Source organism: Caballeronia sp. GACF4, assembly GCF_023631025.1.
Taxonomy (GTDB): domain Bacteria; phylum Pseudomonadota; class Gammaproteobacteria; order Burkholderiales; family Burkholderiaceae; genus Caballeronia.
The window spans coordinates 1-57053 of record NZ_JALQDW010000037.1 but is presented as its reverse complement, the minus strand read 5'-3'; the positions used below and the strand labels follow the sequence as shown (position 1 = coordinate 57053).

Genomic DNA, 57053 nt, shown 5'->3' with positions numbered 1-57053 from the left:
GAGATGCCTCGCAAGCACTGACAATGACGCGATCATCGTTCGGCTGGGCAACCGGGCGCACACCCGATTTGAACTCGCGCGTGAAGAAGTGATTCCATGACGCGAAGCCCCGGAAGGGCTTGTTCGGGTCGCAGATGAACTGCGACAGTCCAATCTTTTGGTCAGCGGCAGGACTGAACCAGCCGTTGGACGGGTCTTCGTTAAGGTGCGTGCGAGAGTACGGTCCAGACAAAAATCCGGACCACACGTTTAACACCCGTTTCAGATGCGCGTTGAATGCCGGATCTCGAAAGAGCGCATAGCCGGAGGGCATAACCATTGGCCAGTCGAACAAGGCGTTCACGGGACAATGGATTAGACTCGACTCACTGAATGGCGGCGCGTAGTGCAGCATCGCATCAAGTAGGACGATCAATTCTTCGATCGACGAGTAGCCAAGTTGATAACCGATCTCCAAGGCCTGCTCGATCGCACGCGTCAGATCCATTCGCACGACGGCATCATTACGGATGAATGACGCGAGGTCAGCCACAGATCCGTTCAACGGAGCCACGCTCTCGCGCGCCTGTGCGGCTGCGGCGAACTCCAACCGGAAACGCACAACGCTGTCCTCGTCGCGCGGTAGCCAGTTACCCAACCGTCGGCGTTCGTTACTCTGTGTGTTTTGTGAATTCTTCAAATTTCGCTCCATTCGTTTAGACAGCCCTCGCAAGCACACGCAGATGGCGCTTATCTGTGTCTGTTCAGTCCCTTTTGGTACAATTTTTGCTTGCCCTGTCCGAACCTGTTCGGCTATTTTAGCGATGCTATGCGCAACGGAAAACGCCCCAAGCTAGTTCTCTACCCGTTCAAACCTGTCGCACCCACGCCCGGCTTAACCGAAAACGACTTCGCTGTTTATGCGTCCTATCGCGGCACTCGCGCAAGCGGCTTTCACGGTACGTTAAAGGTGGTGCGCAAGACGGATTCAAAGCTGCTATATCCATTTGACGGCGCTTCGCCGATTGGCCCTTACGCGGGGCCGGACGAGGCACTCGCAGCTGCCCAGCAACTTGGTCAAAAGATCGTCGATGGCGATATTGCAAACCCCGAGCTATAACGGTCCCGACGCCTCTATGAAAGCGGCTCCGAGCGAATCTCAGTTTCAGCTGACCCGACATGGAGTCGAGTTCGCGATACTCAAAGATGGTCGGCGCGTTGAGTGCGTGATCTTGTTAGAAGCGTTGCAGCAGTGCTTCTGGCTTGACTTACCAGCTCACGATGAACGCATACGCCAGTGCTTTGTAGACGGATATGCGCGCATCCGCGCGGTGGCGGAACGAAAGTCTCTGGTTGTCAGCTCCGACATGATTCGCCTGACGCCGACGGACTTTCTTAGAAGATGAGGTGATCGTCGCGGCGGCCACTTAGGCGCAGCCGAAGATGTTTTCGCCCTTCTTGCGTTCGCAAGCAATCTACATCGCATCCGGAGTTCCCGGGCACAGAGTGACGCAACCTCCGCGGAAAGTATTGGCGCCGTTCGTTGTGTTACCTTTTGTATGTTAATAAGCAAATCCTTACACAGATGTCGTCTTCTAGCCCTTGTGTGCGTCGCTGGACAAGTCGTCTCGTGGTACGCTGCGAAAGCCGCTTGCGAGTGCTGGTAGTGGACGATAATGCGAACGCCGCCGACGCATTTACCGCGTACTTCGGCCTGTTTAGCACGAACTCCAAGGCTGCCTATGGTGGCGCGAGTGCTATCAGCACAGCGTTGGAATGGGTGCCGAACGTGGTTTTCCTTGACATATCCATGCCCGAAGTAGACGGGTTTGCAGTGGCGAGACGATTTAGAACCGAACCTTTGCTCAAAGACGTCATAATTGTCGCTTTAACTGCGCACGACGAGGCCTTCGTTCAGCAGCAGGCTCCGGCAGGCGACTTTGACGGCTATTGTCAGAAAGGGAACCCCGCGGCTGCGTTAGTCACATTGCTTGAACAGCTCACCGATGAAGCTTGAAAAGCGTACGCCTGCGAGGGGCGAGGTGTCGCGCCCGTTGCCGTCCTGGACTAACGGATCACTCCCGTCGTCGGTGTGAAGCAAGGTCACCAAGCAACGAAAACAGCCTGCTAACGTCTAGCGGCTTGACAAAGTGGTAGTCGAAGCCTGCTGCCAGCGCGTATTCTTTATCTTGCTGAAGGCCGTATCCAGTCACCGCGACGAGAATTGCACCAGATGTTGACTGCCGCTTCTTGAGTAGCGATGCCAGCTGATATCCGTCCATATCAGGCAAACCAATGTCTAAAAGACAAATGTCCGGGCTCCATTGTTCAGTCTCCGTTAGAGCTGCATGGCCGTTCGCCGCGACCCGCACCTCATTGCCGAGTGAATCCATCAGCATCGCGAGCGTCTCCGAGGCGTCCAAATTGTCGTCGACGACCAGCACGCGTAGTCGGGTAAGTGACGGTGTAGTTGACGGCTCTCGCGTTTGCTGGTTTCCTAAAGCGCCGGACGTCTCGACGTGCTCAAGGCACATGACAAATCGGCTGCCCTTGCCGGGCCCCGAGCTGTAAGCTCGGACGCTTCCCCCGTGAAGTTGCATCAAGCTTCTAACTAGTGCGAGACCGATCCCAAGGCCGCCTTGCGAGCGATCGGAACTGCGTTCGCCTTGGGCGAATAGGTCGAATGCCCGAGCCGCCACCTCGGGCGTCATTCCGATCCCGTTGTCAGCGACAGTGATCTTAACGAACTCGCGTTCCGCTGCGACAGTAAAGTCGATAGTGCCGTTGTTCGGCGTGAACTTGGCAGCATTGTTGAGCAGGTTAACGAATACCTGTGTCAGTCGCTTTTCATCGGCCCGCACTAATACCGCGGTCGAGGAAGTACGCAGCGACAGACGATGCTTCTTTCGCTCGACAAGCGGCCTGACTTGCTCAATCGCATCGGCGGCTACCCGATTGGCATCGAGCACCTCCATGTTGAGTTTGATCAGCCCTTGCGTCACTCGCGAAACGTCAAGAAGGTCATCAATAAGTCCGGTCATGTGCTTTACCTGTCGAGAGATGATTTCACATGACTTGCTGACCCGTTGTGCGTCGTTGGGTGCCACTCGCATCAGCTCGGCTGCACTTGCGATTGGAGAAAGAGGGTTGCGCAGCTCGTGAGACAACATTGCCAGAAACTCGTCCTTGCGCTTGTCCGCCAACCGCAGTTCCTCTTCAGCGTTGATTCGATCGGTGATGTCTAGCTGGGCGACAACTGCACCTACGATTCCACCGTGATCGTCTGTGATCGGCGCGCCTGTGCTCAGAAGCGTATGACGATCTGGTGGTTCATCGAAGCTTTCAATAGAAACGATGTCCCGTGAAGCGTCCTCGCCACGCAGAATGCGTGCTGTCGTCCACTCGTTAGCGGCAAGGGGTTGGCCGTGCCGGTCGGAGTGATCTGCCCAATACCCGTTCCACTTCTTGAAATCACCGATTTGCACCGGGCGGGGATGGTTTTCTCCCCACAAGCGAACGAAGGAACGGTTGACCCGTTCAATAGCGCCGACTTTGTCGCTAACGACGATGCCGACTGGAACGGCCTCTAAAACTGCATCGAGGCGACGCGTAGCGTCGAGGGCCTTACGCGCGGCGGCGTGCGCGTTTCGCTCGCTCGCAAGTAGCCGCTCCTCGCTCGTGCGCTGCTCAGTGATATCGGAAAAAAGGACACCGACTTGGCGCGGTGTTGAGACGTCAGGACGGAAGGCGTAAATATCGAACCAACGCCCGAGCTTCGTTGCCTCTCTGCGTGCATGCACGGGGTGGCCATTGATTGCCACCGCACCATAGATGTCGAAGAAATGGCGATCGTGACCTGGAATGAGCTGCGAGACACGCCTTCCAACGACGTCTCCGAGGCCGGTGTGCGCCTCGAATGCGGCATTTGCCATCACAAAACTGTAGTCGGTTGCTTTTCCGTTCTCGTCGAACGACAGTTCGATCACGCAGAAAGCTTGGTTGATCGCGTCAAACAAGCTGCGAAATCGCTGTTCACTTGCTGCGAGGGACTGCCGGGTCAGGTGCGCCGTTGTAACATCGGTTGTGGTGTGAGAAACACACAATAAGCGCCCCGTAGCATCGAAGATCGGTGTATTGACGGCGCTCCAAAACCGTTCCTCGTAACGGGTGGTTCCGTCATCACTAGCTATCCAGAGGGGAAAGCGCTGGAGCGGCATCGCCTGTGCTTCGCCGGTCTCGATCGCTCGCGCAATGGACGTTCGCAGCGCTTCGACGCCAGTATCGTTCGGATCAGATGTATTGTTCGAGAAGACATCGAAAAGGCTTTTTCCGACCATGTCTTCGCGACGAAGCGTAGAGACCTTTAGGAAGGCGTCATTGACCGCCATAATGATTGCGTCTGGCGAAGGAGAAAGCAGGTAACCGCCCGTTGGGGCGGTATTGAAGATTTCTTCGAAGATTAAACCAGAGGCCATGTGCGCGGTTGCGCCTGGATACGGCGCTTCGTTGTCTAATGAAAGAACGTGATGGCGCAACATCCGTGCCGGTTTATGCGCTTCGCTCAGCCGACAAGTTAGCAATAGTCACCGTGCCCGCGTCGAGACGGTGGGGATATGGCACCCGGACTGTGAGGAGGGGCTTTCATACAGAAGGAGTAGGCATGCTTACCGCGGAGATTCTCGGGATTTTGGCCGTAGTCCTTTCCGTTGCTGCGCTGGCGGACGAGCGTGAGAAACCCCGAACCGTGGCGACGGTCGTTGGCAAGCCGACGAGCAACGAGCCTTTGCCTTCACAAGATAACGGTACCGATGTGTCGACGTATTTGCACTCGGGTGGTCGATATCCATCTAACTCTGCGACTGGACCAAGCATAAAGAACGACGTCTCCGGATCGGGGCAAGAACGACACTCGCCACCAAATCAGCCTGCTTCGCCAGGCAGCGGAATGAAGAAACCATATTAAAAAAGTTGGGGGCGGGATAGGAATTCTTTTGCGATCGGATCGCAATGATGACCAGTTATAACGTTTCCCTTCGCATCACCATTGATGTCGACTTGACGGTAACTCCGCAACCCATGCCTATTCGAAGCCGGTCGAGCCGCTCGACATGACCGCTGCGTTTCTCCGAATACAAAACTGAAGAAAGGCCCTTTTAATGGCGCTCTCGGCCCTACATAGGCATCATAACGGGGCCAATGTCCACCCTGAACAGCCAGCCCCGGTCGAGTGAGTGCATGCCGGCAACCCTGCCATGGACAGTCAGTAGACGGATGACCTCCTGCAAGCTATTGTTTGGGCGAGGCATGCGGCCACCTTGTTGCAGACCGTGACGGTGGTGACACCGGCGGTGGATGGCCCACGATGCATAGCCGTATCGGTTGGTGATCCGATGAATGTCGTTCTGCGTGAACTGATGGACATCAAAGCTTTTTCAGTGGAGGACAACGGACTCAAAACCCAAGTTTCGGTTTCACGGTCGAAGACGGCTTTGATACGACTATATTTGAAACAATCTTGTTGTGTATGGCACCGGTATTGGTCCGCGAACTCCCAGACGGCACAGCCTCGGTCGCTATGCTTCGCGCGATCGTCGCCGCGTCGTCGGGGGAGTTCGACTCGCTTGTCGGCCGCGTATTTATTGAGTGAGCCGGCCCTTCGTCGAACGGCGCTGAAGCGGCCAACGGCGAAGAGGACAGGTTAAGGCGCGGCAAGGCCGACGTTTAACTATATGGCGGTTCAAGACAACTTTTCGTTCACGGATCGTGCTCTCGTCTCAGCAAGCCGACGCGCAATGTCCGCAGCCGCGCCAAAGTCGTCGCTAAGATGCCTCCGAGCACTTTCTTCGTCGGCGGCAAGTTTTAGGTAAGCGGCGGCGAGTTTTCGCAGCTCGTCCTCTGACGCGTCCTCGATTCCGATCAGCTGGTTATTCGCTGACCGGTGTGACGCTAGTAGCTCGTTAAGTTTCAGATGGACGGCCACGCTATCTTTATTGGCGCTTTGCTGAATCAGGAACACCATCAGGAACGTTACGATGGTTGTACCCGTATTGATCACCAACTGCCAATTTTCTGAGAAGTGGAACACAGGTCCTGAGACAAGCCACGCGATCACCGAGATGACCGCGAGTCCAAAAGCGAGGGGCGATCCGGCCCAACGCGTAACAGCACTTGCAAAATTATCGAAAGCGCGAGCGATAGGGTGCCGATTAGCGTATGCCGGCGTGGACGTCGTTGGTACGGTATCCATCGGTTCGGCTTCGACGAATTGGTCGTCTGTTTTCATGGCGGTTATGGGTGGTGATCTCCGCGATAATTTAAACTGTCCAGCTTTCGACCATCCTACAAACGAGTGGGTTAGACGTTCCCCGGTGGCAGGAGTCGAAAAGTTTCTCGACGAGCGCCTATGGAATAATCGGGCATTGACTCTTGGATAGCTGCTATGAATCTCAGGACGCGCAACAATGTCCATGTTGGTGGAGCGGGACCTGTCACGCTCGTTTTCGCACATGGCTTCGGCTGCGACCAAAACATGTGGCGCACCTTCGCGCGGACGTTCGGGGAGAATTATCAAACGATCATGTTTGACTTGGTCGGCAGCGGGAGGTCAGACTTGTCTGCTTATGACCGCAACAAGTATGGTTCGCTTCGCGGATATGCCGACGACGTGCTTGAGATCGTCGATCAGTTTGCGAGCGGCCCAACGGTGTTTGTTGGGCACTCTGTTAGCGCGACGATTGGCATGCTCGCGGCCATTCAATCACCGGAGAAATTTGCGGCGAACATCATGATTGGCCCGTCTCCCTGTTTCATCAATGACGGCGAGTACGTTGGCGGGTTTGAGCGGGACGATATCGAAGAGATGCTCGAAACCTTGGAGAACAATTATCTTGGTTGGGCAGGGTCAATGGCACCGGCCATCATGGGCGCTCCCGAGCGACCTGAGCTCGGAGAAGAACTGGTGAACAGTTTCTGCCGAACGGATCCGGACATCGCTGCCCACTTTGCGCGGGTCACATTTCTTGCAGACCATCGGCGTGAGCTGAGCAGTGTCACTACTCCGACGCTGATCATTCAATCCAACGACGATTTGCTTGCCCCGGTTGCGGTCGGTGAATACATGCACAAAACCATTGTCGGCAGCACGCTTGCCGTCGTCGACAATGTGGGACACTGTCCGCATTTGAGCGCGCCCGAGCCGAGCGGGGCGGCAACCCAAGCGTTTTTGCGCGGGTTAGGCCTCTGAAGATGGGACCCACTCCTCGGCCGCCTGGCTCACTGAGCGACGCTTTCGAGCACGCGTCGTGCGGTCTCATCACCGCAGCGACTGACGGGACCATCGTGCGTGTGAATGCCACATTCTGTCGTTGGTTGGGTCTTGAAGCCTCGGATTTGGTCAATCGTCGGCGCGTGCAGGATCTTCTGACGATGGGCGGCAAAGTTTTTCACCAGACTCACTGGGCGCCGCTACTGCAGATGCAAGGGTCCGTCGCAGAAGTCAAACTTGAATTTCGTCATCGCGATGGACACAAAGTGCCGATGCTGATCAACGCATCGCGCAGGACACTTGAGAATCAGCATATCGACGATCTGGCCTGCATGGTCGTGCATGACCGTCATAAATATGAACGCGAGCTTCTGCGCGCTCGCAGGCAGGCCGAGGACGCTCTTGAAGCAAAAAGTAGGGCAGAACATGCCCTGCTCCTGGCTAATCGCCACAAGGACGAGTTCTTGGCTACGCTTGCTCATGAACTGCGTAATTCATTGGCACCGGTTCATGCGGCTGTAAGGCTGCTCGCCACTAATACGGTCTCTGCGCAACAAGCCGAATGGTGCCGCGGCGTTCTGGACCGCCAGGTCACGCAGCTCGCTAGGCTTGTCGATGACCTTCTGGATATTTCTCGTGTTGCGGAGGGCAAGCTTGACTTGCGCCTGGAGCGCGTCGATATTGCTGCGGCAGTTCATGGTGCGGTCGAAGCCGCAAGTGAGCTCATTCGAGCGAAGTCCCACCAACTCACGACGAAACTTCCGAGCTCATCGGTATATGTCGAAGCAGACCCGACCCGACTCACTCAGATCATCCTGAACCTCCTTAACAACGCTGCGAAATACACGCCGGCTGGAGGAAGGATCGAAGTCGAAGCGTGGCGTGATGATGGCGAAATAGCGGTCACCGTACGAGATTCGGGCATCGGCATCGCGTCCGAGAGCCTCTCGACGGTGTTTAGCATGTTTTCACAGCTGCCATCAGCCCGCTCACATGCACAAGGCGGCCTTGGTATCGGGTTGTCTCTTGTGCGAGCGTTGACTGAACAACAAGGTGGAAGGGTGACGGCGGCAAGCGCGGGCGTGGGGCTAGGCAGCGAATTCACGATCTTCTTGCCGCTCGCTCCGGTTCAATCCAACGAGCAGGACGGCGAAGAGTGGCAACCGCCCACCGACCGAAAACAGCGCCGCGTTTTGATCGTCGATGACAGTGAAGACGCAGCGGTTAGCCTTTCAATGCTGCTTGAAACCGATGGACACGTGACCGCAACTGTAAGTAGCGGCCAGGCCGCTTTGCGGTCAGTGTCCGACTTTCGAGCCGATGTTCTGCTCATCGATATTGGCCTGCCGGACATATCCGGCTATGAAGTCGCCCGAAAACTACGGCTCGAGTTTCCGAGCGAAACCCTCTTGCTTATCGCGCTTACCGGCTGGAGCCAGGAAGCGGACCGTCAGGCGGCATTCGATGCAGGCTTTGACCATCATTTGGCGAAACCAGTCGATTACGATCGTCTACTCGCGCTGCTGGCGTAAATCGGGACTGTCTGTTGCTTAGAAGAAGTGAGCCGCGCACTCCACCGTAATAGCAGGAAGTATCACATGCCGAAAATCTTGCTCGTCGACGATGAACTGGCGATAGTTGAAGTGCTCTCGATGATACTCGATGACGCCAAATATGAAACGAGAGTCGCGCTTAATGGAATTGCCGCCCTTAAAATCGTCGACGGCTGGCTGCCAGACGTCATCATTTCTGACTGGCAAATGCCGAAGATGAACGGCGAGGAGTTGCTCAATCATCTTAAATCCGACGACCGACTTCGCCATATTCCCGTGATCGCAATAAGCGCGACACCTCCTGTCTTGGAATTGCGATTGGTTGCCTTGCTACAAAAACCGTTTGCCGTGGAAAAGTTACTGCGCTTGATTTCAAAGACAGTCGGTTAAAGAAGTTGCGGTTCGTCTGCGCCTGCAATGTTTCAGGAACGGCAATTACGAATCGGAGTTCGCAGGAAACCCGCTTGGACGCAGTGAAGAACACCCCAAGTGCCTTGAAGGGCGGTTGTTGGCCAACAACATCACAGGGGAATGCCCGTTTGTCATAGCCTCTTGGAAACCCCCCTCGACGAAGGCATTTCCGCGCTGCTCGATTGAACTGCTACTGCGATGGAACGCGGCCCCGGGACGGGTTATAGCGTCTTATTCGCGTTGCTCCTTTTGTTGCTCAATTGCTTCGAGAACGGCATACGGATTGGTCGCCGCCAGCAGGGTTTTCCGCATGTTGGTCCTGCCGGTCACGTACGTGAGGAAGATCGCGTCGAAGCTCCTTGAGCAACATGATGATCTTGGTGGTTTTCTGCTCAGCCAGCAGATTGATCTGGAGTTCGAGATGCGCGCGATCTTCCTCGACACGCGCAAACCGATTTTGCCGAATAAGCACCGCCGTCGTGATCAGGACACCGATGAAAGTGCCAATGCCCTGTAACAAAGAAAACGGCGGTTCGTCGAAGTAGCGATAGCCGAGGTGATGCAAAAAGACGTCACCGACAATCCATGCCACGCTCGCACATAGGAAAGTCAGTAAGAACCGTGGTTCGCCAAAGAACACGCTGACTCGCTCAATCACTCTTTGGAGCAAGTGTGCTTCGCATCCTCGCGCTGCGCAAACTGCGACACCTTCTCCAGATTCTCGTAAATCACTTCAGGCATGCTCGTGGCGGTGCTGTTGTCGGCCCGTGGATCTGGGTCATGTCAGCGCTGGAGTGTCGGTGGAAGTAGCCAAGTCAGAAGGGGGTTCCTTCACCTCCAACATAACGCAATGGACGGGACAACGTGTTGCCCCAGCATCGACATCAAATAACCCCCGCGAGGCTGAAGGCGGCGTTCATCCGCTATGTGAGATCGAGATTGCTCTCGAATTCATGTCGAGGGTTCCGTTGTTCACGGCAATCTCCATTCTTTATCTAACGCATTCTGAATGCCTTCGGTTGGACGCACGGCACGGCGTTTGCGGCCTTCGTAGGCCTGCACAAAATTTAATAAACATTAGGAGGCAATCATGAAACTGCTTACAACCAGCGATGGGCTACCACGCTTGTCTTGGGGGGCCGTCATTGCGGGCGTCATCCTTTCAATGATCGTTTATTTGATCATGAGCGTCTTAGGCGCGGCGGTCGGCGCCTCGCTCCTTTCGCCGATGTCTAAGCCCGATGCCTTGCACGGCTTTGGATTTGGCTCTGGGGTGTGGGTAATTGTCACCACCGTCATTGCGGTTTTCGTCGGTTCTTATTATGCGGGGCGCTGCGCACCGGTGCTTGGCTGGCTGCATGGCCTGCTCTCGTGGGCAGTCATGACACTCCTGGTCGTCTACGGCATGACTTCGCTCATCTCTGGAGCCGTCAGTACGGCGGGCAGTGTCGCCGCGACGAGCGCACAGGTCGGTGCGACAGCTGCAAATCAATCCAGCAATGGTAATCAAACGGTCGACTCAGCCAAACAACAAGCCCAGGCGGCAATGGCGTCGGCTGCATCGGCGGCCTCCGGCCCGGACGCCGAGCAGAACGCGCGTGCGATAGCGGATGCCGCCGCGCAAGGCGTTGCCCGAGCGAGCTGGTTCTCATTTGCCGCGCTGATCGTGGGCGCGATCATCGCCATCGTTTCGGGCGCGACCGGCTTCCGCCACCAGCCTCGGTTTGAAGAAGGCGGCGGATCGGCAGCCGATCGCGATGTAGCCCCCGCACGTGCTCGCACGGTTCAAGCGGGTCGTCGTACTTGATAAAACTTTCAATGAACTCAAAACTGCCTCCAAACGCTCCGCCGCCGCCCGCTGACGTGTCTGACGAGGTTCGCCTCGCTGCCGTGCAGGAGGAACTTGCGGTGGACGTCAGAAAAACAGAAACCGGCGCAGTGCGCGTGCGTAAGGTCGTGCATGAGGAAATGCAACCGGTCGCCATGCGGCTGAGGAGCGAACAGGTCGAAGTCAGCCGCGTCGCGGTCAACCGTGCAGTAGACGAGCGCAGCGAACCACGGCAGGAAGGTAACACCCTGATCATCCCTGTCTACGAATACGTGCCTGTGGTCAGGATGCAACTGACCTTGAAGGAAGAGGTACACATTAAGACCACCGAGTCGCAAAGGGACATGGTGCATCAAGTGCTCGTCAACACCGAGGAGCTGATTGTGGAACGGCGCGAAGGTGCGGATGGCGAATGGAGACGTGACCCGAATGTGAATTGATAGACGCAGGAACAGCGGTTGCGAAAACACGGCACGCGCGGTATTCCTGGCTTAGCGTAGGCGTTTCTTTGGAGATGCTGCTATGACTCAAACGATCATCGGGGCATTTAATAGTTTTCAAGACGCCGAGGTTGCACAGGCCCGGCTCGAAGCAGAAGGCGTCGCCCGTTCCAATACGAGCGTTCACACGAACGATGCCGGTTCTTCTTTTGGTACCGACACCGCCACGCGCGATGTGGCGACGGGCGGTACCGGCGAGCAACATGAAGGCGCGATGGGACGTATCGAACACTTCTTCAAGAACCTTTTTGGCGACGACGGCCGTCCCGAGGAAGTCGGCCACTATCAAGAAGCGGTTCGTCGCGGCGGCGCGCTCTTGTCGGTGGACGTGCAAGATGAATCCGCAAGCGAGCGCGTACGCGACGCACTGTATGCGGCAGGCGCTGTTGATATCGATTCGCGCGTCGCCCAGTGGCGCGGTGCCGGCTACACCGGATACGATCGGAGCGCTCCAGCCTACACCGCCGACCAGGTCGCGGCCGAACGACAGGCGTTCCCAGTCGTTCAGGAGTCGCTGGAGGTTGGCAAGCGCGTCGTCCAGACGGGCGGCGTGCGAGTGTACTCACGGCTGACGGAGACGCCAGCCAGTGAGTCCGTATCGCTTCGCGAAGAGCACGCTAGCATTGAACGGCGGGCGGTCGATCGGCCTGCGACTGCAGCAGACTTGAAGGAAGGGTTTGTTGAGATTAAGGAAACAGCCGAACAGCCGGTGGTTGCAAAGACTTCGCGCGTCGTCGAGGAAGTGGTCGTCGGTAAAGAGGCATCAGATCGAACTGAGACCGTCAACGACACGGTGCGTGGGACTGAGGTAGAGGTCGAACGAACCGCAGGCCTCGAAGGCGCGTCGACGAGCACCCCAGCTACCAAGAAAACACCGCTTTAACCTTGGATGAGCCGGCTGCTGCGTTCTATTTAGGCAGCCGACTGACAACTCAATTTCGCGGGCGCATGCCTGGCGACGCATGGTCCGTCTTAACGACGGAACATGCTCCTTAACAAGTATGTCGTCCACGGAATGAGGATTCGGCCGAGCACCGATTTCACCACATGCTTTGGACCTAGGACAACGGTTGCGACCAGAACCGCAGAAATCAGCTGCGCATAAGGCGACTGAAGAATCAGCGGTCCCTGTTGAGTTGGACGGGGGTGCACGCCGCGCGGTGCTCCGGCAATCAGCGAGCTGACATGATTGGCCGCGATCGACTCAGCCCGTGTCGCGGCCATCAGGCCGAGGACCTTCTGTTGGGAGGTATTAACAGCGTTTGCGCTGCACTCCAAGCGCTGAAATCAGGGGAAGCCTAGGTCGGCGAAAGGGCACGAGTTCGGTTCGGCGGCGACTAGCCTGCAGGACTTTGGACAAGCGATACGCAGATAAGCAACCACCGCTTAACGTGCAGTCGAATTACCTATCCAACGATCGAGCAGTGTTTTTTGACCCGTTTCGCGACATCATATTGACGTTCCCTCGCTAATAGTTGCCACATCGCGCCATGCCGTTGCCTCGGAATATCTTCCCTCGGAAATCTGGCTCCCGCACTCCTCGATCGACGTAGTATCATAAGCGGAAGCTCGCTTAAATGTTCACGCCTGCTATTCATAATGAAACGTCTCATCGTTGACGCGCCTTTGTCGGTGATACGACGGCTCTGATCCTGTTCTTTACCATGAGAGGCGTTATCAACGAGCGCTTTAATGCTGGGATGAGTTGGTATCAAGTTCTTCACGCGCGAATACTATGCGCGGCTCTGATGGTCCTGTTGCACGTCCTTATGGCATCCGGCGGAACTATGTAATGCACCACGCGCAGCATGAATCGACTTCACAGCTATTTTGGGATAGCGTTGCGCTGGTGAGCTTTCAAGCTCCGGTCTATGTTGCGATCATTGTGCAAAGTGGCGCTTCGGGGGGTTTATCGCGCGGAGTCTTGGGAGCAACTATTATGATGCTCGTCCTGGGGCGTCCATATGGTGCCTTTTTGAACGGTGTGAAGAGGCTCTTTGGCCTGCCTTCTGGAGGGGCGCGGCCGATGAGTCTTCGCACCTAGTTTCGCGGTAGCGTTGAGATAACGTTGGATAGGTCGAACCTTCGTCATCAATTGATCTGGCGCCCGCACAAGCAAGGGCACGTCGCTGCCATGCAGGCACGAGACAAAGAACGCGACCAGCGCAATTGGCACGTCACGGCAGTTCGCCTTCAGGCTCACGACAAGCGCTCGGAACCAAGACGTAAGTTGGTGACTGCATAATTACCTGCCAGTCCGTCTCTAGGCTCGGTTGTCTTCCTCCGCGTACGCGAGCGAGCCTTTCACCCGACCGAACGATGAAAGCGAAAATCACGTCGCACTCTGCTGTCGATGACATCGGGCCCGAGATCCATCGGTTTGATTTTACTGTCGAAGACGGATTTCATACTCCTATGGTGGAAACAATCTCGCTGCGCACGGCTCGGGTACTGGCGAGCGAACTTCCAGATGGAACAGCCTTCGTTGCCATGCTCCGCGCCATTGTTGCCGCGTCGCCGGAGGAGTTCGACTTGCTTGTCGGTCGGGTGTTTATCGAGTGAACCGTCCCGTAGTTGGACAAGGCCACGGCAAGTGTGGATTACAAATTGATGCCCAGCAATGCGTTTTTGTGTTTATCTGCACTTGAAATTCGTCTTAGGAAGCAGACTGTCACTCCCGCAAAGCGAGGAGGAAGTGCTGAAACGCGCTGACGATATATTTTTGCGACTACTCGACGGAGGGTGGGATGAGGACAGAGGACGGCCTGGTTATGTTGCACGCGCTGCGCAGAGTCACCATTGCGAACGAATTCAAAAACGACGCGGCCGTGGCGATGCGAATACTTGAGCTGATCAATAATATCGGCCAACTCGAGCCGCAAAATTCGGAACTAGCCAGCGCACTCGTTATTGCGCGCGCCGATGTCCTCCTCAAACGTCCGTTACTCGCGTTAGATCGCATAGAAGCTAATGTTTCAGCGCGCGAGGGTGAGCGGTGATGTGGGCCGAAAGACCGGAGCCGGGCCCTCAAATCACCGCATTTTAGCGGCCGATCAACTTTTCTGCTTGCGAACGTTTGTGAACAGCCGTACGTTAGGTCGCGGCACGACTCGCTCCCGAGGCGCTGAAAGCCCTTAGGGCAGGGAGGCGTACAAGGTGAATACTACTTATTTAACTCTTTTCGGGAATAACGCATAGTAGATTCCACTGCGGCCCGCATAATGAGCTTAGCGGCTGTTCTATCTGAAGAAAATACTTTGTAAGCGGTCATTCAACCACGCCCCTCTGATTTTCAGCGCCCTTTCGGAAGGGCAAGTGCCCTGAGAAGCGCGCAATGCTCGGCGGTCCGACTGCTGCAATCCGCCACCTGTCGCAGCGCACGCCGCATACGTTGAAGGTCGCGGATCTTGCCCTCGATGTCGTCGAGGTGAAGGCGAGTCATACGGTCGGCATCCGCGCAAGGACGCTCAGGGTGATGCGCCAGTTCGATCAATTCGCGAATCTCGTCGATGGTAAATCCCAGTTCTCTGCCGCGGCGAATAAAAGCCAGACGCTCCAGTGAGGTGTCGTCGTATCGCCGGTAGCCGTTGCTTGCCCGGCTGATGGCAGGTAACAGGTCGACTTTCTCGTAGTAGCGAATCGTTTCGACATTGACGCCCGAGAGCTGGCCCAGGTCGCCGATAGAGCATGTGTCGGTCATCGCTTGACCCTGTAGTGGCTACAGGGTTCACGATACTCTTCTCGTGACTCGTCGGGGAACCTCCGTGCCAGGACGTTGCTGTAACCATTGTGATGCTCAATCCACGCCGCCCCGCGCCGGGTATCGCAGATTGCTTTGGATCGCGCTCGCTATCAACTTCGTCATGTTCGCCGTCCAAGTGTCGACCGGACTGCGCGACGGATCGGCGTCGCTACTAGCGGATTCGCTCGACTTTCGGGGCGACGCGGCCAACTACGGCATCAGCCTCTTTGTATTGGGATTGGGCCTATCCGCGCGTGCAAACGCGTCTCGACTCAAGGCCCTATCCATGCTGGCGTTTGGCATTTGGGTGCTAGGCCTTGCAGCGTGGCATCTCTTCAGCGGCCGCGTGCCGAGCGCGCCGACTATGGGGGTTGTTGGAACATGTGCCATTTTTGCAAACGGCACGGTAGCGGCACTGCTGTTTCGATTTAAGGACGGAGACAGCAACATGCGCAGCGTGTGGCTCTGCACCCGTAACGACGTACTGGGGAACGTTGCTGTCCTGCTGGCCGCACTCGGCGTGTTCGGGACCGGCTCTGCGTGGCCAGATCTGGTCGTTGCGGCGATCATGTCGCTGCTCGCCTTGACGTCTGCAACGCACATCCTTCGTCAGTCCAATGCAGAACTGCGCGATCACGCCGTCGGTCGAGGCGTTCCTGCAGAACTGTAATTTGCATCAGCATTGCGCTGCTCGACATGTACCTGGCGAGTTCCAGGGAAGGAGTGCCGCGTATTCGTCGACGGACATCGCATGCGGCAGCCGCTGAAACAGCCAGAGAAGGTAGCGGTAAGGATCAGTACTGTTTGCCTTGGCGGACTTAACGAGCGAGTAGAGATTGGCGCTAGCCTGCGCACCGGCAACCGTGTCGGCAAAGAGCCAGCTCTTGCGTCCGACGACGAACGGCCTGATTGCGTTCTCACACAGGTTATTTGATATAGGCCAGTTTCCGTTTCTAATGTAGCGGACCAGCTTGGGCCACTGCCCGCTCATGTAAGGCAGGGCTTTTCCCAGCAGACTTGATGGCACAACAGCAGGCAACTGCGCGGTCATCAATCGTTCGATGATGGCGAGCACGCGAGTACTGTATCGCGCACGCAGCCGCTGCCGACGTTCAGGTTGCCACTGCGCGCTGCGCGCCTCAGTGGCGAATAGTCTGCCAATCAGCGCGATGAATCGCGTAGCCAGCAGATCCGGTGAGCGTGCCGCTTTCGGCACGTTCTCTTCGGCCTTGATGAAACCCCTGCGCACGTGTGCCCAACACCCAAGATGCACAAGCTGATGGTCGTGGGCAATGCCGTTGTAAAGCTCGTACCCATCGGTCATGAGAATGGTGCCGGGCTTTACGCCAGCATAAAGCCTGTGGGCATGTTGTGCGCCTCGTCCCGGAGAATACGAGAACATTCGCACAGGCGGTCCGGAGCCGTTGACCTGTGCCCAGAGATAACTCTTCGCTTGGGTCGTCGACCCGGCTCCTTCAGTACCTGGAAGGTCGTCTCGTCGCCGTAGATGAGTTCCGATTAGAGCAGCGCATCGCGCATTAGATTGATGACCGGCTGCACCGCTTGCCCAACACGCACGACACTGGCAGCTAGCGCATTCGACGAGATGTCGCCACCAAAGCGGCGTAACAGCGTCGCCTGCCGGTACAGTGGCATACCGTACTGATACTTGCCGGTGATGATCCACGCAAGCGCGGATTCGGTGAGTAGCCCGCGCGGGATGATTCGTGCCGACGCCGGTATGACCTTGATGCCCAGGTCGCAGCAGGGACATGCGTATTTAACGCGCTGATGCTGGATGACACGTACCTGTTCGGGAATCACGTCGAGCTGCTCGCTGGTCTCGACGCCGATCTCAACCAGTGCATGGCCGTCGTGTGTGCAGAAGCGGTCCGATTCGGGTAAGTCATGCCGCACGATCTCGCGCGGCAGATTCGGATCAAGCGGTTTGCGACCACGCTTGCAACGCGTGTGACCCGCAACTTTTGAGGCGGGTTCGCCCTCACGCGCCGGCGTGACGTTAGCACCGAGTGCTTCAGCCTCGTTGAACAAGCCGAGCTGCTCGGTCGCACGAGCTTCGCTCGATGCGCTGAACAACTCGTGCCTGTACGCACGCAGCCGCTCTTCCGCAAGATCACGCTCAGCCTTCGCCAAACGAAGTTGATCACGCAATGCTTCGCGCTCTGCGAGCAACGCCTGATACTCTTCTGCACTCAGTGTGACGATGTCGTTCGGCATGGTCGGTTAGACCGTACTGCCGCGGCGCACGTTCAACTGATTCGTTCGTAATAGCGTCGGGGATGCTTCTGGATAACAGCAAGGTCAATGCCGTCGAGCAACCAGTGCAGTTGTTCAACGCTGAGTGTGACCGTGTCGCTTCCATTTGGCCAGATGAAGTGCTCGGCTTCGAGGCGCTTGAGGAACAGCCAGAATCCATTGCCGCCCCAGCCGAGAATCTTGATACGGTCGCGGCGCCGGTTGCCGAACACGAATAGAGCCGTCGCCAACGGGTTCAGACGCATCGTCTGCTCAATCAGGATCGACATGCCGTTGATGCCCACGCGGAAGTCCACCGGATCACGATACAGATAGACCTTCAATCCTTCGTCGAACCGGAACATGGCAGCCTCCCGAGCATCTGAACGATTGCCGTTGAAGCGCACCGGGTTTTCCGGAGACCTTTACTCCTGAGAGAATAGAGTCATGGAAAACCTCGACAAAGCAAAACGGAAGACGGCGCCGAAATATTCGGCGGAAGTGCGTGAGCGCGCGGTTCGTATGGTGTTCGAGCATCGTGCAGAGTACGCGACGCAATGGGAAGCAATCCAGTCGATTGCCGCCAAGATGGGTTGCTCACGCGAAACGTTAAGAAACTGGGTTCGTCAGGCTGAGAGCGATCGTGGTCTGCGCGCGGGCCCCAAGACGCAGGAGCAGGACCGCATCCGCGAGCTTGAACGCGAAGTCCGGGAACTGCGTCAGGCCAATGAAATCCTGCGCAAGGCCTCGGCATATTTCGCACAGGCGGAGCTCGACCGCCGACCGAAGTGATGATTGCCTTCATTGACGATCACCGGTCGGCGTATGGGGTCGAGCCGATCTGCAGGGTGCTGCCGATCGCCCCGTCGACGTATTACCTTCATTCGTCTCGACGCGCTGATCCGCGTCGGCTGCCGCCGCGCGCGCAGCGCGATGCACTGCTGTGTCAGCACATCCGGCGTGTATGGGAGGAGAACTTTCGGGTGTATGGTGCGCGCAAGGTTTGGCGGCAGCTCTCGCGCGAAGGATTCAAGCTCGCACGGTGTACTGTCGAGCGACTGATGAAGCGGCTCGGGCTGCAAGGTGTGCGGCGCGGCAGATCGATTCGAACCACCGTTAGCGAGCGAAACACACCGTGCCCGCTTGATCACGTCCAGCGGCAGTTCAAAGCGTCACGGCCGAACGCGCTGTGGGTGTCAGATTTCGCCTTCGTGGCTACCTGGCAAGGCTTCGCTTATGTTGCCTTCATCGTTGATGTGTTCGCGCGACGCATTGTAGGCTGGAGAGTGTCAAGCTCAGCGCGTACCGACTTCGTGTTGGACGCGCTGGAGCAGGCGGTACATGAGCGCCGACCAGCCGAAAGTAACCGTTTGGTACTTCATTCGGACCGCGGATCGCAATACGTTTCAATTCGGTACACGGAGCGTCTAGCCGAAGCAGGAATCGAACCGTCAGTCGGCAGCGTCGGAGATTCATACGATAACGCACTCGCCGAAACGATCAACGGCCTTTACAAGGCAGAAGTTATTCATCGTCGCGGACCATGGCGTAACGTGCAGGCGGTTGAACTCGCCACGCTTGAATGGGTGGACTGGTTTAATCATCGACGCCTACTTGAGCCGATCGGCAACATCCCGCCGGCCGAAGCGGAAGCCCGCTACTATGAGCAAATCGCTGGAATGCCGATGGCAGCGTAACTCCAGCAAAACCGTCTCCGAAGTTCCCGGTGCGCTTCAGTTCGACCGCATTCGAGTCTGAACTACGACACACCGCTGGCGTACCGCCAGCGCTTAGAAAGAAATTCAACCCAAGCCGTTATTGCTAGAACGCAGTGGTCCTAGAAAAGCGGGCAGGTCACCTCAGCCATTTCGTTCTCTCCGATGGTGAACAGACAATCCGGAGGATGCTCCTTACACCGATGGCTGGCATTCTGCATGTACTACGGCCCAGAGTTTGTCAGCGCAGCGTTGCTCAAGTGGGTGGTATCGGAGAAGATCGAATCGGTGTTAATCGATCCCGGCAAGCCCTGGCAGAATGGCACGAACGAAAGCTTCAACGGTAAATTCCGTGACGAATGTCTTGCCATGGAATGGTTCCGCAATCGGATTGAAGCCAAGATCGTGATTGACGACTGGCGACGGCATTACAACGAGGTTCGACCGCATTCGAGTCTGAACTACGACACGCCGCTGGCGTACCGCCAGCGCTTAGAAAGAAATTCAACCCAAGCCGTTATTGCTAGAACGCAGTGGTCTTAGAAAAGCGGGCAGGTCACGCCGTTGTAGTCGCGCTTAAGACGCCGGTCGACATGGGTGCATATGCCCATGGACGACGGCAGGGGAAGATGTTTCTCCATGGTCACTCAGCCGTTGTCAACTTTGGACGTCGCCAATCGGCAACCGGTGCGTCGCTACACATTCGAGATTTGCGTTGCAAACACGTTTGAGTGCGCAGTTTCGAGACGTGGCAGCGATCTCGGTCGCTAAGCGAGAGTACGGCAGCAGGGGCATTGAGCCTCAACCGCCCCGACGAAATGCGTCGTTAATCATGTCGTCCACCAACGAAAGTCACAGCGCCTGCAGGAGCACTGGTCAATCGGGGGCTCCTAGCTATCGCCGCAGACCTGCGTCACCCTGCTCGACGGCTGCTCGCGTAACTCGCTTCAGGCTGCAGATCTCGCACTTCCGCTCACCGACTTCCTAAAAACGTGCATGACGCGACATCCATGCATGCCTCTCCAACTCGATTGCACACTACATCGCGTTCTTCGCGTTGTTATCTATTGCGTCGCCGCCGATCTTTGAACCGACTTCTCCCCGGATCGCAAAGGCGTCCACCCTCAAACCCGGCTCGCCGCATTCCACGGCATCGTGCAGGCCGATGCTTACTCGGGGTTCGATCAACTGTACTCGAGCGGCGAGATCCACGAAGCGGCATGCTGGATCACGCGAGGAGGTACATTTATGATCTTCACGCGCGCACGACGACTGCGAATACCCAGCAGCTGCTCGAGATGATCGGCGAGCTCTACAGCATAGAAGCCGATATCCGCGGCAAAGAATCAGACGAGCGTCTGCGCGTGAGGCGGGAGAAGAGCAAGCCGTTGCTCGTGAATTCGAAACGACGATCAGGGCAAAACTCACGACGCTATCGACGAAGTCCGCGCTCGCCAAGGCGATCAACTACTCGCTGAACCACTGGGCAGCCCTCACATTCTACTGCGGGGACGGTCTGGCCGAGATAAGCAACGTGCTTGCCGAAAACGCCTTGCGCTGTGTCGCGCTCGGACGCAAAAATTATCTGTTCGTTGGCTCCGACAGCGGGGGCGAGCGGGCCGCCGCGATGTATAGCTTGATCGGAACGTGCAAGCTCAACGGAATCAACCCGCGTGCCTACCTGGAATACGTCCTGACCCACATCGCTGATCACAAGATCTCTCGCATCGACGAACTGCTACCCTGGAACGTGGCCGACAAGCTGAAACCAGCCAACCCGCTCACACTATCAACCGGCTAGATCTGGATGGATTTGGATAGATCGTGTCCATGATCGACAATCGTGGGCACGATCTCTCGTGATCGACACGAATTCCACCACGCCATCACCAACACCATCTTGCCTCACTCGCGCGCGCATGAGGATACGGCCCAGCTGAGCCGCTTACGGTACAACGTACGCCGCCTGCATAGCAGCATCGGATATTGTTCGCCGCTCGAATTCGAAAACCTGAGCGCGAAGACAAGAGCCGCATCACCCTGCGAGTTGCCCACCGACGGGCAGCGTCGTGGTCGTGAAAAACGACCCGCTGCCCGTCCGTGGACAACTCGCGATTCAACACTCAACGGAGGCTAGATAACGTTGAACCCTTGACTGCAAATCCGTCCGTCAGAGCGGGTCAATCTCAGACTGCCGTAGCATGGGCGTGGAATATTCGCCGAATGACGCTTTCATCGGCTTCGACAAAAAGGGCGCCGCGTACGAAGTTCAGACGGCAAAGGGGCGGCGCATTGCGGATATCCTCGTCTTCGCGGGTGGCGTGGGTAACGAGGACATGCTGCGAGGAGCAGAATTGGTTGCGCCGCTCGAGAACAGCGTCGGAAGCGTCGTGCATTTGAGCGCGTTGCCGCCGCTATTCGAGCGAGTAATTTTTAGTCCACGCGTGCACGCTATTCTGCGGCAGGACGGACGCATCGTCATAGCGCAACATTTCACGGGGTCGCCGTTGGGCGATCCCACGGCATCCGATCCGCGCGCGCTGCTGGAAACTGCGCGCACAGTGATCGCGGGTCTGGAAGACGCAGTGATCGAAAAGGTGACCAGCACGAAACGGGTGATTCCCATCGATGGTCTTCCGGTAATCAGTGAGTCCGAAGCCCTGCTGGGCGTAGTTGCGATTACTACGATGCCGCAGTTACGCTGGGCCCGATCCTTTCCCAATTCATCACCGCGGAGCTGCTCGATGGTGTCGGCGTGGAGAATCTTGATCCGTACAGGGCTTCGCGATTCGACAAAAAGGAGTTTGACTTTGACTGAGCCAGAAGTTCTTGGGTGCGAAGTCAAATTAGTTCGGGGACTGACGTTAGCGTCGTGTCGCGTTCGATCATGTTAGAGGGGGACACGACCAGATCTACGGGCCGTTCCGCCCACGAGTTATCCAAATGGTTGAAAATGCAGGGCATGCATGGCCGGCGTCCGTTGTTACCGGAGTGCGGCGAATGACGCCGCAGTGTTTGCAAGGCGCACGACTATGCTCGATAAACGTTGGACGAGCTTACCACTGCTGGTACAGACGAAAATTCGATTAGTGAGCGCATGACCGGACCGCGTGCCGTGTGATGCAATCCTGGCACTAGAACGCTTGAAAAACGCGCAAGATACGACTCTCCCCGTCGACCGCTGCGAGTATGCGTCTAAGTCCCCGCTCGAACGAAGAGGCAACGCGTTTTCCCCTGAACGTCGCCGACGCACAAGATGTCGTTCCAGCGCACCGTGAATTTCGGCGCATGAGAGGCTGCGACTTCAAAGGGAAGATGACAAGGCGCCCCTGGCAGAAAGTCCGGCGCCGCTTCGATTGCAAGCATTGTTTCGTCGAATCGGTATGATTGCTGGGGCTTTTGTCACCAATCGCTAGAAACTGGAAACTGCTACATACGCTCAACGGGTTGGGCCATCGCAGCGATCGACTATCAAGAAGATAAATGATGCGCTTGAGCTAGAAATAAATAACAGCGTAGCGTCGCAAAGCTTGGCGTTCACAAGGAAACGGAAGAGGGTGATGGATCGATAGTTGATAACCATTCCGAATACCCCTCGATCGCAGAGGGCGCGCCTCTAACTTCTATAGTCTGGCATGTCTTTATCGATTAGTCGCAGCGCAGCCTGCCAAGCCAGCTTGTTGGTCCGTGGTGAACTCTCACGTACGTATTGACTGGCAGTCAATCGGCAAACTTCGGGAGATGGCATGCGTAGTGGGGATCCTCCTGCGAGTGCCTTGATTTGCGCATCGCAGGCGCGCTCAAGATAATAGAATTCCTGGAATGCGTCGTGAGCCGTCGCGCCCGCCGTCAGCAGCCCGTGGTTGCGCAAGATCATCGCGTTATGCTGGCCCAGATCGTTCACGAGTCGCTCTCTTTCACTCAAACTCAGCGCAATGCCTTCATAGTCGTGATAGGCGAGCTTCTCGTAGTACTTCATCGCATGCTGGCTGATTGGCAAGAGACCGTGTTCCTGCGCCGCAACCGCGATTCCCGACGCGCTGTGCGTGTGAATGATGAAGTGAAGGTCCGGGCGTGCCATGTGTATCGCCGAATGAATCACGAAGCCGGCCGCGTTGACATCTTCATGGGTCGCATTCTCGCCTTCGCAGACGCGGCCGAGATAGTCGATCCTGACAAGATCGGATGCGCACATCTCCTGAAACAGCACGCCATGCCGGTTGATGAGGAACGAGGGAGATTCGCCCGGAACGCGCGCCGTGATGTGCGTGTCGATCATGTCGGTCAATCTGAAGTGCGCAACGAGCCTGTACAGGGCCGCCAATTGCACGCGCGTGGCATGTTCCTGCTCGGCCGGGGACTGAAAAGTATCCGCAATCTTGTTCATGGAATCGATTAGGAAGTGAGTGTGTACGGTTCGAATCGATCAGTAGCCGCGCGATCGATCGAGCTCGCCGTCGGGCCATCCGCCTTCGATCAGGCTTTTGATGTTCAAGGCAATGCGACGCGCACCGTATTCTGGAGTGGTCGCCGCCGCTGCGTGCGGCGTGACATGCACACGCGGATGACGCCAATAAGGGTCGTCCTTCGCCAGCGGCTCGCGACGAAACACATCCAGCGCCGCACCTGCCGTGTGTTCCGAATCGAGCGACGCCAACAATGCCTGATCCACGACAATGTCGCCACGACTCATATTGATCAGATACGAGCCTCGCGGCATCTCGCTCAGGCGCTGCGCATCGATCAGGTTGCAGGTGTCCGGCGTGGGCGGCAGCAGCGAGATGAGTATGTCGGTGCGATTCAGAAACGAGCGCAACTGATCCCCGCCGAAATAACTCTTTACGCCCGGGATCTTCTTTTCCGAGCGGCTCCAGCCCGCCACGTCGAACTGCAGATCGCGCAGCGTTGCCGCGACGCCGGCGCCCACAGTGCCCATGCCGAGAACGCCCACGCGGCAGGTCGAATTCGCGTGAATCTTGTGCCGCAGCCATTCGCTGTTGCTTTGCTGCCCGGCATACACCGCATAGTTCCGATGAAAATGCAGGACCCAGTGCAGGGCGTGACACGTCATGTCCTGTGTGAGTACTGGATCGATTAGCCGGAAGATCGGCACGTCGTCCGGCAGCAACTCGTCGCGCAGAATATGGGTGACGCCAGCGCCGATCGAAAAGATCGCTTTCAGATTCGGATAGCCCGCCAATGCGCCAACAGGCGGCATCCATGTCAGTACGTAGTCGATGTCTGTTGGGTCGCCGACGTCGGCAACGGTGCGGAAATCGAGTCCGTCGAGATAGGGCACCATATGCTGCCGCCACGGTTCCGAGTCTTCGCCTTCCCACAGAAATAGCACCGTCGGCGCTTTGCCCGGCGTAGTCGTGCGCTTGCCAAGGTCAAGGATCTTGTTCATTTTTGAGCTTTGATTTCGAAGAGTTTGACCACGTTGGTGAGGACCAGATGCGCTTTCAACTCCGCTACCGCCGCCTCGACGTTTTTCCGCGCGATGGCATCGACGATTCGCGCGTGTTCCTCGTTGGCCGATGTCAGGTTCAGAATCTCGCGTACGGCGATGTTGCGAATCATCATCACTTGCTCGTGAACGCCAACTAGCATGCCGTAAAGAACCCGGTTGCCCGACAAGGCGGCGATATGCAGATGGAACTGTGAATCGATCTTGTTGAAGCGTTCGACGTCCGCCGTTTCGATCGCCTTCCACATCAGCTCGATATGGCGCTTGAGTTCGTCGATATCGTCCGGCGTGATCTTGTCGATGGCACTGCGGATGGTCTGCGTCTCGATGCAGAGTCGCGCTTCGTACAGTTGCGTCAGGTCGTCTTCCGTCATCTTCCGGACGACATACGCGCGGCCGTCGCGTTCGATCAGCTTTTCTTTCTCAAGCTGCATGAGGGCCTCGCGAACCGGCGTGCGGCTGGCATTGAAGCGCTCGGCCACACTGCTTTCGTAAAGACGTTCGCCAGGCCGGATACCGGCTTGCAGCAGTTGGTCCTTCAGTTCCGCATATACCTGCTCGCTTCGTCGCGGTGCGATCTGACGCAGGTTATCCGACACATCGTTAGTTAATTCCATCTCTGTTCACTCCTGCGCATGGTGCGAAAGGGCGCGAGCGCGGTCTGAGCGGCGGCCACGCTTGTGCGCCGCATTCCGGTCCCGCTTGCCAGTTTTCTTGCCGTTTTTCGAGCAAGCAGGATTGAGGAAAATGTATACCTAAAATTTGTTACAGGCAATCATTTAAAGCTTTAATCGATTTTTATCCCGTAATTTGGCCTTATATCTTGTTGACGATGTTTTTGTTCATCAATAACGTATACCGAAATTGTTGACAGGGGATCGATTTGCGTATCAATCTTGGGTTGTTGCAGGAGCGCCATTTCGATGTCGCGGTGATCGGGGCCGGAATCAATGGTGCATCGGCGGCGCAGCATCTTGCGGCCGCCGGATATCGGGTCGCCATGGTCGACAAGGGCGACTACGGCTCGGCGGCGTCGAGCCGATCGAGCCGTATCCTGCATAGCGGTTTGCGCTACTTCGCGCCGAAGCGCTCGTTGTGGGAACACCTGGCCCACCCGCTGCGCTTTTTTGAACTTGCGGGCACGGCCTTCCAGTCGATGGCGGCAATGGGCGAACTCATCGCAACCATCCCGGACAAGCTGAAGCCCTTGAGTCTCACGATGCCGATCTACAAGGACACCCCTTACCGCGGCTGGCATGTGGATCTGGGCGTGCTGGCGCTGCGGCTGTCGAAGCTCGGACGCGTTCCGCTAACTTACCGGCGCACCAGAAACGACGGCAGCAAACGTGACCGTCCTGGCGACTGGCTGCGCGACCAGTCGTCGATCACGCATTTCGCCCGCTTCAGTGATTTCACGTTCGTCTGGCCCGAGCGCATCACGATCGACGCAGTTATGGACGCGCGGCGGCTTGGCGCAACGGTCCGCAACTATACGAAGGTGGAACGGCTGTGGCGCGCACCGGACGGCAAGTGGCAGCTTTCGCTGCGCGACTGCCTAGACCCCACGCAGCACGCGCAACTGAGCGCCAGCGTGGTCATCAACGCGGCGGGCGTGTGGATGGACGATCTGCATCGCGGCGTGGCTGCCGGGGCCGCGCGCCGCCGCGTCATCGGCATCAAGGGGAGCCACATTCTGGTCAGGATGCCGTCCGATTTCGCCAACGAAGGCATCGCGGCCATGAACCGGGAGAATGAGGCGATCTTCTGCCTGCCGGCGGGTGAGTTTCACTACATCGGTCCGACCGAGACTATGTATGAGGGCGATATCGACCGGGTGGTGCCGGAAGAAGACGAGATTCGCTTCTTGCTCGACGAGGCCAACCACCTGATGCCGGGACTCGGCTTGACGCGCGAACACGTGATCTCTGCATGGGCCGGGGTTCGGCCCATGACGTTCGACCCGCTTTATCCGAAGGGCAAGCGTCTGCCGTTCAGTGTCCTGCACGACATGGCGTCCGACGGCATGCCGAACCTGCTCGCGCTGACGTGGGGCACCTTCAATCTTCATCGTCACTCGGCGCGCAAGATCGTCGCGGCCGTGCGCAGGCGAATTCGCAGCACGGGACCGAAACAAACGCCGATCTATTCGACGGCCCTGCGCACCGAAGTGGCCAACGACACGACCCGCGCGGGCGAACTCACGCCCGCCGCCCGATCTCTTCTGCGCGCGATCCTGAGAGATGAGGACGTGACGAGCCTGATCGATCTGGTCTGCCGCCGAACGCCACTGGGCTGGAATCCGGAACTGACCGGGCCGGTGATCACGCAGGTGGCGCGTCTCGCGATGGATGCCTTGAATTGGGACGAAGCGCGCGTCCGGGAGGAAGTCGCCGGGCTGACTGACTACCTGAATGCGCAGCATTTGAGGCGAATGGCGCCCGTCGCTCTGACTGTCTGAGTCCGCGCGTTGTTTGTCGGCAACACGAATCCGAACCTGTCCGTCCACCTTCCACACAGATAGCGAGTCCAAGCCATGTCCATCAAAGCGAAGCCGTTGCAATCCGAGTCGCGCCGTCTCTTCATCAAGGCGTCCGCCGTGACTGGCGCTGCCCTTGCCAGCCCGGCGCTTGTGAGAGCCGCATCGAAGTCGATGACGCTCGTCAGTTGGGGCGGCACTTATCATGATGCGGTCAAGCGGGCCATCGCCGATCCTTTCACGGCGGAGACGGGCATTCAGGTCAACATGTTCGACACGGCGGATCTCGCAAAGCTCCGTGCGCAGGTAATGACCAATAACGTGCAATGGGACGTGTTCGATGCGCCGAGCGCACTGGGTGTCGCGGGCGTCAACGCAGGGCTGTGGGAAACGCTCGACCCGAACATGTTCGATCGCAAGGATCTGATCGTCGACGTTCAAAACAATCTGGTTCCCTGGTATGTGTTCGTTGGCGGTATCGCGTGGAACCCGAAAAAGCTCGGCGGTAAGCATCCTCAAAACTTTAAGGAATACTTCGATCCCGTGGCGTTCCCCGGCAAACGCACGTTCCGCAGTCGGCCGAGCGAAACGTTCGAGATGGCCTTGCTGGCTGACGGCGTGGATCCAGCAAAGCTGTATCCGCTCGACATCGACCGGGCATTCAGGGTTTTGGATCGAATCAAACCGCACGTGGCGAAATGGATTGAGTCGACACCGCAAACGCTGACCTTGCTGGATGCAGGCGAAACCGACTACACGTACACGTATTCGGCGCGCGTCAAACCGGCGAAGCTGAGCGGCGGAGCTGTCGATTTCTCGTTCCAGCAAACGATGGCCGGATTCGAATATCTGGCGGTCGTGAAAAATACGCCGAACAGGGATGCAGCGTACAAATTCATCGCATTCGCAACGCGGCCCGACCGTCAAGCAGCGCTGCAGGAGCTTTTGGGCTACACGCCGAGTAGCAGGAAAGCCCTTGCGTTGATGAACCCCGAAAGCCGAAAGTGGATTCCCGAGATCGGGTCAAACGGCAACACACTCGTCAACGATGCATGGTGGACGCAGAATTTCGACGCCGTCGGGCTGCGGTTCAAAGAGTGGATCATGAGTTGATGTGGTCGGCCACCTGCGCAGGCCCACTGCGCGCGCGCCGCTTATCCCGCTGGGCAAGCGTGGTTCGCACACATCTTTATCAGCAAATCTAATTAAGAGAATCATCTTTTCAACTGGCGAACGAAGCCCGAATTTTGGGCATCTACGCTTGGGGTGCCTCGCCGAATCGTTCGGTACGAGAACATCCACCACACGCAGAGACTCAAATGAAGAAAACGCTTGTCGTCGCCAGTTTGCCGCTCGTCTTTTCCGCCGCCGCGAATGCACAAAGTTCGGTGACGCTCTACGGTCTGATCGATGTGGGTATCGTCTATACAAATAATGCAGCGAGTCAGAAGCAATGGCTGATGAGCAGTGGAAACATCCAGGGCAGCCGCTGGGGCTTGCGTGGCGCCGAGGATCTCGGCGGCGGCCTGAAAGCCATCTTCGTGCTGGAAAACGGCTTCAGCATCGCCAGCGGACGCCTGGGTCAGGGCGGCGACGAGTTCGGCCGCCAGGCGTATGTTGGCCTGCAATCCGCACGCGCGGGCACCGTGACGTTCGGCCGTCAGTATGATTCCATCGCGGATTTCACGGGCGTGTTCGAAGTCGCAGATCAATGGTCGCCTTTCTACGGCGCGCATCCCGGCGATCTCGACAATATGAATAACACTAATCGCGTGAACAACACGGTCAAGTTTAAAAGCCTCACCTACGGCGGCTTCAGTTTTGGCGGAATGTACAGTCTGGGCGGCGTGGCGGGCCAGTTCAATCGCAATCAGGTGTGGTCGCTGGGCGCAGGGTACGGCAATGGTCCCCTCACGGCAGGGATCGCTTACGTGAACGTGAAAGACCCCAACTTCTCGTACTTTGGCAACAACTCGACCTCCAGCGCGACGGCATCGAACATGACGGCAAGCCGCGTTTACTCGGGCTATGCGTCGGCCAAGACGCAGGAAATCTGGACCGCGGGCGCGGCCTATGCCTTCGGCGGCGCAACGGTCGGCGCGACCTATAGCAATACGCAGTTCAAGGACATCGGCACGCTCGCCGGCTTACCCGCCACCGGCGCGGGTGGTGATGCGAAGTTCCATAACGTCGAAGTTAACTTCAAATATCAGTTCACGCCGGCATTGCTTGCCGGCGCCGCGTATGACTACACGAAAGGCTACGGCGTCAACGATGCGAAGTATCACCAAGGCGTGATCGGCCTCGACTACTTCCTGTCCAAGCGCACGGACGTCTACGCCGACGCAATCTATCAGCATGCGACCGGCACGGACTCTACAGGTAACAAGGCCGTCGCGAACATTAATTTCCTGTCGGCCTCGTCGACGCAAAATCAGGTAATGGGCATCGTTGGCATGCGTCATAAGTTCTGAACGCTTGGGCTGCTAACGTAAGCGCCGCTTTTTTTTTGCATAAGCGGCGCTTAATGCCACGCACGCCGGAATTTAATCGGCTACGTTCTTGGCATGAAAGCGGGTTCGTCGGATCATCGACGCCCCCGCGTGCACAGAACAGAGGTTTCACATGCAGTTGACATTCGGGCAGGTTTTCCGTGGCAGCGCACCCGTGATCGTGGCGACGCCGCATATTGGTACGACCGTGCCTCCCGAGTTACAGGCACGGACTGTGTGGGCAGACATCGACGGTCGCCTGTCCGACCCGGCAGGTGTGGCGTTGCAACAAGCGGCGATAAGTCAGAGGGTGACCTGCGTTAGCGCTCGCCTGCATCCGTGCGTCGTTGATTTCAACGTTGCGCTCGATCATCGTCCGCTATCGGCCGGGCTCAATCGCAGCGGCTTGTGCCGGACGCATACCTCGCGAGGCGAAGCGCTCTACGAGCCCGGAGCCGAGCCTTCGGAAACCGAAGTCCAGGCACGCGTCGATGCATACTGGCGTCCGTATCATGACGCACTCACGGACGAATTGCTCCGATTGCGCGCCGTGCACGCCAATGTGCTCCTGCTCGTCTCGCATGCGAGTTCGTGGCTATCGCCGTATCGCTCGCAGGTCGACGCGGCCGATTGCAACGCGGCGACGAATCGGGGGACATCGTGCGACCAGCGCCTGGTCAGCGCCCTGACCAAAGCATTGCGCCCGCAAGCGCGGTCGTGGGTTGTCAATGGCAAGCTGGCCGATAATTTCGCGGCGCAGCGCTACGGCCAGCCTGAGCGTGGCGTGCATGTCATCGAAATTGAAGTTGCGGGCCGCTGGCGCAACGAACTTGAACTGCCGAAACACGACAGGGCCGACGCCGCGCCTAGCGTAGCCGGGATGACCTTTTTTCTAACGTCGCTGACCCATGCACTCGGACACCTTCCGCCCGCCGAGGCACTCGTGAAGGCCGAACTGGTCGCAGGCGGCCAAGCCTACTGATTCCCGCGCGTCCAAGCTTTTCTGACTGTGCGTCGCCATGTGCTACATTCGGCTCTTACTTCGTTGCCGAACATGAAAGAGAGCGCACCTGAACAGTACCCCGACTGGGACCTACTTGCGAGTTGGGTCGCGGTAATCGAAGCGGGCTCGATCTCAGACGCGGCCAACCGGCTGGCGATCTCGCAAGCCGGCGTCTCGCAGCGGATCAAGGCGCTGGAGACCATCCTCGACACCACCCTGCTGGATCGTGCCACGCGGCCCGCGCGTCCGACGGCCGCGGGTCAGCGACTATTTGAACACGCAACCGTTCTGCTGCAAGGCGCCGATCAGATGATCGAAAGCGTGCGCAACGTGACACGCGCGAAACGCGTCGTCGTCCGGCTCGGTTGCGTGGATTCGTTCGCCGCGACGATCGGTCCGATTATCATCAAAGCGCTATCGGGCACCTCGCATCAGATCCGCCTGTGGTCGGGCATCACCCCAACGCTCGACGGCCAGCTCGAAGCGCGCCAGCTCGATATGGCCGTGACCACGACCGGGATTTCGCAGACGCCCGGCATCCGCCGCAGGAAATTGTTCTCCGAGCCTTACGTGGTCGTGCTGCCCAAGGGTTTTGAAGTCGATCGCTTCACCACCCTTACCGATCTCAGCCGCCATCTCCAGTTCATTCGCTATAGCGCGCGCTCGATGATCGGACAACACATCGACGCCTATCTCGTCTCGAATGCTGAGAACATCGAGCGCACCTGCGAATTCGACGCAACCGATCCCATGCTCAGTCTTGTCGCGGCGGGTCTCGGTTTCGCCGTAACGACGCCACTCTGCCTGTGGCAATCGCGGCATTACGTGGCGGACGTGCGCGTCATTCCCCTGTCGTCGTTCTCGCGGCACGGGCGTGCCTATCAAAACCTGACGCGCTCGTTCTATCTCTCGTTTCGCGAGAACGAACTCGGCAATCTTCCCGCCGATCTTCACGATCTGCTGCGCCGCGCCTACGAACGTCAGGTATCGCGAGATATTGCGAAGGCGTTGTCCCTGCCGCTCGAAGAAGTCTGCCCGCCGGACGAAGCGTGATTCGCGTGCGCGCGTTTCCATAACGACGGCGCATCCAAAGCATAAGTTGGGGTTAAACAAGCGAAGGCAGGTTTTTCGACGGCTACGCTCAGTGATGAGTAACATCGGCTTCATCCGGTGTCATCCAAACATATTCATCAGGGAGCAAACGCGATGTCAGGACCCCAATTTCCTCTGCCAAAGAACGAACCGGAGTTGTCGTTCGCCAAGGGCACTCAGGCGGCGGCTGACCTGAAGTGCGCACTCGATTCGCGCGACGTGGTCGAAATCCCAACGGTCATCGGCGGCAAGCGCTACTTCTCGAACGATGTAGTGGAAGTGCGCGCGCCGCACGACAACCAACGTTTGCTCGCGCGCATTCACCGCCCGAGCGAAGCGCAGATCAAGGAAGCCATCGCCAGTTCCAGATCCGTGGCGAAGGACTGGGCCAGCCTGTCGCACGCGAGCCGCGCGACGATCCTGCATCGGGCGGCGGACATCGTGGCCACGCGCTCGCGCATGAAAATCAACGCCGCCACGATGCTCGGCCAGAGCAAGACCATCGATCAGGCCGAGCCGGATTCGGCGTGCGAGCTGATCGACTTCCTGCGCTTCAACGCGTTCAATGCGCAGCGCGTCTACGCCGAGCAGCCGATGTCGGTTCCCACCGCCGTCAACCGTACCGACTGGCGTCCGCTGGAAGGCTTCGTGTATGCCGTGTCGCCGTTCAATTTCACGGCCATCGGCGGCAATCTGACGACCGCGCCCGCGATCATGGGCAACACGGTGCTGTGGAAGCCTTCGGAGAAGTCGGCGCTGGCCAATTACATCTTCTTCGAAGCGATGGAAGAGGCGGGCTTGCCGCCGGGTGTCATCAACTTCGTGCCGGGTGAAGCCGAACTCACCACGCGCGTCGCGATGTCGTCGCCGGAACTCGCCGGTATCCACTTCACCGGTTCTTCGGCCGTGTTCCAGTCGCTCTGGAAGGGCGTGGCGTCGAAAGTCGATACCTTCCGCACCATTCCCCGCCTCGTCGGCGAAACGGGCGGCAAGGACTTCGTGCTTGCGCATCCGTCGGCGAACGCGTCGGAAGTCGCCATCGCGCTGATTCGCGGTGCATTCGAATATCAAGGCCAGAAATGCAGCGCCGCATCGCGCGCGTATCTCCCGCGCAGTCTGTGGGGCGCGATCAGCGAAGAACTGAGCGCACGTCTCGCGACGCTGAAAGTCGGCGATGTCGCCGACCTCGACACCTTCATGGGCGCAGTGATCTCGCAGGCATCGCATCAGAAGCTCTCGCGAGTTCTGGCAGCGGCGAAGGAAGACTCGGCGGTCAAGATCGTGTCCGGTGGCAAGACGTGGTCCGAGCCGGGTTATTTCGTCGAGCCGACCGTGCTCGAAGTGTCCGATCCGCATCACGCACTGCTGAAGGAGGAACTCTTCGGGCCGGTGTTGTCCGTGTTCATCTACGAAGACAATGCGTGGAACGAGACGCTCGAACTGATCGATGCCACCAGCCCTTATGCGCTGACAGGCTCGATTTTCTGCACGGACCGCTTCGCGCTGCATCACGCCGAAAATGTGCTCGTCAACGCCGCTGGCAATCTCTATCTGAACGACAAGCCGACCGGCGCGATGATCGGTCAGCAGCCGTTCGGCGGCGGTCGCGCAAGCGGCACCAACGACAAAGCGGGCTCGTATCTGAACCTGCTGCGCTGGGCATCGCCGCGCGTCGTGAAGGAAACGTATTTCCCGCAACGCGACTGGACATTCGGCGCTTAACGTTTCGGTAGGAAAACGGGCCGCCATGACGCCACGCGCGTCGCGGCCCGCGATGGTTCGAAGAATAAAAAATAGCGCGATGACGCGCCTGCAAATCGGAGACAAGGCGCATCCACGGCTCTGGCGCTGTGGTCCGCCATCACCTCGTGCCGCCTTCACGCGGCGCTCAAGCCTTTCCCCGACTCGCAGCGCGGCGCTCGCCCGCATTTTTGCTCGCCTTTTCGACGTGAGATGCTCGACAGTTCGCTTCGGGTAGACCCTTGGCGTCGGGACGAAACGGGCGTCCGGTTCGCCTCGTTTCCGGTCGAAATGCCACTTTGGATAACGGCGACTTATGAAAATGAAAACGTACGCTGATGGTCCCGGAGGCTTGAATTTTGGCTCCTTAACGTACTAGTCATCGACTCGGCAGCACACACTTTTCACGGAAGACACATCAATGAGCAAGCGCCACCCTTACGCCGGAATTTTGACCGCTGTGCCGACGCCTCTCGACGGAGAAGGCCGTTTCCGTCGCGGCCCGCTCGTCGAACACATTCGAAATCTCGTGGCGCAGGGCACCGACGGCGTGGTGCCCCTGGGCGGCACGGGTGAGTACACGGCGTTGACCGCCGCCGAACGTCTGCGCGTGGTGGAAACCTCGCTCGAAGCGGCGGGCAGCGTGCCGGTGATTCCCGGCATTTTGTCGCCGGGCTTAGGCGACGCCATCGACAACGCGAAGGCATTCGTGCGCGCGGGCGCGAAGGCATTGATGGTCGTGACGCCGTATTACTTCCGTCCCACGCAGGACGGCATCGTCGATTACTACAAGGCGCTCTCCGACGCCGTCGACGCGGACATCATCCTGTACGAGATTCCGTATCGCACGGGCGTGTCGCTGCACTTCGAAACCGTGTCGCGTCTTGCGGACATGACGCGCGTCGTCGGCATCAAGGCGTGCAATCCCGATCTGGCGCAGCAGATGCGCGCGGCCGAACTCGCGAAAGACAAGCTGGCGATTCTGAGCGGCGAGGAAGATGTGCTGCCTCTGCATGTGGCGATGGGCGCGGTGGGCGGCATCATCAGCAGCTCGAATCTGGTGCCGAGGCAATGGTCCCGTGTGCTGACGCTCGCGATGAACGGCAAGCTCGACGAAGCCGTGGCGCTGCATGCCACGCTGCGCCCGCTCATCGACGCGATCTTCTCCGAACCGAACCCGGCACCGATCAAGGCCGCGTTGACGTTGCAAGGCCTCGATTTCGGCGATGTTCTGCCGCCGCTCAAGTCCGCGAGCGAAGCGTTGAAGACGCGCCTCGCGACCCTGATTCCCGCGTTCGTCGCTCGCGACGCCGAGCAGACCACACTTTGATATAGAGACTCGACATGGCATCGGAAAAGAAGATTCACGTTCCCCGTCGGCGATTCCTGCAGGCTGCCGGCACGACCCTGCTCACCGGCGCGATCGGCGCGCCGATGATCATCACCTCACGCAAGGCGATGGCCGCCAGTAACCTCACGGTCGTAAGTTGGGGCGGCAACTATCATCAGGGCGTCGAAGAAGCGCTGGCCAAGCCCTTCGAAAAGGAATTCGGCGTTCATGTGACGCTCGTCGACACGCCCGATCTCGCCAAGGTCAAGGCGCAGGTCATGACGAACAACGTGCAGTGGGACGTGTTCGACGCGGTTGGCCCGATGGCCATGACGGGCTCGAAGAACGGCTACTGGGAGCCGCTCGACCCGTCGCTTTTCGACAGGAGCGATCTCATCGCGCCGCTGACGCGCGACGCGGTGCCCTTCTATGGCTTTACGGGCGGTATCTGCTGGGACAACAGCAAGTTTCCGGACGGCAAGCATCCCGAGACTTTCGCCGATTACTTCGACGTGAAGAAGTTTCCGGGTCAACGCACGCTGCGCAATCGCGCGAGCGAGACGCTCGAAATCGCGCTGCTCGCCGACGGCGTGCCGCCTCAAAAGATCTATCCGCTCGATGTGGACCGCGCGTTCCGTGCGCTCGATCGCATCAAGCCGAATATCGGCAAGTGGGTTGACCAGACACCGCAAACCGTGACGCTCGTCGAAACCGGCCAGGTCGATTTCAGCTACACGTACTCGACGCGCGTGAAGGCCGCGCAGGAAGCGGGCAAGCCCATCAACTTCTCGTTCAAGCAGACGTTGACAGGTCTCGAATATCTGGTCGTGTTGAAGAACGCACCGAACAAGGCCAACGCGATGAAGTTCGTGCAGTTCGCGATGCGCCCGGACCGGCAGGCGGCATTGATGAATTATCTCGGCAACACGCCCGCGAGCAAGAAGGCGCTGCCGATGCTCAACCCCGATGTGCGCAAGTGGACATCGGACCCGAACAACAAGATGAACGTCATCAGCAACGACGCGTGGTGGGCGGATCACTACGAAGAACTGACGCAGCGCTTCAAGGAATGGGCGTTGTCGTAAAGGGGCCGGCGCATGGAGCGTGATCGACGTTCCGTGCGCGGGCGGCAGCAGCGGATGAGCAGGAGGCGAGTATGAAAGGACGAAACGACGGTCTGCTATATGTCGGACCCGCGACGGTGTTCCTGTTTTTTGTGGTTTTCATCCCGCTCGCGTATGTGGTTTATACGAGCGTGGCCGTGAGTGGCGGGTTCTCGTTTTCCGCTTATCGACGTCTGTTCGCGAGCGAGTTGTTCCTGCGTACGTTGTGGTCCACGTTCGAGATCAGCATCATGGCGTCGCTTTGCAGTCTGCTTCTGGGTTATCCGATCGCTATGCAGCTTGCCAGGCAGACGCCCAGAAAACGCGCCTTGTTCATGGTGCTCGTGCTCGTGCCTTTCTGGACCAGCATTCTCGTGAAGAGTTATGCGTTCACGGTGCTGCTCGGTCGTGACGGACTCGTCAATCAACTGCTGAGTTTTGTCTTCCATACGCGCGTTCAGATTCCAATGCTCTTCAATCGCGTTGGCGTCATGGTCGGCATGACGAATTACCTGATTCCCTTCATCGTTTTTCCGGTGCTCGCCAGTTTGCTGGCCATCGACAAGTCCTTGTACCGCGCGTCGGAGATCATGGGTGCGAAGCCTCCGCGAATCTTCTTCCGGATTACCTTGCCCTTGTCGATGCCGGGCGTCGCGGCAGCCGTGCTCAGCACGACCGTCATGTCGATGGGCTTCTTCGTGATTCCCGCGCTGCTCGGCGGCCGCAAGGACGCGATGATGTCGAATCTCGTCGACTTCTACACGCGGGAAACGATGGACTGGAACATGGCTTCGGCCATCGGCGTGATCCTGCTCGGCATCGTAACGCTCGCGGCGCTCGGCGCGGACCGCTTTCAGAAACGCAGCGCAAGCACGAAGGTGATGGCATGAGTACCACAATCGCACAGGCATCGCTGCCCGCGAAACAGGGCGTTGTCGTCGACAGGCTAGAACGGCGTTATGCGCGTTTGCGCAATGTTATCGCGTTCGCGGTGTATGCGTTCATTCTCGTGCCGACGCTGATCGTCATTCCGATTTCGTTCGGCGGGCAGGGTGAACTGACGTTTCCTCCACGCGTCTGGACGATCGAGTTGTACCAGCAGCTCTTCGGATCGAGCAACTGGGTCGACCCGATTCTGCAGAGTCTCAAGGTCGCGGGCTTCACCATGGTCACGTCGATCCTGATCGGCGTGCCGGCATCGTATGGTCTGGTGCGTTTCGATTTTCCGGGCAAACGCTTCGTCCTGCTCTTGCTGATGAGCCCGATTCTCGTGCCTGTCATCGTGATGTCGCTTGGGCTGTATCTGTATCTGTCGCGCCTGCAGATGGTCGGCACCACCATTGGACTCGTCGTGAGTCACGTCGCCTACGTCACACCGTTCATGATGATGACCGTGATGGCGGGCGTGAAAAAACTCGATCCGGCGCTCGAATTCGCGACCACGATCATGGGCGCGAAGCGCCGGACCGTGTTCTTCAAAGTGGTGCTGCCGCAATTGAAGCCGTCGATTCTGGCGGGCGCACTGTTCGCGTTCCTCGTGTCCTTCGATGAAGTCGTGATCGCGTGGTTTCTCACGAGTCCGACGACCACCACGTTGCCCGTGCGCATGTACAGCAGCATTCAGTGGGACATCTCGCCGGTCATCGCGGCGGTGTCGGCGCTGCTTACCATGTTATCGCTTGTGTTTTGCTGCCTGTCCGCGTTCTTGCAACCTGCGGCGCCTGAGTCGTCACACTGACGTCGGAGAAAGGGAATGTCACATGTACTGGTCCAGAAGTCAGTCAACCCCGTTGAGAATGGTGTCCAAAGCATGGCTTCGAGCACACGAACGAAAGAAGACATGATCGCGTTTCAGGGCGTCAGCAAGAGCTACGGCGGCTCGGTCGCGCTGCATCCGACGGAACTGGCCGTGAAGAAGGGCGAGTTCCTGAGCCTGCTCGGGCCGAGCGGTTCGGGCAAGAGCACGATTCTGAACATCATCGCGGGCGCGGTCGCGCCGAGCACGGGCAACATCGCGCTCGACGGCCGGGATGTATCGACGGTGCCCCCGCGCGCGCGCGGCCTCGGCATGGTGTTTCAGAACTATGCGTTGCTGCCGCATTTGAATGTGTTCGACAACGTCGCGTTTCCGCTGCGCATTCGCGGCATATCGAAGAGCGAGATTGCTCAGCGGGTGAAGAATGCCCTCGAACGCGTGGGCCTCGTGGGTTATGAGAATCGCAAGCCGCGCGAGATGTCGGGTGGTCAGCAGCAGCGCGTGGGTATCGCGCGATGCATCGTCTATTCGCCTTCCGTCATTCTGATGGACGAGCCACTCGGCGCGCTCGACAAGAAGCTGCGCGATCAGTTGCAAGGCGAGATCAAGCGGCTGCATCGCGATCTGGGAACGACGCTCGTGTATGTCACGCACGATCAGGAAGAAGCGCTGAACCTGTCGGATCGCGTGTGTCTGATGAACGGCGGACGCATCGCGCAACTCGGTACGCCCGACGAACTCTACTTCGAGCCAGTGAGCGAATTCGTCGCGGATTTCGTCGGTGAATCGAATCTTCTCGAAGGTGTCGTGCAAGGGGATAACGCGGTTCGTCTGACGGACGGAACGACGCTTCAGGTGCGCAGCACCGAAGGGCACGCAACGGGTTCGGCGGTCAAGGTGCTGGTGCGTCCGGAGAAGATCTCGGTTTTGGGCGACAGCGACACCGAGGGCGCGTCGGCGGCGAACAGCAATCTGTATCGCGGCACGATCGGGCAGACGTCCTTCATCGGCGGCATGACGCGCTTCGAGTTGAAGCTGTCCACCGGCGCGGCCTTGCTCGTCAAGACCATTTCCTCGCGCGCCGCCGAGCGCGCCGCACCCGGCGATGTGTTGAGCGTGCGCTGGTCCGCGCGCGACAGCGTCGTACTGAAGAAATGAAGACGATGAATCAAGAAGGCATCATTGAAACGATGGTCGAACTCGCCGGCCGTGCGAACGTGCTGGCTGACGCGAACGACATGGCGCCGCATCTGATCGACTGGCGCAAGCGTCACACCGGCGTGGCCGCGTGCGTGGTTTTTGCGCGCAGCGTCGAACAGGTGTCGAAGATTCTCGCGTGGTGCAATGGCGCCGGCGTGAAGGTGTTTCCGCAAGGCGGCAACACGAGCGTGTGCGGTGGATCGGTGCCGGACAAGAGCGGGAACAGCATCATGCTGAATCTCGCGAAGATGAACCGTATCGAAGAGGTGAATGCGCGCAATAACTCGATGACGGTCGAAGCAGGCTGTATTCTCGCCGACCTTCAGGACGCGGCATTCGCGGCGGATCGTCTGTTTCCGCTGACGCTCGGCGCGGAAGGCTCGTGTCAGATCGGCGGCAATCTCGCGACGAACGCGGGTGGCACGAACGTCGTGCGCTTCGGCAATACGCGCGATCTGGTCCTCGGACTCGAAGTGGTCCTGCCCGATGGCCGCGTGTGGAACGGCTTGCGCACGCTGCGCAAGAACAACAGCGGCTACGACCTGAAAAACCTGTTCGTCGGCGCGGAAGGCACGCTCGGCATCATCACGCGCGCGAGTCTGAAGCTCTTTCCGAAGCCGCGCGCGATGGCCACCGCCATGCTCGGTCTGGATACCGTCGAAGCCGCCGTCAGCGAAGGTCTCAAGCTGCAGGCCGCGTTTCCCGGAGAACTGGTCGGCCTCGAACTCATATCGCAAAGCGAGTTCGACATTTCATTGCGGCACGGTACGAACATGCGCAATCCCTTCGCGAAGACGCCGAAGTGGATGGTGCTCGTCGAACTCGCCGCGGCGACCGGCGGAAGCGAAGCGCTCGCAGACCGCCTGACCGATTCCTTGCAGCCCTCGTTCGAAGATGCGCTCATCACCGATGCGGTCATCGCTTCAAACGAGCAGCAGCGCGCGGATCTGTGGCGCATTCGGCATCACGTCACGGAAGCGAACGGCGCGGAAGGCATGGGACTCACGCACGATATCGCCGTGCCGACGTATCGCATTCCCGATTTCGTCGAACGTGCAGGGGCGGCGCTCGCGGAACACTACCCGCAGGCCGTGCCGGTGATCGTGGGACACATGGGCGACGGCAATCTGCATTACATCGCCATGTTCACGCATGAATACTGGCGCGCAGTCGAAGACAAGAGCGGCGTTCAACTCAAGCTCAGTCATCTGCTCTATGACATCGCAGCGGACATGGGCGGCACGTTCAGCGCGGAGCATGGCATCGGCGCGTTGCATGTGCCTGAGATGTCTGTCTACAAGGACGCGACCGAGATCGACATGATGCGGCAGATAAAGGCGATCTTCGACCCGCGCGACACCATGAATCCGGGCCGTGTCGTGCCTGGCGCCTCGGCATGATTCACGCGAGCGTTGCCGATTATCGCGACGCCGCGCGACGACGATTGCCGGAATTCGCGTTTCGCTATCTCGAAGGCGGCGCAGAAGACGAAGTGACGATGCGCCGCAATCGCGCGGCGTTTTCGGGCATTACCTTCGCACCGCGCGTGATGGTCGATGTGACGAATGTCTCGACCCGCACCACGCTCGGCGGACGGCCGGCCGCGTGGCCTGCGGTGGTCGGTCCGACCGGACTCAACGGCATTTACTGGTGGCGCGCGGAAGAGACGCTCGCCCAGGCCGCGCACGCGGCGGGTCTGCCGTTCGCGCTGTCCACGGCATCGACAAGTCTGATGGAAGACGTGCGCGGCGCCACCGACGGCGATCTCTGGCTGCAACTCTACGTGCAGCGCAATCGCGCGATTGCCGAGGACATGATGGCGCGCGCAAAGGCCTGCGGCTTCTCGACGCTGCTGCTCACCGTCGATACGCCCGTCACCGGTCAGCGCGATCACTACGCGCGCACCGGCTTCACGCTGCCACTGAAATGGACGCCTCGCCTGCTGTGCGATATCGCGATTTATCCGCGCTGGACGGCGGAGGTCGGCATTCGTGGCGTGCCGCAACTCGTCAATCTGGCGGAGAGCGCGCGGCTCGAAGGCGGCATCGAAGAGCAGGCCGCTGCAATGAACAGGCAGATGGAAACCGCGCTGCAATGGCGCGATGTCGCATGGCTTCGCCGGCACTGGCCGGGCAAGATTTTCATCAAGGGCATTCAGACCGCATCCGACGCGCGCATCGCGTTCGCGCACGAAGTCGATGGCGTCGTGCTGTCCAATCACGGCGGACGTCAGCTCGATGGCGCGCCAAGTGCGATAGAGATTCTCGCCGAAGTCGCGGCGCTCGCGCCAGCCCATGCCCACGTGATCGTCGACGGCGGCGTGAGGCGCGGCAGCGATATCGCGAAAGCCGTCGCACTCGGCGCGGAAGGCGTGCTGCTGGGCCGTGCGCCGTTGTACGGACTCGCGGCGGCGGGTTTTGAAGGGGCATCGGACGTGCTGTCGATGTTGCGGCGCGAGCTTGAGATCTGCATGAGCCTCGTCGGTTGCACAGACATCGAGGCACTCGATGCGGGTTATCTCGCGCGCGGCGAATGGACCGATTCGCGCGCGCCGATCATCAGGGAGACTGAGTCGTGAGCAGTGAAGCATTTCATTTCCAGCAGGGCAGCATTCCGTTGCTGCTTTCCATTCCTCATCTGGGTACGGAGATACCTGCGGATATCCGCGAGCAATTGACGGACGCATCGACCGAGGTGGCCGACACTGACTGGCATCTCGACCGCCTTTACGATTTCGCGGCGCGCGCGGGCGCATCGGTGCTGGGCGCGCGTTATTCCCGCTACGCCATCGATCTGAATCGTCCGGCGAGCGGCGAGAGTCTCTATCCCGGACAGACGACGACCGGCCTGTGTCCGCTGGAGACGTTTCGGGGCGATCCGTTGTATCGCAACGGTTCGGGACCGGATAGTGTGGAAGTCCAGCGGCGGCTCGGCGTTTATTGGCAGCCGTACCACGCGCAGTTGCACGCCGAACTGGAACGGCTAACGGCGCGCTTCGGCAAGGTATTGCTGTGGGAAGCGCATTCGATCGCAAGCGTCTTGCCGCGTCTGTTCGAGGGCAAACTGCCGGATCTGAACATCGGTACGAACTCGGGCGCGAGTTGCGATGCATCGGTGCTCGATGCGATCACCGCGACGCTCGGCGATCAGCCGTTCACCTGGATCGCCAACGGGCGTTTCAAGGGCGGCTATATCACGCGCGCATATGGGCAACCGGAGCGCGGCGTGCATGCCGTGCAACTCGAAATGTGCCAGTCGACGTATATGGATGAGGCAGCGCCGTTCGGCTATCGCGAAGATCGCGCGTCGAAAGTGCAGCCGGTCGTCGAAGGCATGGTGATGGCGGCATTCGAGGCGGTTCGCGGTCTGTAGCGTTCAGGGCGTGAATGAGAGAAGCGGGGTGCGTCCACTAGATGCACCCCGCTTTTCATTGCGCGAAACTAAGTGGAAACTAAGCGCTGCCATCGCGAACGACGACAGCACGCAACCTCAAACGCTCTTCGCGAGTTCCGGAACGACCTCGAACAGATCACCGACGATCCCGTAGTCTGCGACGCCGAAGATCGGTGCATCTGCATCCTTGTTGACGGCCACGATCACCTTCGAATCCTTCATGCCGGCCAGATGCTGGATCGCGCCCGAGATGCCGACCGCCACATACAGTTCAGGCGCGACGATCTTCCCGGTCTGACCCACCTGCAAGTCGTTCGGCGCGAAGCCGGAATCCACGGCCGCACGCGATGCGCCGATTGCCGCGCCCAGTTTTTCGGCGAGCGGTGCGAGCAGCGCGAAATTCTCCGCGCTTCCCAGACCGCGTCCACCCGACACGACGACGCGCGCAGCCGTCAGGTCCGGCCGGTCGCTCTTCGCGATTTCACGACGCACAAAGCGCGACAAGCCTGTGTCCGCGACGGCGGGGACTTCATCGACGGACGCATTTCCGCCTTCGGCTTTCGCGGCATCGAATGCGGTGATGCGGATCGTCGCGACCTTCACGGCATCCGACGATTGCACGGTGGCGATGGCGTTGCCCGCATAGATCGGGCGCTGGAACGTGTCGCCGGAGTCGATTGCGATGACATCGGAAATCTGCGATGCATCGAGCTTGGCCGCCACGCGAGGCGCGATGTTCTTGCCCGCTGCCGTGGCCGCGAACAGAATATGCGTGTAGTCCTTCGCCAGCGCGAGGACCTGCGCGGCGACATTTTCCGCGAGTCCATCGGCGAGATGGGGCGCATCGATCAGCACGACCTTGTTCACGCCCGCCGCCTTGCTCGCGGCATCCGCAGCGGCGCGTGCGCCGCTGCCCGCGACCAGCACATCCACGCTGTTCGCCAGTTTCAGCGCGGCGGAAACGGTGTGCAGCGTCGCGGCCTTGAGTTGCGCGTTATCGTGTTCGGCAATTACCAGAGTCGTCATTCAGATCACCTTCGCTTCGGATTTGAGTTTCTCGACGAGCGTCGCGACGTCGGGCACGATCACGCCTGCTTTGCGCACCGGCGGCTCGACCACTTTCAGGGTCTTGAGGCGCGGTGCGGGGTCCACGCCAAGTTCGGCGGGGCTCAGCGTATCGATCGGCTTCTTCTTCGCCTTCATGATGTTGGGCAGCGTCACGTAGCGCGGCTCGTTGAGGCGCAGGTCGGTGGTTACGATTGCGGGCAGACGCAGCAAGATCACTTCCAGACCGCCATCCACTTCGCGCGTGACGGTGGCTTCGCCATCCGCGATTTCGATGTTGCTCGCAAAGGTCGCCTGCGGCCAGTCGAGTAGCGCCGCGAGCAACTGGCCGGTCTGTCCGGCGTCGTCGTCGATAGCCTGTTTGCCGAGGATCACGAGCTGCGGTTGCTCGCGCTCGATCACCGCCTTGAGCAGCTTGGCGACGGCGAGCGGTTGCAGTTCCGCATCGGTCTGCACGAGCACGCCGCGATCCGCGCCGATGGCAAGCGCCGTGCGCAACGTCTCCTGGCTTTGCGCGAGCCCGCACGACACCGCGACGACTTCGTTCGCCAAACCTGCTTCCTTCAGGCGCACGGCGGCTTCCGTGGCGATCTCGTCGAACGGGTTCATCGACATCTTCACGTTGCCGATATCCACACCGCTGCCATCGGACTTGACGCGCACCTTGACGTTGTAATCGACCACGCGTTTCACTGCGGTTAAAACTTTCATCGCTTGATTCTTCCTGAGAGATTCAGATGGATTCGATCGTCACGAGCACGGGCGGCGAGTACGTGTCCGAGAGCGGGGCGATTTCGATTGCCTGTTCGAGACGATCGATGACGAGCGCATGACCTGCATCGAGTACGTCATGATTTCCGATGCGGCACGGCGCATCGAGCGCCACGACGCAACCGGCTTGCGCAACGGTTTTCGCTTCGATCGCACAGACGCGCGCACGGTATTGGCCGATACGTGTCATTACATTGAGCGCGCTCACCGGTCCGCCGATCAGTGCGGCTTGCCATGCAATCGCGCCGTCATAGCAAGTCGGGTGGTAGGGTTTCAGCGCGACGACGTCATCGCCATGACGCAACATGGCGCCCGCGCCACGCAACACACACGAAATACGCGCGATGCCGTCGAAGCGCGAATACGGTCCGTCGCGTCCGACTTCCGCGATGCTCACGCGCCAGTCGCCATTGCGCGCCGCGATGGTTCGTGTGGTGCCGCCTCCGTTCTTCCACGGTTCGGCGGCGATCTCGTCGATCTTCATCACGCGCATGGCGGTGGCCGCAGGATCAGGAAACCGCGCCGAGTCCATATTTACCCGTCAGCAATTCGCCGGTGGCGAAGCGTTCGATGGAATAAGGCTTGAGTGCGACGTCGGTGGGCATTCCGAGCGCTTCCTGCGCAAGCACGCGCCCGACCGTCGGCGACAGCTTGAAGCCATGGCCCGAGAAGCCATAGCCGACGACCAGCCCTTTGATGCCCGGCAACTTTCCGAGCACCGGGTTCCAGTCGGGCGTGACGTCATACACGCCCGTCCACGACGACGCGATGCCCGCCGTCTCGTACTCGGGGAAACGCTCCGCGACTTGCGCGCCGACTTCGACGACATAATCCATCGGAATGTCGCCCTGCTCGGTTTCCGCCGTGTTCAGCTTCTCGCCCACGATGCCTTCGCTCACCAGCATCTGGCTGCCACCGTAGCTGCGGTAATAGAGCATGCCCGGCGAAGCCAGATCCTTGAAGACGGGCATCGAGAACGTATATTTCGCCGCTTCGCATTCGAGCGCGAGCACGGCATGGCGCTCAGGCAGGACAGGGAGATTTTGTCCGGTCCAGCCTGCGAGTTCCGGCGTCCAGATATTCTGCGTGCTGATGACCATGCCCGCGCTGAAATCGCCGATGCTCGTCGACACGCCGACCACGCGGTTGCCTTCGAACAGAATGCGGTTGACCGACGCATTTTCGCGGATCGTCACACCGCCGCGGCGCGCGGCGCGCGCGAAGCTGGTCGCGACGAGATACGCATCCGCGAAACCCGCTTCCGGCTCGTAGCCGATGAGCGCGGCATCGTCGAAACGCGCGATCGGCAGAAGTTCGTGCGCCTGCTCCGCATCGAGCAGTTCGAGCGGAATGCCTTGCTCTTTCTGCTGTTCGAGCGATACGCGCAGCGGTTCCAGCTTGTCGCCTTCGGCGGCGACGATCATGTAGCCGCTCTTGACGAGGCCGCACGATGCTTCGTCATCGCCTAGATACGACGCGAAATTGTTGAACACGTCCCACGATTTGCGTGCGAGCTCGACGTTCTCCTTGACAGAGTAATGCGTGCGCAGAATGCCGGAGGACTGCGATGTCGTCCCGGCGCCGATCGTTCCACGATCGAGCACGAGCACCTTCTTCGCGCCGAGTTTCGCGAGTTGAAAGGCGACCGAACTGCCGATCACGCCGGCGCCAATCACTACAACGTCATATCTTTCCACGGTTTTAATCCTTCATGGCACTTGGGATGGACTCAGTGTGGGGCGATCAAAATCGGCGCATGAAAATATAAGCAGAATCGATCTTTAGCAAAAGCAAGGGTAAGAATGACCGTCCCGACTTCGGGAAGACCCGCGATCACAATCAATGATCCTTATTCAAAAGATAAGCTTTGCTGCAGCAGTCTCGGCCCGGCTTTTTGCATGCTTAGTCTGTGCGAACGGCTTGCGATGCAAAGCCTAAGTCGCGCCCGACAGGAAAGCACTGCCGGCGACGGTTCTCAACCTGTATGCAGGAAGGCCGGTTATGTCGAAGTTTCGCGGTTCAGTCGATTTCAAAGGGCGGAGGAAGTTCGTTTCCGCGTTGTCGGGCATTGCAGTGGCAAGCGCCGCTTCGCCACTGCTGCTTAATTCCGGGCGCGCGTATGCGGGCGACAAGCAACTGACTTTCGTGACGTGGGGCGGCGCGTACCGTCAGGCGATCGAAGAAACGGTCGTCAAACCTTTCACGAACGAAACGGGCATCGCGGTCACTATCGTCGATACACCGGATATGGCGAAGCTGCGCGCCCAGGTGCAGACCAATAACGTGCAGTGGGACGTATTCGATGCGCCCAACGCGCTCGGTGTCGCGGGCGCGAACGCGGGGCTCTGGGAGCCGCTCGATCTGGCGATGTTCGACCGCAGCGATCTGATCATCGACATTAAGAACAATCTGCTGCCCTGGTACGTGTTTGTCGGCGGCATCGCGTGGGATCCGAAGAAGACGCCGAACGGCAAGCATCCCCGCAACTTCAAAGAATATTTCGACGTCAAGGCGTTTCCCGGCGGACGCACCTTCCGCAATCGACCGAGCGAAACGTTCGAAGCCGCGCTGCTCGCGGACGGCGTGCCGCCCCGACAACTCTATCCGCTCGATGTCGATCGCGCCTTCAAGGTGCTCGAACGGATCAAGCCGAACGTGGTCAAGTGGATCGATCAGACGCCGCAGACGCTCACGTTGCTGCAAACAGGCGAGACGGAATTCAGCTACACCTATGCCTCGCGCGTGAAACCTGCGAAAGCAGGCGGACAGTCGGTCGATTTCTCGTTCGATCAGAACGTGAACGGCTTCGAGTATCTCGCCGTCGTGAAGAATGCGCCGAACAAGGTGGCCGCGATGAAATTCCTGGCGTTCGCCGCGCGTCCGGACCGACAGGCTGCATTCATGGAACAGATCGGCAACACGCCGAGCAGCAAGCGCGCACTCGGTCTCATGAGCGCGGAAAGCCGCAAATGGATTCCCAATCTCCAGGCCGAAAACAGCGTGCTGATGGACGACGCGTGGTGGGCGAAGAACTTTGACGAGATCACGCGCCGCTTCAAGGAATGGACCCTCTCATGATTTGCGGAACCACAACAGAAGGAATTCGACGTATGGAAAACATCGAAGCGCTGCGGCATCGCGTAGATCTTTCCGGCGCGTTCGCGTGGCCGGTCGTGTCAGGCCTGACCGCCATCGTGCTGCGTGAGAAAGGCGAAGCCGCGCTCAACAACGTGTGGCGTTCGCTGATGGCGGCAGAACAGTCGCAACGATTCGTCGAAGCACTCGACAAACTCGGCATTCGCGGTGACGCGCCGGCTGTCACGGCGGCCAAGTATCACTACTTCAGCAACACCATCGGTGGGCTGAGTCTGCAGTACATGGAAGAGTCGCCGAAGAAAGTATGGATTCGCTACATGCCGCCGTGGGGCACGTTCCCGGGTATTTCGGCGCTTGCCGTGCCGACGTCGGTCCGGCGCACGATTCTGTCGACCTGGCATCCGCGTAACGGCGAATTGCTGGGTTGCCCGCGCCTCGGCTGGGTGGCGACGAAGTTCGTCGCGGAAGGGCATCAGTACGACGAAGGCTATTTCATGGAATACGACCATGATCTGCGTCCCGAGGAGCGCTTTCGAGTCGAGCACGTCGAACATACGCCCGAGTTCGATCCGGCCAAGGCGCCGCAACTTGATCCGCAATTGTGGCCCGAAGCGCGCGTACTGAAGGGCTGCGCGAACTACGCGTCGGATTACGTCAAGCATGTGATCGAAACCGTGGTCGCCCAGTTCGGCATGAACACGGCGTGCTACATGCTGTCCTGCGCGATGAAACTGCTCGCTGTGCAATTCACGCCGGCGCTCAAGGCTCTGACGAAAACCGAAGGCAACGATCCCGCCGCGCTGGCGCAGATGTTCGCCACCATTCTCGGGTCGTTCAAGAACAGTCCACAGTCGCGCAAGACCGGCCCGGACACGGCGGAAGTCACGTTCGAAACCTTCGAGCCCTTTCCGTTCGCGCAATCGGAAAGCATGCGTGATGCGGCCTTTGCGTTCTTCGACATGAGTGTGAGAACGTTGAACGGGCATGTGCGAATCGAGCGCCGTTTCGATGCGTCGACCGGCGTGGAACGATGGACCTTGACGGACACGCACACATGGCTCTGGTGATGGCGACGACTTCACATTTCTTGGCGAGCGACAACATTCCGCGACTGCTGCGTGAATGCGCCCGCGATAATCCCACTCACGTTTTCTGCCGGTCTGGCGACGAATCGCTGACTTATGCCGATCTGGACGTGCGAGTGAATCGGTTGGCGAACGGCTTCGCGCAGATCGGCATCGGTGCGGGCATGCGTGTGGCCGTGATGCTGGCGCATCACGTCGATCACGCGCTCACCTTCTTCGCGCTGTGCAAGCTGGGCGCGGTGCAGGTGCCGGTGAACGTGCATCTGAAAGGGGCTGCACTCGAACATGTGCTGCACCATTCGGAGCCGGCTGTCATCGTCGCGGATGCGTGTTACGCGGCAGTGCTCGCGCCGATAGTCGATCACGAGACCGCGATATGGCGTGAAAGCATGCAGTCCTTTCCGGCCAGCAGGCATGGGTTCGAGACGCTTGCCGCGCATGCCGATGCGGGCGCACCATCCTTTGAGGCAAACGACGCCGACTTGCGCGGAATCCTCTACACGTCTGGCACGACCGGGCCTGCCAAGGGCGTCCAGATGAGCGACCGGATGTATCGCGCGGCGGCGCTCGGTTCATCGTGGGTCGGCTCGATCACGCCGGGCAGCGTGCTGCATTTCTGGGACCCGATCTATCACGTCTTCGGCAGCGAAGTGCTCGTGATGGCGTTGATGCAGCCCATCACGCTCGCCTTCGTGCCGCGTTTTTCCGCATCGGGATTCTGGGGCGAGGTGGCGCGTTACGACGCGACGCATCTGCACTTCGTGGGCGGTGTATTGCAACTGCTTCTGAAGCAACCGCCTGCGAATTCGGATCGCAATCACACGGTGAAGATCGCGTGGGGCGGCGGTGCGCCCGTCGACGTGTGGAAGGCGTTTGAGGAACGCTTCGGGATTCCGGTGCGCGAAGGTTACGGGATGACGGAAACATCGAGCTTCAGCGTCATCAACACGGAAGGGCGCATCGGGTCGATCGGCCGTGCGGTCGACTATTTCGACGTGCAGGTCGTCGGCGATGACGGTGCGCCGGTGTCTGTGGGCGAGATCGGCGAACTGCGCGTGACGGAACGCGAGAGCGGCACGATTACCGCCGGCTACTTCCGCAACCCGGACAAGAGCGCCGAAGCGATTCGCGACGGCTGGCTCTATACGGGCGATCTCGCGCGCGAAGATGCAGACGGATACTTCTACTTTCTCGGCCGCAAGAAAGACAGTCTGCGGCGGCGAGGCGAAAACATCTCGGCGTGGGAAGTCGAGAACGTCGTAAATGGACATCCGTATGTAGAGGAGAGCGCGCTCATTGGCGTTAAGAACGAGTTCGATGACGAAGACCTCAAAATCTTCCTCAAACTCAAGCCGGATGCGCCGGCGTTCGTGAACGACGAATTCATCGCATGGTGCGAGGAGCGGATGGCCCGGTTTCAGGTGCCGCGTTTCATCGAGTTGGTGGGCGAGTTTCCCAAGACGCCGACGCAACGCATCCAGAAGCAAGGGTTGTCCACGCGAATCGACGATTGCTGGGATGCCACCGCCCGTCAGGCACATTCAAGACCGGTGGTGTAGGAATCGAACGTTTTGATGGGCAGGCCCGGTAGCGCGGCGGCGAGGCTTGGGCCGATGACCTCGCGCACGATCGAGGCGGATTCGTGCGCGACCGCTTCCGCGATATCCGGCCATTCGGCGCGTCGCGTCAAAATGAAGAAGTGGCGATAACCAAGTTGCGTGAGTCGTAACGGCACGACGGCGATATCGGCAAGATGCACCCGCGATTGCCACAGACACATGGGCGTCGTGATCGCGCAGCCAAAGCCCGAAGCGACGAGACTCAGGAGCGGATCGGTATCGTCAAATTCGTAGCGCCTCGGCGCGTAGTAGTTCATGTGGGTCACGAAACGCTCCACCTGCTGTCCGATGACCGAGCGGCCCGTGTAACGCAGCAAGGGCAAGTCGCGCAGTACCTGATAAAACGCCTGGTCACGATGCGTTTCATGCCACGACTTCGGCACGACCGCGACGAACGGCTCGGAAAAAAGCGGACGCAGCGCCACGCGGCTCGGGTCGAGCGTGGCTTCGGTGCAGATCGCGAGATCGAGTTCGCGGTTGACGAGTTGTTCGCTGAGAATCGGCGTAAGGCCGGACCACATCGACAACTCCTGCGCGCGCTCCGCGAGCCGCGCGACGAGATGCGGCCCGACGCTTGCCGCAAAAGAATCCACGCAGCCGATACGCAGATTCGCGACACCCGTGCGCGCAGCGGAGCGCACCTTGTGCGTGACCGTCTGCGCATGCTCCAGCAGCCCGCCCGCTTGTTCGAAGAGAATGCGGCCAGCCGCGTTGGGGCGTACAGGACGGAAGTCGCGATCGAACAGCGACACACCTTGCTCGCGTTCGAGCGAAGCAATCAACTGGCTGACGGCGCTTTGAGTGACGCCGAGCACGCGCGCGGCTTTCGTCATCGACCTGGTCTCGCAGACGGTGACGAATGCGTGAAGCGCGCGCAAGTCGACGCAGTTGATCAAGGTTCGCATGGTTCCTCCTGTCAGCCTGCATCTTGCGCGCGCGAATAATCGCCAGGCGGAATGCAAGCATCGATTGAATGCAGCATAAGAAGGGCTTATGTCGCGAGCTTTCCTTATTCGATCTCATACGATGCTTGCAACCCCGATTGAATTCACCCAAGCGAAATGAATACACAGACTCTCGTCGAACAGTACGGTCCTCGCGATGCCATGGAATACGATGTCGTCATCGTCGGAGCCGGTCCTGCTGGCCTTGCCGCCGCGATCCGGCTGAAGCAACTGGCAAACGAACAGCGTCGCGAACTGAGCGTATGCGTGCTGGAAAAGGGCTCGGAAGTCGGCGCGCATACAATGTCCGGCGCGGTCATGGACCCACGCGCGCTGACGGAGTTACTCTCCGACTGGCACGAACGCGGCGCACCGCTCGATGTTGAGGTTACCGAGGATCGCTTTCTATTCTTGTCGGAAGACCGCGCGCGACAGGTGCCGAACTGGCTCTTGCCGGAAAACTTCAAGAATTACGGTAACTATGTCGTGAGTCTCGGCAACGTTGCGCGATGGATGGCGGAGCAGGCCGAAGCGCTCGGTGTCGAAATATTCGCGGGCTTTGCAGCGGCGGAAGTGCTGTATGGCGAGCGCGGCGAAGTGCGCGGCGTGGCGACGGGCAACATGGGAATCGGCAAGGACGGGCAGCCGACTGGTGAATTCCAGCTCGGCATGGAATTGCAGGCGAAGTACACCTTTTTCGCGGAAGGCTCACGCGGTCATCTTGGCCGGCAGTTGCAGGAGCGCTTCCATCTGCGCGATGGCGTCGATCCGCAAACGCACGCGATCGGCATCAAGGAGTTGTGGGAAATCGACCCGTCGATGCACAAGCCTGGCCTTGTCATCCACACGGCAGGCTGGCCGCTCGACAGCGATACCTACGGCGGCTCGTTTCTCTACCACCTCGATAACAATCAGGTCGTGGTCGGGTTCGTCGTCGGGCTGGGTTATTCGAATCCTTATCTGTCGCCGTTCGAAGAGTTTCAGCGCTACAAGACGCACCCTGAGATTCGCAAGTTTCTGGAAGGCGGCAAGCGTGTTTCCTACGGCGCACGCGCGATCACAGCAGGTGGCCTTCAATCCCTGCCGAAGCTGGTCTTTCCCGGTGGCGCGCTGATTGGATGCGAAGCGGGCTTTCTAAATGCATCGCGCATCAAAGGCAGCCATGCGGCGATTACAACAGGAATGATGGCGGCGCAAGCCGCGTTCGATGCCATTGCCGAGGGGCGGCAGAACGATGCGCTCGTCGAGTATCCCGAAGCATTCGACCGATCCTGGCTTAAAGACGAGCTATATCGCGCGCGCAATTTCAAGCAGTGGATGAGCAAGGGCCTGTACAAAGGCACCTTCATGGTCGGCTTCGAGCAAAAGCTGCTCGGCGGACGAGTGCCCTGGACGCTGCGACATAAACATGCCGATCATGAAACGCTGAAACCCGCGTCGCAATGCAAAAAGATCACGTATACGAAGCCGGATGGAAAGCTCACGTTCGATCGATTGTCGTCGGTATATCTGTCCAACACGAATCACGCGGAGAACCAGCCGGCCCACCTGACGCTGAAGGATGTGACGGTGCCGGTCAGCATCAATCTCGGCAAGTACGATGGCCCTGAGGCGCGCTTCTGTCCGGCGGGCGTCTATGAATATCGCGAAGTGGAAGGCGGTGCTGCGGCACTGGTCATCAATGCGCAGAATTGCGTACATTGCAAGACGTGCGATATCAAGGACCCGACGCAGAATATCGTGTGGGTAACACCTGAAGGTGGCGGCGGACCGAACTATCCGAATATGTAAATGAAACCGGCGGAGTTCGTTGGAGTCGCCTCGACCTTGCTTTTGAATGTGCAGCCACGCCGCTTGATCGCCACAACGCGGATCGGCCGGCCGGCGAGACGCTATGGCCATCGTTATGTGGCCTGTCAGTTTCGGCAGCACGCCGCCGGTGCTCAGGCTTCTGAAATCGAAGTCCATTTCCGTCGCGTTCACAGGAATCGGGCCTCAAACCGGCGAAACCGACTATACGTCTGCGGTGACAGCCAACAACTGCGATACGGGCAAGTTCCAAGCGAGCTATGTCTGCAAACTGGCGAAGGATCGCGGCAGTAATAAGGTTGCAATGCTTTCGCTTCCTCAGGATCGAGAGAACGCGCAGAAGTACCTGCGTGGTGCGCGAGTCGTTTAAGGCCGATGGCTGCGATCTCGTGCAGATCCTCGAAGCACACGATTTGTCGATCAATGAATCCGTTACCGAGCCAACGACATTCTCACGGCCCATCCTGACGTAAGGGCGATTTACGGCATGCTCGATAACGCGGGCATCGGTGCGGCCAAGGCGTTGCAGACTCGTGGGCTCGTCGGTAAGGTTGCCGTCGTCGCCGCAGATGGCAGTCCAACGACGATCAAACCGGTAAGAGACGGCACGATTCAGGGTGCATTCGTGCAAGGCGCAATGGGTCAGGGCATTGATACAACGACGCAAGTCTTTAGTGCGCTCAACCAAAGCCGACCACTCAAGTCTTGTCTTTTACGGAAGTGCTCGTAAACAAAGACACAATCGACCATCCGGACGTGCAGGAAGCGGTGAAGCGCATTTATCCGCCTTCGTTGGGCAACTATTGATATTTGACGGTGAGCGCGCGCCTGCGCGTTTCCCTCTCGAAATTTTCCCCCACACTTCCGAGCAAGTCCTCTTAACCAAGGAATGCGCGAAATCGCAGTCTACGCTGCACGGTCAAGTCGCACCCAGGACGTAGGCGCCGCAATGATCATGGTAACGCCTCCGTGTCATGGCGCCACGTTGCGCGCCTCCTTGCGCTGGAGGCGTTTACGCGAACGCCGCCGCGATTGGCTGGCGCGATGCCACATATCGGTGAGGTCGCGCTGGCGCTGCGCTCGGATATCTCGATGTGCGGTTCGAGGGGAGCGGCGGACTGAGCGTCCGGCGCTTGTGAGTTGGCATGAGGCGTTTGCAGAGCGGTTCGCGGCGTTTGGCGAAACGCGGGCGAGTTGATGGGGCGGCTTCGATGCTGCCGGTGGTGGCGGCATTAATATGCCGTAATTGACATAAATCAATCTATCGCATTTTCATATGTAGTCCTAATAGAATCGACGTTGATCTAGCTTTCCGGATCCGTCGGCTTTAGATTGCAAGTCTCCAAATGTGAGATGGAGATTATCGCGGGGCACGCTTGAACGCTCACTCCCGACCCTCTTCAGCCGTTGTCGCCTTTGCGATTTAAGAGACAGCACTTTGGCCAACAGCGGCCATTCCCGTGAAACTTCAATACACGTACCAGTATAGATCACGACTCCATTCGTGTAGTTCCGAATCTTACTCTGTTCATTAGCAGGGCCTTTTCAAGTTAGTAAATAGTTCGGTGATGGCGACCCACGATGCACGTACGCGATCTATCTGTTCGGTATGGCATTTATGTTCTGTTTCTCGTCGCAAGAATGGGACGAGAGAATCATTTTGGTCGACATCGCCTGACAAGGCCTTGTTAGCTCGGACTCTATTCTTCGCTCAGCTGTCTCCTGAAAATCGAATAGACTCACCGCCGCCACCAGCTTTGCCGCAAGAACGACCGCGATTGTCCGCGCCGCTTGTCCCCAAGATCATCTACGCCGACCGTGGTTACGATTCTGACCCGCATCGCCGCCGGCTTCGCGAGCGCGGCATCCAACCGGTTATCGCCAGGCGTCAAACAGAACACGGCAGCGGCCCTCGGCAAATTTCGTTGGGTCGTCGAACATACTCATTCTTGGCTCCCATGGTTTCCGTCGCCTCCGCACTCGCTTTGAACGCCGCGCTGACATTCACGAAGCATTCCTAAAGCTAGCCTGCGCACTCGTCTGCTGGAACATCTTCAGCCGCACGGAGCGCGCTTTTTGAACTGGCCTTTCACGGTAATTTTCTATAGAGGGATATATCAGTCATAACGTAGGAGTACAATCGTGCCGTTTGATGAAAGTTTCATCCGAAGCCGGACCAGGGGTAGTCCATCGAATGTGCGTCACTTACTGACGCTTAAACAGGTTAGTAAGTAGCGTGCCAAATTCATGTATGACCTAATTTAAAGGTGTACTAATCAACCAAAGACGTTGCTCATGGGTGGGATCCAACGCTAGATCCAGACCCATACTCATCACAAGGTGGTCGAACATGAAGCCGGCGCGAGTCAGATTGCCACTAAGAAGGATGCCATGTGGCGGCATGGGGTGTACCGGCGGCAGGGGACCGATGGTGCGGTTGAACCCCGTATTTGCCGTGTCGCGCCGTGTTGCGTTCCCCCATTCCAAAATCTTCAAATTTCCCGCCCCAGGTTGCCCACTCGGGATGTCCGAGCCGCAGAACGGCACCTGCTTGATCTGACGCGATTCTCGGGAAGAAGTCCAGACGACGGCGGACACTTGGATGCAATAGTTTGCTGGCACTGCATATTCTCGGCCCGTCCACCATCTGATTATGTCTTGGGACGCGTCGGTCGGTGTGGATTCGATGGTCAATGCGACTCGCGGCCATTGCGAGGAGCCCGTTTGCGTCGTAAAGATACCCCGCAGGCCTGACGAATCGAAGGTGCCAGCATTGGGCGAAGACATGCTTTTCATTGACGTCAGACCTTGATTAATTGTGCTCGTCAGGCCACTGCTTAAATTGGCGCAACCGAACAGCAGAGCACTTCCGATCGTCGTCGCCAGCAGACGTAGTACTAATGCCGCGCCTGAATGATGCGTTGAGTTCCTATCATGGGGCACATAAAAGACGGTGTTCCGGAACATAAATTTCCTGTCTAATGCTTTTGGGGCGGCGTCGCCGATCCTTGCGATGGCTTACCTGCGATGGGAAGCTTGAGCGAAGACTGGAATCAATGAAGGTCGACGATCAGGGCGTCATTGGCGTCGGCCACATGGACCGCGACCACCTTGGCGACGACGTCTTTGCGTGCGGCGTAAGACACCGTGTCGGCCGCTTTGAAGTAGACGTCCACGTTCAATGGCAGGCTTGGGCCACCGGAGGCCACGACCTTCGCTTCGAGCGCGCGCGCGTTGTCGTCGCCGTCCGGCGCGACGGACTGAAACCTGGGCTCGCCGCGCAGCACCACGCCGTAAGAGCCCGAATCCAGAAGGCTCAACCGCGAGTTGCCGTCCATCCCCAGCCCGAGAATCGGGAAAGAACGGGTGTCGGCGTTGTAGTGGCCCAGCGACGCGTTCGCTTTCACGACGAAATAGGGCGAAGCCATTTCCGCCTGCTGCTCGCCTTGATACTTCTCCTGCAACGTCTTGGCGATGTCTTGCCGCTTGAAGGAGTCCGCGGTTGCGCGGTAGTCGGCGTTGAACTCGCCTGCGAGATCCGTCGTCGGCAGCGCCGCATGGCCGAGCCCGTAATACAGCAGGGCGACTTGCAGGCCGCTTTGAAGCACTGTGTAGCTCGACAAGGGCCGCGTCTTGTCGATCGACGCCGCAGATAAATCGGCCGTGCACGGTCCGATTTGCAGGGAGTGATTGGTCGCTTCGAGCATGATCGCGTGAGCCTGCTCCGCGCTGCTCGCGGACACCGACTCTTGATTGATGGACACTTTCTTCATGCCCAGCCGGGCCCTGTCCTCGGCGAGGACGTTGGTTTGAGGCTGGCCGATGTCGGGATAAATGAACACGCACACGTAAGTGTTCTTGGTCGCCTTGTCAGCGGCGATAGCGGCCTGGCCAGCCTCGTCGTTCCAGCCGGTGGAGCTCGGCATCTGAGCCGCTTGCGCGCTCGGCGAGGCGCCGCCGGCGGCGTCCGCGGCGTTCTTGGAGCACGCGGGGAGCAGCGCGAGCGCGGCAAGCGCGCTCGCGGCGAGCGGGTGGATTCGGTTTTTCATGGCGTTGGTGTTTTTATGGGCGTGCGATGGAACGCTCACTAGGCGCTTTCGCGCGGCGGCGAGTGGCGAATGAGCTCGTAGCGGATGGATGTGGGCGCGGCGTTCTTGTTGTTCGGGTAGTCCTCCAACCGTTGCTTGACGATGCGGCCGACGCTGGGCGCATACCAATCAGTCTCGCGCGAGCGGCCGGGGGGGGGGGGGGGCGGGCCGGCCCCCCCCCCCCCCGCCCGGCCCCCCCCCCCCCCCGCAAAAAAAAACCCACCCGAGCGCACCGCCGCAAAAGCAACCACAAAAGCGCGGCGGCGGGGGGGGGGG

At 58.9% G+C, this 57053-nt stretch carries 52 protein-coding genes, 6 pseudogenes and 1 other annotated feature (1 of these 59 running past the window's edge); of the genes and pseudogenes, 39 read left to right on the top strand and 19 right to left on the bottom strand.

Features of this window, described 5'->3' with window-relative positions:
* Window positions 1-691 carry the 5' portion of a phosphatidylserine decarboxylase family protein gene (locus NCR40_RS29050; RefSeq protein WP_250511514.1) on the bottom strand. 572 nt of this gene lie to the left of the window's left edge, so the window shows 691 of its 1263 coding nt (coding positions 1-691); it begins with the start codon at window positions 689-691; its stop codon lies off the left edge, out of view.
* 78 nt (window positions 692-769) lie between these two features.
* Between NCR40_RS29050 and NCR40_RS29045 the strand changes: the two genes are divergently transcribed.
* From NCR40_RS29045 to NCR40_RS29035, 3 genes are all read left to right on the top strand, one after another.
* Window positions 770-1099, top strand: coding sequence for a DUF6723 family protein (locus NCR40_RS29045; RefSeq protein ID WP_350029336.1), 330 nt, complete (start codon window positions 770-772; stop codon window positions 1097-1099).
* Window positions 1071-1385, top strand: coding sequence for a DUF1488 family protein (locus NCR40_RS29040; RefSeq protein WP_350029335.1), 315 nt, complete (start codon window positions 1071-1073; stop codon window positions 1383-1385). The genes NCR40_RS29045 and NCR40_RS29040 overlap by 29 nt, the downstream gene beginning before the upstream one ends.
* 251 nt (window positions 1386-1636) lie before the next feature.
* Window positions 1637-1996: a response regulator gene (locus NCR40_RS29035; RefSeq protein WP_250511512.1), complete on the top strand. Its 360-nt coding sequence runs from the start codon at window positions 1637-1639 to the stop codon at window positions 1994-1996.
* A 58-nt stretch (window positions 1997-2054) separates the two neighbouring features.
* Here the strand turns inward: NCR40_RS29035 and NCR40_RS29030 are convergent, their stop codons facing one another.
* Both NCR40_RS29030 and NCR40_RS29025 read right to left on the bottom strand, forming a co-directional pair.
* Entirely contained in the window at window positions 2055-4454 is a 2400-nt protein-coding gene (locus NCR40_RS29030; protein ID WP_250511511.1) for a hybrid sensor histidine kinase/response regulator, read from the bottom strand.
* Between the two features lie 1262 nt (window positions 4455-5716).
* The gene (locus NCR40_RS29025; protein ID WP_250511510.1) at window positions 5717-6262 is read right to left on the bottom strand and encodes a low affinity iron permease family protein; all 546 of its coding nucleotides are present in this window, start codon (window positions 6260-6262) and stop codon (window positions 5717-5719) included.
* A gap of 156 nt (window positions 6263-6418) precedes the next feature.
* Between NCR40_RS29025 and NCR40_RS29020 the strand changes: the two genes are divergently transcribed.
* The 3 genes from NCR40_RS29020 (at window position 6419) to NCR40_RS29010 (ending at window position 9186) form a co-directional block, all read left to right on the top strand.
* Window positions 6419-7222: an alpha/beta fold hydrolase gene (locus NCR40_RS29020; protein WP_250511509.1), complete on the top strand. Its 804-nt coding sequence runs from the start codon at window positions 6419-6421 to the stop codon at window positions 7220-7222.
* 2 nt (window positions 7223-7224) lie between these two features.
* Entirely contained in the window at window positions 7225-8775 is a 1551-nt protein-coding gene (locus tag NCR40_RS29015; RefSeq protein WP_250511508.1) for a hybrid sensor histidine kinase/response regulator, read from the top strand.
* Window positions 8776-8841: 66 nt separating this feature from the next.
* Entirely contained in the window at window positions 8842-9186 is a 345-nt protein-coding gene (locus NCR40_RS29010; protein WP_250511507.1) for a response regulator, read from the top strand.
* A 277-nt stretch (window positions 9187-9463) separates the two neighbouring features.
* On the opposite strand, the gene NCR40_RS29005 is transcribed toward NCR40_RS29010, so the two are convergent.
* Window positions 9464-9847 carry a DUF1003 domain-containing protein gene (locus tag NCR40_RS29005; RefSeq protein ID WP_350029334.1) on the bottom strand — a complete coding sequence of 128 codons (384 nt, stop codon included), beginning with the start codon at window positions 9845-9847 and terminating at the stop codon, window positions 9464-9466.
* Between the two features lie 450 nt (window positions 9848-10297).
* Here NCR40_RS29005 and NCR40_RS29000 point away from each other — a divergent pair, with 450 nt between their 5' ends.
* From NCR40_RS29000 to NCR40_RS28980, 6 genes and pseudogenes are all read left to right on the top strand, one after another.
* The gene (locus NCR40_RS29000; RefSeq protein ID WP_250511505.1) at window positions 10298-11014 is read left to right on the top strand and encodes a YrzE family protein; all 717 of its coding nucleotides are present in this window, start codon (window positions 10298-10300) and stop codon (window positions 11012-11014) included.
* Between the two features lie 11 nt (window positions 11015-11025).
* Window positions 11026-11475, top strand: coding sequence for a YsnF/AvaK domain-containing protein (locus tag NCR40_RS28995; protein WP_250469525.1), 450 nt, complete (start codon window positions 11026-11028; stop codon window positions 11473-11475).
* An 82-nt stretch (window positions 11476-11557) separates the two neighbouring features.
* Entirely contained in the window at window positions 11558-12418 is an 861-nt protein-coding gene (locus NCR40_RS28990) for a YsnF/AvaK domain-containing protein (protein ID WP_250511504.1), read from the top strand.
* Window positions 12419-13166: 748 nt separating this feature from the next.
* Window positions 13167-13579 (top strand): annotated as a pseudogene (gene alaE, locus NCR40_RS31550) (L-alanine exporter AlaE); the annotation flags it as partial.
* A 275-nt stretch (window positions 13580-13854) separates the two neighbouring features.
* On the top strand, window positions 13855-14097 hold the full coding sequence (locus NCR40_RS28985; protein ID WP_250511503.1) for a hypothetical protein: 243 nt from the start codon (window positions 13855-13857) through the stop codon (window positions 14095-14097).
* A gap of 185 nt (window positions 14098-14282) precedes the next feature.
* Complete coding sequence (locus tag NCR40_RS28980) at window positions 14283-14534, top strand: hypothetical protein (protein ID WP_250511502.1); 252 nt, start codon at window positions 14283-14285, stop codon at window positions 14532-14534.
* A gap of 293 nt (window positions 14535-14827) precedes the next feature.
* Here NCR40_RS28980 and NCR40_RS28975 read toward each other — a convergent pair whose 3' ends face one another.
* A complete protein-coding gene (locus NCR40_RS28975; protein WP_250511501.1) occupies window positions 14828-15235 on the bottom strand; it encodes a MerR family transcriptional regulator in 408 nt (135 codons plus the stop codon).
* A 43-nt stretch (window positions 15236-15278) separates the two neighbouring features.
* Here NCR40_RS28975 and NCR40_RS28970 point away from each other — a divergent pair, with 43 nt between their 5' ends.
* Window positions 15279-15947, top strand: a complete 669-nt coding sequence (locus NCR40_RS28970; protein WP_502801044.1) for a cation efflux transmembrane domain-containing protein — start codon at window positions 15279-15281, stop codon at window positions 15945-15947.
* A gap of 6 nt (window positions 15948-15953) precedes the next feature.
* Here the strand turns inward: NCR40_RS28970 and tnpC are convergent.
* Window positions 15954-17515: pseudogene (gene tnpC / locus NCR40_RS28965) on the bottom strand (IS66 family transposase).
* 32 nt (window positions 17516-17547) lie between these two features.
* Window positions 17548-17898 carry an IS66 family insertion sequence element accessory protein TnpB gene (gene tnpB / locus NCR40_RS28960; protein ID WP_250511499.1) on the bottom strand — a complete coding sequence of 117 codons (351 nt, stop codon included), beginning with the start codon at window positions 17896-17898 and terminating at the stop codon, window positions 17548-17550.
* Between the two features lie 82 nt (window positions 17899-17980).
* Between tnpB and NCR40_RS28955 the strand changes: the two genes are divergently transcribed.
* Window positions 17981-19230, top strand: a protein-coding gene (locus NCR40_RS28955; protein WP_502801043.1) for an IS3 family transposase whose coding sequence is annotated in 2 segments (ribosomal slippage) — window positions 17981-18293 and window positions 18293-19230 — 1251 coding nt in all. Because the reading frame shifts where the segments join, the coding sequence is not laid out codon by codon here.
* Window positions 18283-18399, top strand: a sequence feature (AL1L pseudoknot). (Overlaps the previous gene by 117 nt.)
* A gap of 246 nt (window positions 19231-19476) precedes the next feature.
* Window positions 19477-19791 (top strand): annotated as a pseudogene (locus NCR40_RS28950) (integrase core domain-containing protein); the annotation flags it as partial.
* Between the two features lie 495 nt (window positions 19792-20286).
* On the opposite strand, the gene NCR40_RS31680 reads toward NCR40_RS28950, so the two are convergent.
* The gene (locus NCR40_RS31680; RefSeq protein WP_502801042.1) at window positions 20287-20460 is read right to left on the bottom strand and encodes a hypothetical protein; all 174 of its coding nucleotides are present in this window, start codon (window positions 20458-20460) and stop codon (window positions 20287-20289) included.
* Between the two features lie 8 nt (window positions 20461-20468).
* Here NCR40_RS31680 and NCR40_RS31675 point away from each other — a divergent pair.
* The 3 genes and pseudogenes from NCR40_RS31675 to NCR40_RS28940 all read left to right on the top strand — a co-directional run.
* Window positions 20469-20803: pseudogene (locus NCR40_RS31675) on the top strand (IS66 family transposase); the annotation flags it as partial.
* Window positions 20804-20875: 72 nt separating this feature from the next.
* Window positions 20876-21049 (top strand): transposase domain-containing protein, encoded by a 174-nt coding sequence (locus NCR40_RS31670; RefSeq protein ID WP_502801046.1) that lies wholly within the window; start codon window positions 20876-20878, stop codon window positions 21047-21049.
* A 400-nt stretch (window positions 21050-21449) separates the two neighbouring features.
* The gene (locus tag NCR40_RS28940; protein WP_250511497.1) at window positions 21450-22142 is read left to right on the top strand and encodes an FAD-dependent oxidoreductase; all 693 of its coding nucleotides are present in this window, start codon (window positions 21450-21452) and stop codon (window positions 22140-22142) included.
* 722 nt (window positions 22143-22864) lie between these two features.
* Here the strand turns inward: NCR40_RS28940 and NCR40_RS28935 are convergent.
* Genes NCR40_RS28935 through NCR40_RS28925 form a run of 3 tightly spaced genes read right to left on the bottom strand, consistent with a single transcriptional unit; the run spans window position 22865 to window position 25332 of the window.
* Complete coding sequence (locus NCR40_RS28935; protein ID WP_250511496.1) at window positions 22865-23635, bottom strand: class II aldolase/adducin family protein; 771 nt, start codon at window positions 23633-23635, stop codon at window positions 22865-22867.
* Between the two features lie 39 nt (window positions 23636-23674).
* Window positions 23675-24655 carry a 2-hydroxyacid dehydrogenase gene (locus NCR40_RS28930; protein WP_250511495.1) on the bottom strand — a complete coding sequence of 327 codons (981 nt, stop codon included), beginning with the start codon at window positions 24653-24655 and terminating at the stop codon, window positions 23675-23677.
* On the bottom strand, window positions 24652-25332 hold the full coding sequence (locus NCR40_RS28925) for a GntR family transcriptional regulator (protein ID WP_250511494.1): 681 nt from the start codon (window positions 25330-25332) through the stop codon (window positions 24652-24654). The genes NCR40_RS28930 and NCR40_RS28925 overlap by 4 nt, the downstream gene beginning before the upstream one ends.
* A gap of 266 nt (window positions 25333-25598) precedes the next feature.
* On the opposite strand from NCR40_RS28925, the gene NCR40_RS28920 reads away from it, so the two are divergent.
* From NCR40_RS28920 to hutG, 14 genes are all read left to right on the top strand, one after another.
* The gene (locus NCR40_RS28920; protein ID WP_250511493.1) at window positions 25599-27173 is read left to right on the top strand and encodes an FAD-dependent oxidoreductase; all 1575 of its coding nucleotides are present in this window, start codon (window positions 25599-25601) and stop codon (window positions 27171-27173) included.
* A 75-nt stretch (window positions 27174-27248) separates the two neighbouring features.
* Window positions 27249-28304, top strand: a complete 1056-nt coding sequence (locus NCR40_RS28915) for an ABC transporter substrate-binding protein (RefSeq protein ID WP_250511492.1) — start codon at window positions 27249-27251, stop codon at window positions 28302-28304.
* Between the two features lie 206 nt (window positions 28305-28510).
* Window positions 28511-29665: a porin gene (locus NCR40_RS28910; RefSeq protein WP_250511491.1), complete on the top strand. Its 1155-nt coding sequence runs from the start codon at window positions 28511-28513 to the stop codon at window positions 29663-29665.
* 151 nt (window positions 29666-29816) lie between these two features.
* Complete coding sequence (locus NCR40_RS28905; RefSeq protein WP_250511490.1) at window positions 29817-30665, top strand: N-formylglutamate amidohydrolase; 849 nt, start codon at window positions 29817-29819, stop codon at window positions 30663-30665.
* A gap of 72 nt (window positions 30666-30737) precedes the next feature.
* Entirely contained in the window at window positions 30738-31739 is a 1002-nt protein-coding gene (locus NCR40_RS28900) for a LysR family transcriptional regulator (RefSeq protein ID WP_250511489.1), read from the top strand.
* A gap of 153 nt (window positions 31740-31892) precedes the next feature.
* A complete protein-coding gene (pruA, locus tag NCR40_RS28895) occupies window positions 31893-33500 on the top strand; it encodes an L-glutamate gamma-semialdehyde dehydrogenase (RefSeq protein ID WP_250511488.1) in 1608 nt (535 codons plus the stop codon).
* Between the two features lie 439 nt (window positions 33501-33939).
* On the top strand, window positions 33940-34848 hold the full coding sequence (gene dapA / locus NCR40_RS28890) for a 4-hydroxy-tetrahydrodipicolinate synthase (protein ID WP_250511487.1): 909 nt from the start codon (window positions 33940-33942) through the stop codon (window positions 34846-34848).
* Window positions 34849-34862: 14 nt separating this feature from the next.
* On the top strand, window positions 34863-35933 hold the full coding sequence (locus tag NCR40_RS28885) for an ABC transporter substrate-binding protein (protein WP_250511486.1): 1071 nt from the start codon (window positions 34863-34865) through the stop codon (window positions 35931-35933).
* Between the two features lie 71 nt (window positions 35934-36004).
* Window positions 36005-36841, top strand: a complete 837-nt coding sequence (locus NCR40_RS28880) for an ABC transporter permease (RefSeq protein WP_250511485.1) — start codon at window positions 36005-36007, stop codon at window positions 36839-36841.
* Entirely contained in the window at window positions 36838-37689 is an 852-nt protein-coding gene (locus tag NCR40_RS28875; protein WP_250511484.1) for an ABC transporter permease, read from the top strand. Before NCR40_RS28880 ends, NCR40_RS28875 begins: the two co-directional genes overlap by 4 nt.
* Before the next feature lie 102 nt (window positions 37690-37791).
* Window positions 37792-38865 (top strand): ABC transporter ATP-binding protein, encoded by a 1074-nt coding sequence (locus NCR40_RS28870; RefSeq protein ID WP_250511483.1) that lies wholly within the window; start codon window positions 37792-37794, stop codon window positions 38863-38865.
* 5 nt (window positions 38866-38870) lie between these two features.
* Entirely contained in the window at window positions 38871-40307 is a 1437-nt protein-coding gene (locus NCR40_RS28865; protein ID WP_250511482.1) for an FAD-binding oxidoreductase, read from the top strand.
* Complete coding sequence (locus NCR40_RS28860) at window positions 40304-41485, top strand: alpha-hydroxy acid oxidase (RefSeq protein WP_250511481.1); 1182 nt, start codon at window positions 40304-40306, stop codon at window positions 41483-41485. The genes NCR40_RS28865 and NCR40_RS28860 overlap by 4 nt, the downstream gene beginning before the upstream one ends.
* A complete protein-coding gene (gene hutG, locus NCR40_RS28855) occupies window positions 41482-42279 on the top strand; it encodes an N-formylglutamate deformylase (protein WP_250511480.1) in 798 nt (265 codons plus the stop codon). The genes NCR40_RS28860 and hutG overlap by 4 nt, the downstream gene beginning before the upstream one ends.
* Before the next feature lie 117 nt (window positions 42280-42396).
* Here the strand turns inward: hutG and NCR40_RS28850 are convergent, their stop codons facing one another.
* The 4 genes from NCR40_RS28850 to NCR40_RS28835 are packed head-to-tail and all read right to left on the bottom strand — an operon-like array spanning window position 42397 to window position 45833.
* Window positions 42397-43326, bottom strand: a complete 930-nt coding sequence (locus NCR40_RS28850) for an electron transfer flavoprotein subunit alpha/FixB family protein (RefSeq protein WP_250511479.1) — start codon at window positions 43324-43326, stop codon at window positions 42397-42399.
* Window positions 43327-44076, bottom strand: coding sequence for an electron transfer flavoprotein subunit beta/FixA family protein (locus NCR40_RS28845; protein WP_250511478.1), 750 nt, complete (start codon window positions 44074-44076; stop codon window positions 43327-43329).
* 22 nt (window positions 44077-44098) lie between these two features.
* Window positions 44099-44629: a HutD/Ves family protein gene (locus tag NCR40_RS28840; protein WP_250511477.1), complete on the bottom strand. Its 531-nt coding sequence runs from the start codon at window positions 44627-44629 to the stop codon at window positions 44099-44101.
* 16 nt (window positions 44630-44645) lie between these two features.
* Window positions 44646-45833: an NAD(P)/FAD-dependent oxidoreductase gene (locus tag NCR40_RS28835; protein ID WP_250511476.1), complete on the bottom strand. Its 1188-nt coding sequence runs from the start codon at window positions 45831-45833 to the stop codon at window positions 44646-44648.
* 304 nt (window positions 45834-46137) lie between these two features.
* Between NCR40_RS28835 and NCR40_RS28830 the strand changes: the two genes are divergently transcribed.
* Genes NCR40_RS28830 through NCR40_RS28820 form a run of 3 tightly spaced genes read left to right on the top strand, consistent with a single transcriptional unit; the run spans window position 46138 to window position 49876 of the window.
* Window positions 46138-47214, top strand: coding sequence for an ABC transporter substrate-binding protein (locus NCR40_RS28830; protein ID WP_250511475.1), 1077 nt, complete (start codon window positions 46138-46140; stop codon window positions 47212-47214).
* 32 nt (window positions 47215-47246) lie between these two features.
* Window positions 47247-48299 carry a hypothetical protein gene (locus NCR40_RS28825; protein WP_250511474.1) on the top strand — a complete coding sequence of 351 codons (1053 nt, stop codon included), beginning with the start codon at window positions 47247-47249 and terminating at the stop codon, window positions 48297-48299.
* Window positions 48287-49876 (top strand): AMP-binding protein, encoded by a 1590-nt coding sequence (locus tag NCR40_RS28820; protein WP_250511473.1) that lies wholly within the window; start codon window positions 48287-48289, stop codon window positions 49874-49876. Before NCR40_RS28825 ends, NCR40_RS28820 begins: the two co-directional genes overlap by 13 nt.
* Here NCR40_RS28820 and NCR40_RS28815 read toward each other — a convergent pair.
* Complete coding sequence (locus NCR40_RS28815; RefSeq protein ID WP_250511472.1) at window positions 49849-50841, bottom strand: LysR family transcriptional regulator; 993 nt, start codon at window positions 50839-50841, stop codon at window positions 49849-49851. The genes NCR40_RS28820 and NCR40_RS28815 overlap by 28 nt on opposite strands.
* Before the next feature lie 156 nt (window positions 50842-50997).
* Here NCR40_RS28815 and NCR40_RS28810 point away from each other — a divergent pair, with 156 nt between their 5' ends.
* From NCR40_RS28810 to NCR40_RS28790, 4 genes and pseudogenes are all read left to right on the top strand, one after another.
* Window positions 50998-52671, top strand: a complete 1674-nt coding sequence (locus NCR40_RS28810; RefSeq protein ID WP_250511471.1) for an electron transfer flavoprotein-ubiquinone oxidoreductase — start codon at window positions 50998-51000, stop codon at window positions 52669-52671.
* A gap of 103 nt (window positions 52672-52774) precedes the next feature.
* A complete protein-coding gene (locus tag NCR40_RS28805) occupies window positions 52775-53059 on the top strand; it encodes a type 1 periplasmic-binding domain-containing protein (RefSeq protein ID WP_250511470.1) in 285 nt (94 codons plus the stop codon).
* A 117-nt stretch (window positions 53060-53176) separates the two neighbouring features.
* Entirely contained in the window at window positions 53177-53419 is a 243-nt protein-coding gene (locus NCR40_RS28800) for a type 1 periplasmic-binding domain-containing protein (RefSeq protein ID WP_250511469.1), read from the top strand.
* 1057 nt (window positions 53420-54476) lie between these two features.
* Window positions 54477-54769: pseudogene (locus NCR40_RS28790) on the top strand (transposase); the annotation flags it as partial.
* A gap of 176 nt (window positions 54770-54945) precedes the next feature.
* Here the strand turns inward: NCR40_RS28790 and NCR40_RS28785 are convergent.
* The 3 genes and pseudogenes from NCR40_RS28785 to NCR40_RS28775 all read right to left on the bottom strand — a co-directional run.
* Window positions 54946-55656 carry a hypothetical protein gene (locus tag NCR40_RS28785; RefSeq protein ID WP_250511468.1) on the bottom strand — a complete coding sequence of 237 codons (711 nt, stop codon included), beginning with the start codon at window positions 55654-55656 and terminating at the stop codon, window positions 54946-54948.
* A gap of 86 nt (window positions 55657-55742) precedes the next feature.
* Window positions 55743-56777, bottom strand: a complete 1035-nt coding sequence (locus NCR40_RS28780) for a DUF4852 domain-containing protein (protein WP_250511467.1) — start codon at window positions 56775-56777, stop codon at window positions 55743-55745.
* A pseudogene (locus NCR40_RS28775) lies at window positions 56777-57053 on the bottom strand (hypothetical protein); the annotation flags it as partial. The gene NCR40_RS28780 and the pseudogene NCR40_RS28775, both read right to left, overlap by 1 nt.

What these genes read in the sequence shown, in the direction of transcription:
- NCR40_RS29040 (WP_350029335.1), top strand. Translation starts at nt 1,071, where the DNA reads ATGGCGATATTGCAAACCCCGAGCTATAACGGTCCCGACGCCTCTATG.
- NCR40_RS29030 (WP_250511511.1), bottom strand. Translation starts at nt 4,454, where the DNA reads ATGGCCTCTGGTTTAATCTTCGAAGAAATCTTCAATACCGCCCCAACG.
- NCR40_RS29025 (WP_250511510.1), bottom strand. Translation starts at nt 6,262, where the DNA reads ATGAAAACAGACGACCAATTCGTCGAAGCCGAACCGATGGATACCGTA.
- NCR40_RS29020 (WP_250511509.1), top strand. Translation starts at nt 6,419, where the DNA reads ATGAATCTCAGGACGCGCAACAATGTCCATGTTGGTGGAGCGGGACCT.
- NCR40_RS29015 (WP_250511508.1), top strand. Translation starts at nt 7,225, where the DNA reads ATGGGACCCACTCCTCGGCCGCCTGGCTCACTGAGCGACGCTTTCGAG.
- NCR40_RS29010 (WP_250511507.1), top strand. Translation starts at nt 8,842, where the DNA reads ATGCCGAAAATCTTGCTCGTCGACGATGAACTGGCGATAGTTGAAGTG.
- NCR40_RS29000 (WP_250511505.1), top strand. Translation starts at nt 10,298, where the DNA reads ATGAAACTGCTTACAACCAGCGATGGGCTACCACGCTTGTCTTGGGGG.
- NCR40_RS28995 (WP_250469525.1), top strand. Translation starts at nt 11,026, where the DNA reads ATGAACTCAAAACTGCCTCCAAACGCTCCGCCGCCGCCCGCTGACGTG.
- NCR40_RS28990 (WP_250511504.1), top strand. Translation starts at nt 11,558, where the DNA reads ATGACTCAAACGATCATCGGGGCATTTAATAGTTTTCAAGACGCCGAG.
- NCR40_RS28985 (WP_250511503.1), top strand. Translation starts at nt 13,855, where the DNA reads ATGAAAGCGAAAATCACGTCGCACTCTGCTGTCGATGACATCGGGCCC.
- NCR40_RS28980 (WP_250511502.1), top strand. Translation starts at nt 14,283, where the DNA reads ATGAGGACAGAGGACGGCCTGGTTATGTTGCACGCGCTGCGCAGAGTC.
- NCR40_RS28975 (WP_250511501.1), bottom strand. Translation starts at nt 15,235, where the DNA reads ATGACCGACACATGCTCTATCGGCGACCTGGGCCAGCTCTCGGGCGTC.
- tnpB (WP_250511499.1), bottom strand. Translation starts at nt 17,898, where the DNA reads ATGTTCCGGTTCGACGAAGGATTGAAGGTCTATCTGTATCGTGATCCG.
- NCR40_RS31670 (WP_502801046.1), top strand. Translation starts at nt 20,876, where the DNA reads ATGTATAGCTTGATCGGAACGTGCAAGCTCAACGGAATCAACCCGCGT.
- NCR40_RS28940 (WP_250511497.1), top strand. Translation starts at nt 21,450, where the DNA reads ATGGGCGTGGAATATTCGCCGAATGACGCTTTCATCGGCTTCGACAAA.
- NCR40_RS28935 (WP_250511496.1), bottom strand. Translation starts at nt 23,635, where the DNA reads ATGAACAAGATTGCGGATACTTTTCAGTCCCCGGCCGAGCAGGAACAT.
- NCR40_RS28930 (WP_250511495.1), bottom strand. Translation starts at nt 24,655, where the DNA reads ATGAACAAGATCCTTGACCTTGGCAAGCGCACGACTACGCCGGGCAAA.
- NCR40_RS28925 (WP_250511494.1), bottom strand. Translation starts at nt 25,332, where the DNA reads ATGGAATTAACTAACGATGTGTCGGATAACCTGCGTCAGATCGCACCG.
- NCR40_RS28915 (WP_250511492.1), top strand. Translation starts at nt 27,249, where the DNA reads ATGTCCATCAAAGCGAAGCCGTTGCAATCCGAGTCGCGCCGTCTCTTC.
- NCR40_RS28910 (WP_250511491.1), top strand. Translation starts at nt 28,511, where the DNA reads ATGAAGAAAACGCTTGTCGTCGCCAGTTTGCCGCTCGTCTTTTCCGCC.
- NCR40_RS28905 (WP_250511490.1), top strand. Translation starts at nt 29,817, where the DNA reads ATGCAGTTGACATTCGGGCAGGTTTTCCGTGGCAGCGCACCCGTGATC.
- NCR40_RS28900 (WP_250511489.1), top strand. Translation starts at nt 30,738, where the DNA reads ATGAAAGAGAGCGCACCTGAACAGTACCCCGACTGGGACCTACTTGCG.
- pruA (WP_250511488.1), top strand. Translation starts at nt 31,893, where the DNA reads ATGTCAGGACCCCAATTTCCTCTGCCAAAGAACGAACCGGAGTTGTCG.
- dapA (WP_250511487.1), top strand. Translation starts at nt 33,940, where the DNA reads ATGAGCAAGCGCCACCCTTACGCCGGAATTTTGACCGCTGTGCCGACG.
- NCR40_RS28885 (WP_250511486.1), top strand. Translation starts at nt 34,863, where the DNA reads ATGGCATCGGAAAAGAAGATTCACGTTCCCCGTCGGCGATTCCTGCAG.
- NCR40_RS28880 (WP_250511485.1), top strand. Translation starts at nt 36,005, where the DNA reads ATGAAAGGACGAAACGACGGTCTGCTATATGTCGGACCCGCGACGGTG.
- NCR40_RS28875 (WP_250511484.1), top strand. Translation starts at nt 36,838, where the DNA reads ATGAGTACCACAATCGCACAGGCATCGCTGCCCGCGAAACAGGGCGTT.
- NCR40_RS28870 (WP_250511483.1), top strand. Translation starts at nt 37,792, where the DNA reads ATGATCGCGTTTCAGGGCGTCAGCAAGAGCTACGGCGGCTCGGTCGCG.
- NCR40_RS28865 (WP_250511482.1), top strand. Translation starts at nt 38,871, where the DNA reads ATGAATCAAGAAGGCATCATTGAAACGATGGTCGAACTCGCCGGCCGT.
- NCR40_RS28860 (WP_250511481.1), top strand. Translation starts at nt 40,304, where the DNA reads ATGATTCACGCGAGCGTTGCCGATTATCGCGACGCCGCGCGACGACGA.
- NCR40_RS28850 (WP_250511479.1), bottom strand. Translation starts at nt 43,326, where the DNA reads ATGACGACTCTGGTAATTGCCGAACACGATAACGCGCAACTCAAGGCC.
- NCR40_RS28845 (WP_250511478.1), bottom strand. Translation starts at nt 44,076, where the DNA reads ATGAAAGTTTTAACCGCAGTGAAACGCGTGGTCGATTACAACGTCAAG.
- NCR40_RS28840 (WP_250511477.1), bottom strand. Translation starts at nt 44,629, where the DNA reads ATGCGCGTGATGAAGATCGACGAGATCGCCGCCGAACCGTGGAAGAAC.
- NCR40_RS28830 (WP_250511475.1), top strand. Translation starts at nt 46,138, where the DNA reads ATGTCGAAGTTTCGCGGTTCAGTCGATTTCAAAGGGCGGAGGAAGTTC.
- NCR40_RS28825 (WP_250511474.1), top strand. Translation starts at nt 47,247, where the DNA reads ATGGAAAACATCGAAGCGCTGCGGCATCGCGTAGATCTTTCCGGCGCG.
- NCR40_RS28820 (WP_250511473.1), top strand. Translation starts at nt 48,287, where the DNA reads ATGGCTCTGGTGATGGCGACGACTTCACATTTCTTGGCGAGCGACAAC.
- NCR40_RS28815 (WP_250511472.1), bottom strand. Translation starts at nt 50,841, where the DNA reads ATGCGAACCTTGATCAACTGCGTCGACTTGCGCGCGCTTCACGCATTC.
- NCR40_RS28810 (WP_250511471.1), top strand. Translation starts at nt 50,998, where the DNA reads ATGAATACACAGACTCTCGTCGAACAGTACGGTCCTCGCGATGCCATG.
- NCR40_RS28805 (WP_250511470.1), top strand. Translation starts at nt 52,775, where the DNA reads ATGGCCATCGTTATGTGGCCTGTCAGTTTCGGCAGCACGCCGCCGGTG.
- NCR40_RS28800 (WP_250511469.1), top strand. Translation starts at nt 53,177, where the DNA reads ATGCTCGATAACGCGGGCATCGGTGCGGCCAAGGCGTTGCAGACTCGT.
- NCR40_RS28785 (WP_250511468.1), bottom strand. Translation starts at nt 55,656, where the DNA reads ATGTTCCGGAACACCGTCTTTTATGTGCCCCATGATAGGAACTCAACG.